Below are 56,529 nucleotides of genomic sequence, written 5' to 3'. Positions count from 1 at the left end.
CTTCAGAGTTACGGGAACGCTGACCGCCTTGACTGTCGCCTCAATGAGGCTGAGGGCATGGTCAGGATCGCGCATCAAGGCGGAGCCGGAGTAGCCACCAATCACCTTTTTGGCGGGGCATCCCATGTTGATATCGATGACGTCGGCGCCATGATCGGCAGCGATCTTCGCAGCCTCGGCCATCCAATGCGCTTCACGGCCAGCGAGCTGCACCATGTGGGGCTCAAAACCCGCGCTTTCGAGGCGCGCCCATGATTCGGCAGTGCTATTGACCAGTTCACGGCTCGCAACCATTTCCGTGACCACAAGCCCGGCGCCATAACGCCACGCCAGCTGCCGGAACGGCATGTCCGTCACGCCGGACATAGGGGCCAGAACAACACGGTTCCTGACTTCCACAGGTCCAATCCGCAAAGGTGAAGCGAGGTCAAAGTCCAGCAATTGATTATCTTTCAGGCACGCCGAATGCGTGCACTATTTTTAGACAGGTTTGAATGGCTTGCCAAGAGGGCAGTGCGCGAATTGATATTTTTCGGGCAAATGCTGGAATTCGGTGCGCCAAGCCGCTAAGCACCGACTGCAAAGTCGCGCTTTGAGGATTTATGCCGCAAATGCATCAAAAGCAACCAGCAATAGGTGTTGTCGTTGTCGCGGCCGGACGCGGCGAGCGCGCAGGCGCGTCGGCAGAGGGCCCGAAGCAGTATCGGGCGATTGGCGGTAAGCCTGTGATCACGCACACACTGGAAAAGTTCGCCAGCTGGGAGCTTACCCGCCACATCGTCGTGGTCATCCATCCCGACGACGAGGCCCTGTTTGCCAAGGCCGCCGCTCAACTCCAGTCCGGCACGCAGATCGAAGCTATTCACGGCGGCGCAACGCGACAGCAATCCGTTTTGGCGGGACTGCGCCATTTGCGCGGCAAGAACCTCTCGCATGTTCTGATCCACGACGCCGTGCGGCCTTTCTTCGATCATGCGCTTCTTGATCGCATCGCCGGCTTGCTCTCGGAGGGCGTGCCGGCAATTCTCCCCGCCATGCCCGTTTCCGACACGCTGAAGCGAGCTGATCTCGACGGAACGGTACTCGATACCGTTTCCCGCTCTCACCTCTACGCAGCGCAGACGCCGCAGTCCTTCGCCTTCGAGCCGATCCTCGCCGCCCACGAGAAGGCGGCTGCCGCAAACCTCACCGATTTTACCGACGACGCCGCCATTGCCGAATGGGCCAGCCTGCCGGTGCGCATTATCGAGGGACTGGCGGACAATGTAAAACTGACGGTCAAACGGGACATCGCCATGGCAGACAGCAAACTTTCAGGACAGGCACTTCCGGATGTGCGCACCGGCAACGGTTACGACGTCCACCAGCTCGAGGCCGGCGACGGCGTAACGCTCTGCGGCGTGTTCATTCCGCACGACCAAAAGCTCAAGGGCCACTCCGATGCGGACGTGGCTCTGCACGCCCTCACCGATGCATTGCTTGCCACTTGTGGCGCGGGCGATATCGGCGATCATTTCCCACCATCGGATCCGCAATGGAAGGGTGCACCGTCTCGCATCTTCATCGAGCACGCGGCCAAGATCGTGCGGGAACGCGGCGGCACAATCATGAACGCCGACGTGTCGCTGATCGCAGAGGCGCCGAAGGTCGGGCCGCATCGCGACGAGATGCGCGCCAAACTGTCCGAGTTTCTCGGCATCACCATCGACCGATGCTCGGTGAAGGCAACGACGAACGAGACGATCGGCTTTGTCGGTCGGCGCGAGGGTATCGCGGCGATCGCCACCGCAACGGTCGTCTATCGGAGCTCCTGAGATGAGTATCTTCCCTGACGATATCATCGTGCAGGCAGAGGCAATCATTCGCGACTTCGCAGCCTCGGGCCTGATGGTCTCGATGGCGGAATCCTGTACCGGCGGGCTGATTGCCGGCGCCTTGACTGAAATTTCAGGATCGTCTGCTGTCGTGGACAGAGGTTTCGTCACCTACACGAATACCGCCAAGATGGAGATGCTTGGCGTGCAGGCGGAAACGCTGATCCGGTTCGGCGCAGTCTCGGAAGAGACGGCGCGGCAGATGGTGCATGGGGCCCTCTTCCGCTCCCGCGCAGCCATTGCGGTCGCTGTCACCGGAATTGCCGGGCCCGGCGGTGGATCGGCTGAAAAGCCGGTAGGCCTTGTCCACCTAGCCGCGAAGTCGCGCGCGGGCGGCCTTATCCATCGGAAGATGCTCTATGGCGACATCGGTCGCGCTGAAGTACGGCTTGCGACGGTCAGAACCGCGCTCAGCATGATCCGGGAACTGGCTCAGCCGTAGATCTTCGTCGCCCGCGTTTCGAAGGCTTCCGAGAACATCCGGAAGGCGCGATCGAACATCGAGCCCATGACCGCGCCCAGGATGCGGCTCTTGAACTCGTAGTCGATGAAGAAGTGGACGTTGCTGCCCGTAGCCGTATCCTCGAAGCGCCAGCGATTGTCGAGATAACGGAATGGCCCGTCGATATATTTGACCTCGATGACGCGTTCGGCCCGGTTCAAAAGCACCTGCGTCGTGAAAGTCTCGCGAATCGCCTTGTAACCGACTGTCATATCGGCGATCAGCAGAACCTTGCCGTCACGCTCCTTGCGACTGCGAATGCTCAGCGCCTCGCAGAGCGGAAGGAATTGCGGATAGTGCTCGACGTCGGCGACGAGGTCGAACATCTGATCGGCAGAATGCGGGACGGGGCGATGCGTTTCGAACTGAGGCATGACCGGCAGTTAAGTGGGAGCGCCGAGAAGATCAAGAAGATGGTTCACCTCCCGCCGGCTTTTCAGCTGAAAAACCGGGACATCTCGCCCGTGCTTGTCTAATCCCGCGATCACAAGAGGCGCGAACTGCTTCTCGAAGGTCCAGATGTACGTCAGGAATTCCCGGTCCGGCAGGCGCTCCAGGCATCCGGGCGCCATGTCCGGCCGCGTTCTGCCGAAATGGAAGAATGCGCGCTTGCAGATACCCCAGAGGCAAAGCCAGCGCGGCATTCGCACCCAGACAACGAACTCTACGCGCGGGACGCGAAGATCGAAAGTCGATGGGCCGGTTCCGTCCATCAGCCACCGTTCGCCAGCGACAACCTCGGTGATCAGGCGGCGCTCTTCGTCCTTCGAGCGCTTGACCCATCCCGGCAGCCAGAAGAACTCCCTATCCATGGAGAAATAGGGAAGATCGAGCCTGCGGCTGATCTTCCGCGACAAGGTACTTTTGCCGCCCCCGGAGCAGCCGATGATCATGATGCGCGCGGACTGCCGGAGTACATTGGCGGCTTTCCGCGTATCGTAGATGTAAGCCGGCATTTCTCGTCGCCTCCGCAAACAAAAAGCCGCGGGGAAAATCGCCGCGGCTTTCGAAAAATGCAAGCGCTCGTTGATTATTCCGCTGCGATCAGCAGCTTTTTCTCGCGTGCGGCCTTCAGGCGCGCGAAATCATCGCCGGCATGATGCGACGAACGGGTCAGCGGGCTCGAAGCCACCATCAGGAAGCCCTTGGTGTAGGCAACCGTCTCGTAGGATTTGAACTCGTCGGGTGTGACAAAGCTCATGACCCTGTGATGCTTGCGGGACGGCTGCAGGTATTGGCCGATCGTCAGAAAGTCGACGTCGGCGGTCCGCAGGTCGTCCATCAGCTGCAACACTTCGTTTCGCTCTTCGCCGAGGCCGACCATGATGCCTGATTTGGTGAACATGGTAGGGTCCAGCTCCTTCACGCGCTGCAGCAGGCGGATGGAGTGGAAATAGCGGGCCCCGGGGCGGACCGTCAGGTAGTTGCCGGCGACCGTCTCCATGTTGTGATTGAACACGTCGGGCTTGGCGGCAACGACGCGCTCGAGGGCGCCGGGTTTCTTCAGGAAGTCAGGTGTCAGGATCTCGATGGTGGTCGTCGGCGACGCTGCACGGATCGCCCAGATCACCTTTTCGAAATGTTCGGCACCACCGTCCTCCAAGTCGTCGCGGTCAACCGACGTGATGACCACATGGCTGAGGCCCATCTGCTTGACGGCCTTTGCGACGTTCTCGGGCTCGGCCATATCGAGTGCATTCGGCTTGCCAGTCGAGACATTGCAGAAGGCACAGGCGCGCGTACAGATCTCGCCCATGATCATGAAAGTCGCGTGCTTCTTGTCCCAGCACTCGCCGATATTGGGGCAGCCGGCTTCCTCGCAGACGGTGACGAGCTTGTGCTCCTTCACGATCGAGCGCGTTTCCGCGTATCCCTTGGAGGTCGGTGCCTTGACGCGGATCCAATCCGGCTTGCGCATGACTTCCTGATCGGGCCGATGGGCCTTTTCCGGGTGCCGCACGCGCTTTTCAGCGTCTGGATTCATCCTGTCGAGAATAGTTACCATCAATAACCTGCCTTCAAACCGCCGGAAGCGGCCTCTTTCGTCAGCGTCTGACGAGTTTTGCCAGAAATAGCAAGATACAAGAGCCTATGAAACCCGTCACAAGGTAACCCAGCCAACCGCTGGCGACATAGATCCCGGCGCGGGTAAAGATCGCACTGGCGATGACCGCGCCCACTATGCCGATGATAATGTTCATCAGAACGCCGAAACGTATGCCCATCAGAATGCCCGCGAGCCACCCCGCCAAGCCCCCGATGATGACCGTGGCAATCCAACCTACGCCTTCCATCCTGCCCTCGCCCCTTTACGCTATCGCCCTTGCAATCAGAACCACGATGATGGCCCCGACCGTCGCGTGAATGATCTGCACCACCAACGCATTGTCGATACCGAGCGATATGCCGAGCGCGTTGAAGAGAAAGCCTCCGACGAACGCGCCGATAATGCCGCTCAGCAGGCACCGTATCAATCCGCCTCCTCCGACGACCAGACTGGCGAGGAACCCCGCCACCAGGCCGATCAGGAGAAAGATAAGCAGTGCCTGCGTACCCATAGACATGATGATTTCCTTTCGCTTTTTCCAGTCCGGGATCGGATGGGATCCAATCCGTCATAGAGAGCGGAAAAGGAAACTATCAAGCGTTCAGCACACGACCATAAGCGTCCAGAACCGCTTCCTTCATGGTTTCGGAAACCGTCGGATGCGGGAAGATGGTGTGCATCAATTCTTCTTCGGTCGTCTCCAGGTTCATGGCGACGACGAAGCCCTGGATGAGTTCGGTGACTTCGGCGCCGACCATGTGCGCACCGAGCAGTTCGCCGGTCTTCTTGTCGAAGATCACCTTGCAGAGACCCTGGTCCTCGCCAAGCGCGATCGCCTTGCCATTGGCGGCAAAGGAGAAGCGGCCGACGCGGATGTCACGGCCCAATTCCTTGGCCTTGGCTTCGGTCAGGCCGACGGAGGCTACCTGCGGGTGGCAATAGGTGCAGCCGGGGACCTTGCCCTTGTCCGTCGGGTGAACGTTCGGGAGGCCGGCGATCTTTTCGACGCAGACGACACCCTCATGCTCTGCCTTGTGGGCGAGCATCGGCGGGCCGGCGACGTCGCCGATGGCGTAGATGCCCGCGATATTGGTCTTGCCGTAGCCGTCGATGACGACGCAGCCGCGGTCGGTCTTGACGCCGACGGCCTCGAGACCGAGGTTTTCAATATTGCCCTGCACGCCGACGGCCGAGATCATACGGTCGGCGGTGATTTGCTGGACCTTGCCGTCAGCCGTCTCGACATGCGCCGTCAGGCTGTCGGCAGCCTTTTCGATCTTGGTGACCTTGGCGCTGGTCAGGATCTTCATGCCGCGCTTCTCGAGCTGCTTGCGGGCGATCGCCGTGACTTCGACGTCCTCGACCGGCATGATCGTCGGCATGACCTCGACAACGGTGACGTCGACGCCCATCGAGCGATAGAAGCTGGCGAACTCGATGCCGATGGCGCCAGAGCCCATGACGATCAGCGACTTCGGTAGGGCCGCCGGCTTCATCGCCTCGAAATAGGTCCAGATCAGCTTGCCATCGGGCTCGATGCCCGGCAGCGCGCGCGGGCGTGCGCCCGTGGCGATGATGATGTGCTTGGCGTTATAGGTGCCCTCACCCTTGATGTTCTTCGGAACCGGGTTCTGCGGCTCGACGACGGGTTTGGAGGACTTGCCGACGACGATTTCGCCGGGTTTGGTGATCTTGGCTTCGCCCCAGATCACGTCGACCTTGTTCTTCTTCATCAGGAAGCCGACGCCGCCGTTCAGCCGTGCCGACACGCCGCGCGAGCGGGCGACGACAGCCTTGACGTCGGCAGTCATCTTGCCTTCCAACACGAGGCCGTAATCCTTGGCGTGATTGGCATGGTCGAGAACCTCGGCCGAGCGCAGCAGCGCCTTGGTGGGGATACAGCCCCAGTTGAGGCAGATGCCGCCCAGATGCTCGCGTTCGACGATCGCGGTCTTGAGGCCAAGCTGGCTGGCGCGCACGGCGGCGACATAGCCGCCGGGGCCCGAACCGATGATGATGACGTCGTAATTCTCAGCCATGTTTTCCTGCCTTTGTTATCGGGCGTCGCGGGTGAGAAGCACCCACTCGTGTTTCCTGCCGTTTTCGAAGAAGGCCACGGCATTCGCTCGCGCCGCTTCCGAAAATCCATTCTTCTTGTAAAGCGACAGAGCCGCTTCGTTGTAACCTGCAGTAATCAGGCTGACCGGGGCGCTTCCCGCCCGCTCAATCTGATCACTAAGAAGCCGTCGACCGATCCCGATGCCTCGCAAATGGCTGTAGACACCCAGCGTTCCGATAAACCAGCTTCCCAACACCATTTTCTGCAGATCGATGACCGGCTTCAGCGCCGGGCGGTCCGCCTCAATATTCCGTATGCCTTCGTCGAGGCCGTAGCCGATCGCCGCTCCCGCGATCTCGCCATAGGCTTCGGCAATCACCGCGTCGCTCCAGTTGCCCTGCCCCTGGTCTCCGCTCAGCTTCTGCCGTCCTCGCTCCATCGGCGTATCGCAGCCGCCGTTTCCGAGCTCAGAGAGCCACAGCCAGGAAGCAAACCCATGCGATGCGATATCCGTGAGCATAGCCAGCTCCGTCGCATCTTCCCGCGTCGCAGGACGAAGCGAGACGAAGGATCCCATGCTCAAAGCCCCAGCATCATCCGCACAGTCGATTCCATGCCGCGCCCGAGAGCGCGGGTATTGTCCGCATCGAGGTGAATGCCATCGACCGGTGTCGTCTTCGCCACCGAATTGCCGTCAAAGAAGCCGCATCCGAGCTCGTCCGCGAGGTCGCGATAGAGGGTCGGCAGCATTGCCGATTCCTCGATGCCGCCGACGAACGACGCCGCAAAGGGCACATTCGCCGTGTCGCGGATCTTCGGCGGTGCCACGATCAGGATGTCCGGTCCATCGAATTCGAAGGGCCAAGCGTGGTTACGGATCAACCGCACCAGCCGGGCGATGCCCTGGCAGGCGGCAAAGGCCGACCCCGCCACGACGGGCTTCATGTCGTTGGTACCGAGCAGCAAAATGACGAGATCAAGCGGCGCATGGCTCTGCAGAATCGTTGGCAGAATGCGTGCGCCGTTCCGGTCGCAGTCGGCGAGATGGTCATCGAAGGCGGTGGTTCGCCCGTTCAATCCTTCGGCGATGATCCGCACTTCGTTGCCGAGTGCCGCCTGAAGCGCACTTGGCCAACGATCCTTGTAGGCATGACGTCCGATCGTATCGGCGTCATAGCCCCAGGTCAGCGAGTCACCATAGCAAAGAACGGTCTTCGTCATTTCCGCCTCCGCCGTTGTCTCAGACAAGCATGCCCATCGGGTTCTCGATGTAGCCCTTGAACGCCTGCAGCAGCTCCGCACCCAGCGCGCCATCGACGCAGCGATGGTCGGTCGACAGCGTGACGGTCATCACGGTTGCGACAGCCAGCTGACCGTTCTTGACCACCGGGCGCTGCTCGCCTGCGCCGACCGCGAGGATCGTTGCATGCGGCGGGTTGATGACGGCTGCGAACTGCTTCACGCCCATCATGCCCATGTTGGAGACCGACGAGGTGCCGCCCTGGAACTCTTCCGGCTTCAGCTTGCGGTCCTTGGCGCGCTTGCCGAGGTCGCGCATCTCGTTGGAGATCGCCGACAGGGTCTTCTCCTCGGCCTTGCGGATGATCGGGGTGATCAGGCCGCCAGGGATCGAGACAGCAACACCGACGTCGGCGTGCTTGTGCTTGACCATGTTGGTTTCAGTCCAGGAGACGTTTGCATCCGGAACATCGCGCAGAGCCAGCGCCATAGCCTTGATGACCATGTCGTTGACCGACAACTTGTAGGACGGCGCACCATCCTTGCGGGGTGCAGCGTCGTTGAGCTGGGCACGCAGAGACATCAGCGCGTCGAGCTCGCAATCCACCGTGACGTAGAAGTGCGGCACGGTCTGCTTGGACTCGACGAGACGCTTGGCGATGACCTTGCGCATGCCGTCATGCGGCACGAGTTCGTAGGAGCCCGGTTCGAAGAGCTTGAGCACGGTCTCGTCGGAAGCACCCTTCGGGGCAGCGGCCGGAGCCTGTGCAGCAGCCTGCGGCGCAGCGGCAGCCGGGGCCGCCTTGGCGCCACCACCTGCAACGGCGGCTTCAACGTCGCTCTTAACGACGCGGCCATGCGGGCCGGAGCCCGCAATTGCGGACAGGTCGATCCCCGCGTCCTTCGCCAGACGACGAGCGAGCGGCGAGGAGAATGTGCGATTGCCGCCAGCGGAAACGGTAGCAGGCGCCGCGGCCGGAGCCGGTGCGGCAGCAGCCGGAGCCGGGGCGGCCGGTGCTGCTTCCGCCTTCGGAGCTTCAGCAGCCTTCGGCGCCGGAGCAGCAGAGCCCGCACCGCTTGCGGCAGCGGATACGTCTTCACCATCGGCAGCAAGAACGGCGATCAAGGCATTGACCTTGACGCCTTCCGTGCCGGCAGGAACAACGATCTTGGCAACCGTGCCCTCATCGACGGCTTCGACTTCCATCGTCGCCTTGTCGGTTTCGATTTCCGCAATGATGTCGCCTGACTTTACCGTGTCGCCTTCCTTGACGAGCCACTTGGCCAGATTGCCTTCTTCCATCGTCGGAGAAAGGGCAGGCATCGTGATGTTGATAGGCATCGAAATACCCTCCCCTTGTTACTTGTAGCAGACGGCCTTCACGGCCTGCACGACTTCGTCGACGCTCGGCAAAGCGAGCTTTTCGAGGTTTGCGGCGTAAGGCATCGGAACGTCCTTGCCGGCGATCGTGAGAACCGGCGCATCGAGATAATCGAAGGCCTGCTGCATGACGCGGGTGGCGATTTCGGTACCGACTGAGTTCTGCGGATAGCCTTCCTCGACGGTGACGAGGCGGCCGGTCTTCCTGACCGATTCGATCACGGTCGGAAGGTCCATCGGGCGCAGCGTGCGCAGGTCGATCAGCTCGGCGTCGATGCCGATCTTCTCGAGTTCGGCGACCGCCTTGGTGGCATAGGTCATGCCGATGCCGAAGGAGACGATCGTGACGTCCTTGCCCGGACGATGAATGCGGGCCTTGCCGATCGGGAGAACGAAATTATCGAGCTTCGGCACGTCGAAGTGCTGACCGTAGAGGATTTCGTTTTCGAGGAAGACGACCGGGTTCGGATCGCGGATGGCGGCCTTGAGCAGGCCCTTTGCGTCGGATGCCGTATAGGGCATGACGACCTTGAGGCCCGGGATCTGGCTGTACCAGGCCGAGTAGTCCTGGCTGTGCTGGGCGCCGACGCGGGCAGCCGCACCATTCGGGCCACGAAACACGATCGGAGCACCCATCTGACCGCCGGACATGTAGAGCGTCTTGGCGGCAGAGTTGATGATCTGGTCGATCGCCTGCATGGCGAAGTTGAAGGTCATGAACTCGACGATCGGCTTCAGACCGGACATTGCGGCACCGACACCGACGCCGGCAAAGCCGTGCTCGGTGATCGGGGTGTCGATGACGCGGCGAGCGCCGAATTCCTGCAGAAGACCCTGGGTGACCTTGTAGGCGCCCTGATATTCGGCAACTTCCTCGCCCATGACGAAGACGCTGTCGTCAGCGCGCATTTCTTCGGCCATGGCATCGCGAAGCGCTTCGCGAACGGTCATGGAGACCATTTCGGTGCCGGCCGGAATTTCCGGATCGTTTGGCACAGCGGCCTTCGGCTCGGCCGGAACCGGAGCAGCGGCGGCAGGCTTTTCTTCCGCCTGCGGTGCGGCTGCGGCAGGTGCGGGCTGAGCAGCAGGTGCAGTCGAGATGTCGGATGCCGATTCACCGTCCTGAAGCAGGACTGCGATCTTGGCATTGACCTTCACGTTTTCGGTGCCGGCCGGAACCAGCAGCTTACCGATGACGCCTTCGTCAACGGCTTCAACTTCCATCGTCGCCTTGTCGGTTTCGATTTCGGCGATCACGTCACCAGACTTGACGGTGTCGCCTTCCTGCTTGAGCCACTTGGAAAGTGTGCCCTCTTCCATCGTCGGAGAGAGGGCGGGCATGAGAATATCGATTGGCATGGGTCGTCCCTCCCCGATTAGAGCAGAATGTCAGTGTAGAGCTCGGATGCATCCGGCTCGGGATCGGACTGGGCGAAGTCTGCGCTGTCGGCAACGATATCGCGGACGTCCTTGTCGATCGCCTTGAGATCGTCTTCCGAGGCCCAACCCTTCTCCAGCAGGCGCGCACGCACCTGCTCGATCGGATCCTGCTCCGAACGCATCTTCTGCACTTCTTCCTTGGTGCGGTACTTCGCCGGGTCGGACATGGAGTGACCACGATAACGATAGGTCAGCATTTCGAGGATGATCGGGCCCTTGCCGGAGCGGCAATGCTCGAGGGCTTCGTCGGCTGCAGCCTTGACCGCGCGGACATCCATGCCGTCGACCTGAATGCCGGGGATGCCGAAGCCGGAACCGCGGAGCGAGTAGTTCGACTGCGCGGTTGCGCGAGCGGTCGAGGTACCCATGGCGTAGCGGTTGTTTTCGACGATGTAGATAATCGGAAGTTTCCAGAGAGCAGCCATGTTGAAGCTCTCGTAGACCTGGCCCTGGTTCGCAGCGCCGTCACCGAAGTAAGCGACGGAAACGCTGTCGTTGCCGCGATACCGGTTTGCAAAGGCAAGACCTGTTCCGAGCGAGACCTGAGCGCCGACGATGCCGTGACCGCCGTAGAAATGCTTCTCTTTCGAGAACATGTGCATCGAGCCACCCTTGCCGTGCGAATAACCGCTGCGGCGGCCGGTCAGCTCGGCCATGACGCCACGCGCGCTCATGCCGGTTGCCAGCATGTGGCCGTGATCACGATAGGCCGTGATGACCTGATCGCCTTCCTTCTGCGCCATCTGCATGCCGACGACGACAGCTTCCTGGCCGATATAAAGGTGACAGAAACCGCCAATGAAGCCCATGCCGTAAAGCTGGCCGGCCTTCTCTTCGAAGCGGCGGATCAGCAGCATATCGCGATAAGCGCTGAGCTCTTCATCACGCGTGAAATCGGCAACAGGACCACCATTGGTGGCCTTGTTTGCCGGCTTTGCGCTCGTTTTACGGCTGGAAACGGTCGCGGTTTTTCGCGGCGCCATTCAACCCTCCCTATGGGTTTGTCGGTTCTTTGGTTGGGCGTACCATAGGGAAGAAATTTCGCCACAGCAATGCCATAAATGCATGGCTCGTATTCATCAGCAAGTCACTGATAAATAATGCTTTATTTGAATTAACTGAATTCCAGTTAATTGGAATAGTGATTGAATATGACGATCTCATCGGCACGAGAAACATTCAGCTGAAGACGCGCTTTCTCGTCCAGCATATCCTTGTCCATCGAACCGTCACTCAGCAGCGCGACCTGCTTTTCGAGATGCTCGCGCTTGCCTTTCAGAACCGCCAACTCCCTCTCACGCGCTATCCGCTGGCGCTCGAACCCTTCGGTTGCCCGCAGACCGTAATCACCATGGATGCAATGATAGCCGAAGTAGGAAAGAAACGCGACCGTCATGGCTGGAACCACGAAACGACCGATCTTTTTCTTCTTGTGATGCTTTGTCCACATAAACGCACGCTCGAACGCATTACCTCGATGCGCTCAAGACTACCGGGCAGAGATTAACTGTCCGTTGACTATGAAAAATCAGGCAAGAAAAAACCCGCGCCTTTCGAAGGCGCGGGTCGAAGTGGTTAAAATCAGGCGCAATTAACCGCGGATGATCGAGCGGCCGGCATAGCGGGCCTGCGGGCCAAGACCTTCTTCGATGCGGATCAGCTGGTTGTACTTTGCGAGGCGATCCGAGCGCGACAGCGAGCCGGTCTTGATCTGACCGCAGTTGGTGGCAACCGCGAGGTCAGCGATCGTCGAATCTTCGGTTTCGCCCGAACGGTGCGACATGACCGCGGTGTAGGCTGCCTTGTGCGCGGTGTTGACGGCATCGAGCGTTTCCGTCAGCGAGCCGATCTGGTTGACCTTGATGAGGATCGAGTTGGCGACGCCCATCTTGATACCGTCGCGCAGGCGAGCCGAGTTGGTGACGAAGAGATCGTCGCCGACCAGCTGGACCTTCTTGCCAGCGAGATCGGTCAGAGCCTTCCAGCCGTCCCAATCGTCTTCGGCCATGCCGTCTTCGATTGAGATGATCGGATACTGGGCAGCGAGCTGAGCGAGGTATTCGGCCATGGCCCCCGGCTCCAGCGTTCGGCCTTCGCCTTCGAGGACATACTTACCGTCCTTGAAGAATTCGGTCGAGGCGCAATCGAGGCCAAGGCAGATATCGTCACCCGGCTTGTAGCCGGCTTTCTCGATCGACTTCATGATGAAGTCGAGGGCTTCAGGGGCGCTCTTCAGGCCCGGCGCGAAACCGCCTTCGTCGCCAACATTGGTGTTGTGACCCTGAGCCGACAGTTCCTTCTTGAGGACGTGGAAAACTTCCGAGCCCATGCGAACGGCTTCGCGGATGGAATCAGCGCCAACCGGAAGGATCATGAACTCCTGGAAGTCGATCGGATTATCGGCATGCGCGCCGCCGTTGATGATGTTCATCATCGGAACCGGCAGGAGGTGGGCGCTAGCGCCACCGACGTAGCGGTAGAGCGGCAGTCCGGCAGCCTGGGCAGCGGCCTTGGCAACAGCGAGCGATACGCCGAGGATGGCGTTGGCGCCGAGGCGCGACTTGTTCGGCGTGCCGTCCAGCTCGATCATGATGTTGTCGATCTGGATCTGGTTTTCGGCATCGATGCCGCCGATGGCGTCGAAGATTTCCGTGTTGGCGGCTTCGACAGCCTTTTCGACACCCTTGCCGAGGTAGCGCTTGCCACCGTCGCGAACTTCGACGGCTTCATGCGCGCCGGTCGACGCGCCCGACGGAACCGCCGCGCGGCCCATGCTGCCATCTTCCAGATAGACATCGACTTCGACGGTGGGGTTGCCACGGCTGTCGAGAATCTCGCGGGCGATAATGTCGGTAATTGCGGTCATCGGCTTTTCCTGCTTGAGGGTGGATAAATCGTTTGAAATCCGTCTTAATCGAAGATGCGCAAATTACAATGGCGCTTTGCGCATGCTTCGCAGCGATATTCGTGCGTGGCCTATTACACGAACATGTCAGTCTTTTGAACGTCAGCTTTTCGCGATCGCGTCGAAGGCCAGGAGCTTTTCGAGAAGCCTCGGCATGTCCTTGAGATAGACCATGTTCGGACCGTCAGACGGCGCGTTGTCAGGATCTTCGTGCGTTTCGACGAACACACCTGCCACACCGACGGCAACGGCCGCGCGCGCCAGCGTCTCCACGAACTCGCGCTGACCGCCGCTGGAACCACCCTGCCCTCCGGGCTGCTGCACCGAATGGGTGGCGTCGAAAACAACAGGGGCGCCCATCGCCGCCATGATCGGCAGCGAGCGCATATCGGAGACCAGCGTGTTGTAGCCGAAGGAAGCGCCGCGCTCGCAAAGCAGGATATTCGGGTTGCCGCTGGAATTGAGCTTGTTCAAGACATTCTTCATATCCCAAGGGGCAAGGAACTGGCCCTTCTTGACGTTGATTGTGCGACCGGTTTTGGCGGCTGCGACCAGCAGGTCTGTCTGGCGACTGAGAAAGGCCGGGATCTGCAGGACGTCGACGACCGTCGCCACCTCGGTGCACTGCTCCTCGGTATGGATGTCGGTCAGGACAGGAAAACCGTATTCCTTCTTGAGGTCGGAAAAAACCTCCAGCGCCTTATCAAGGCCGATGCCGCGCTGAGCGGAGAGCGATGTCCGGTTCGCCTTGTCAAAGGAGGACTTGTAGACAAGGCCGATACCAAGCTTGTCGCAAAGCTCCTTCAATACACCGGCGACCATGAACGCATGCTCGCGGCTCTCCATCTGACACGGTCCGGCAATCAGCGACAGCTTGCCGGTATTCGAAAAGGTGACGCGGCCGGCGCCTTCGCCGACCGCGACTTCGGAATTTGTCTGGCTCATCGTTTCTCCTCGAAGGCGAAGAGCGCACCCTGCCCGGGCGCTGCCTTCACCAGAATTCGATTGTTCTTGCGCGTGTAGGTCATCCCGTTAGCAGCCAAATGCGCTTCTGTCACGGCGAGATCACCGACCTTGAAAACAACGGCAACGCCGCGCAGGCCGCGATCGTCTGAGGGTGCAGAAATATCGAAGTAGGCATCCAGTCCATCGGGGGACAGAACGATGATCCTGGCGTTGGGCGTTGCAACACTCACACCAAAGGCCTCGTTGATCACCGTCAGGCCGTGCGCCGCGGCGCGCACAAATGGCGCAAACGCCTTTGGGTCCGGCGCGCCAAGAACGATCTCCGCGATCCCGCCCACGCCATTTGGGTGCACTTGCAGCGCCCTTCGATCGGCAGGCAGCGGATTGACCCTCTGGCAGGTGAAAAAAAAGAAATCAGGTGCGCGCAGGTCAACTGCGAACGCGAGTTTGAATGCAGCAATGGCTTCCGAGCCGTCGGGCATCTTCATCGGCCGCTCGAACTGCAGCATCTCACCGCCGTTGATCTTCTCCGCAAGGAATCTAGCGTGGTCGCGGTCGGCGTCCCCCGTCGCGAAGACAACTGCGGACAGTCCATCCTCGCCGCATCGAAACCGAAAGGCACGGTCACGCGCGGTGAAGACGTTGCCCTTCCTCGCCGACGCCTCGTGCAGTTCGAGGCTGGCGACGCCCAGCGGCTCCAGATAAGTTTCGTCGGCGAAGAAGATACAGGCGTTCTCTGTTCCGAACGGGTGCCGCGCATCTGGCGCGACGGTGAATCCCAGCATTCCGAGGCGCTCGCGCGCAAGCCTGATGTTGGACACCGGCAGCACAATGTGGTCCAGCGGATGTGCTTCGCTCATGGCAAACTCCCCGGGGATTTGCGAAGATGTGCGCCGGGCAAGAGAACAATGCAACCCCCTTCTCCGCATTCACTCAAAAGCGACGCAAAAACTGAACAAGTTGCAGGCAAGTTTTACGAAAATTTAGGTACTTGCAGAACACATATGGAACATATAGTGTCTGTTCTGGCTTTGTTTCACAACTCTGGGGTTCAACTTCGATGCTGACGCGCAAGCAACAGGAGCTTCTTCTCTTCATTCACGAACGAATGAAGGAGTCCGGTGTCCCCCCATCTTTCGACGAAATGAAGGACGCTCTCGATCTCGCGTCGAAGTCGGGCATCCACCGCCTGATTACGGCGCTGGAAGAACGCGGCTTCATTCGCCGACTGCCGAATCGAGCCCGCGCTTTGGAGGTCATCAAGCTGCCAGAGGCATATAATCCCAGTCTCCAGCCGCGCCGCGGTTTCTCGCCGAGCGTGATCGAGGGCAGCCTTGGCAAACCTCAACCGGTGGCGCCGCCAAAGCCGGCCGCGCATGCGGACAATGGCAATTCGGCCTCTGTACCTGTTATGGGGCGGATCGCTGCAGGCGTGCCAATTTCTGCAATCCAGAACAATACGCACGACATCACGGTTCCGGCCGACATGCTTGGCCCAGGCGAGCATTATGCGCTCGAGGTGAAGGGAGACTCGATGATCGAGGCCGGCATCTTCGACGGCGATACGGTGATTATCCGCAACGGCAGCACCGCCAACGCCGGCGACATTGTTGTCGCACTTGTCGATGACGAGGAAGCAACCCTCAAGCGCTTCCGCCGCAAGGGCGCTTCGATCGCGCTTGAAGCTGCGAACCCGGCTTATGAAACGCGTATTTTCGGACCCGATCGCGTCAAGGTTCAGGGCAAGCTGGTCGGCCTCATTCGCCGCTATCACTAAAGACAGGCGGCTCTCCGTCGAAGGTGCCGCTTCGCCAATTGTATGCCCGATGCCGCATCCAGGGCCGGTCAAGTGTCGTATAGGCCGTCGTCACGACAGGCGTTCCCTGTTCGTCTATTCGTATCTCTGCCGCACCCGAGCGGCGCAAGGTTTCGCCCGTGAACAACAATGCACCTGACCGGCATTCGTTTGCGCGCAGACGAGCGGGCGTAACGACGATGTCGGCGGTGTCGCAGGCAGCGCCGACGTAGGCGGGATCTTCGATGATCGTCAGAACGTAGCCGCTGTCGTGCGCCGCTGTGCACCAAGCGCCTTTCAGGCAGACGAAACGGTTCTCAACGCCTCTCGCAACGACCTGCCGCAACGCGTTGCGAGCGTTATGCAATTCGTCGGCCGAGAGCCTCCGAGGCTTGCCGTCGCCGTCTCGCCGGCGGACTGGTTTGACACCCTCTATCAGGAGCGGCGGCCGGGCTTGCTCCGCAACCAGAGCCCTTCGCCATTGGTCGAAAATGAAGTCGGGTGGGCGCGTCCGGTTGGAAGCAATAACCTGATTGTCGACAATCGCGACGAGACCGCCATCCTCGGCAATGATGAAATCTGGCGCCGGTCTGGACGGCGCGAGCACAACGAGCAGAGTTGCCAACGCGATCGCAACAGCGCCGAGGTACCGCAGTCTGGTGCGCAGAAGCGCAAGCACGAGGAAGCCTGCGACGGCGACAGGAAAGTACCAAACCGGCAATCGGCCGATATCGACGTTGCCGCCCCATCCCGAGACCATCTTTGCAATGGCGATCACAATTTCGAGCCCGAAGCCGGCGATTTTCCAGGGAACGATATCGAGGCCAAACGGCGTCAGCAGCATCGCGAACATGCCCATAGGCATCACCACGAAGGAGATTACCGGCATGGCCATGAGATTTGCGGGCAATCCATAAGCGCTGAGCCGATGGAAATGTTCGACTGCAAAGAGCGCGGTCGAGAAGCCTCCGATCATTGAGGAAAGGAGGATGCCAGCAAAGAAGCGTGCGACAAAAACTACGGGCTTCACTGCCCTGACTTGCAGCAAGGGATGTTCGCGCGCGGCTCGCTTCGACCACATCGCATAACCGGCAACCAGCGCAAGAGTCGCCGCAAATGACATCTGGAAGCTCGCGCCTAGCGCCTCGGATGGAGACAAGAGCAGAATCACCCAAGCCGATAGGGCAATGTTGCGCAGACTGATTGACGGCCTGTCGAAGAATACAGCGGCCAGCATGATCGCCATCATGATGAAGGCTCGCTCTGCCGAGACCGCAAAGCCCGAGATCATGTAATAGGCTGTCAGGGCGACGAGCGCGCCAGCAGCTGCAATCTTCTTGGTCGGGTACGCCTGCGTAACGGATGGAAACAGGCTCAGCAGTTGGCGTAGGCCGACGAAGAAGATACCCGCGGAGAGCGCCATGTTGAGACCGGAGATTGCCACGATATGCGCCAGACCCGCCTGTCGCAGCGCGTCGGTGGTTTCCCGCGAGATCGCGCGCCGCTCGTCGGTGACAAGCGACGCCGCAAAGGCGCCGGTGTCGCCCGGCAGGATTCCACGGATGCGGTCTCCAATTCCGCTTCGAAGACCATCCAGCCAGTTGGCTCCGCGCTCCGAAATCGATGGTGTGCCGACCGCTGGCGGCATTGAAACGCTTGGCGAACCATAAAAGAAACCGTTCGCGCCAATCTCGTCGAAATAGGCGCTGAAGGCGAAGTCGTTGAGCCCAGGCAGCGCCGGTCCCGCAGGCGGGGTCAATCGTGCCCGTCCCGTCAACCACTCCCCGATTTCGAACGGTTCTTTCTGCCCACGCGCGACGACTGAAACCCGGTCTGGCGGCCGCCTAATCTGAGGCGACTGAGTGGCGGAAATGGAGAGGATATAGCGCCAACGACCCGCGCCATCCCCCTCCCGACGCTCGACCCGACCAGTGATCGTTGTGGTGACGGGCGTATCCAGTATGACGGTCGCCCTGCTCCGCGTTTCGTATTGGGCCGAAAGCATTCCCGCGACGCAAAGCAAGCCGGCCAGTGCTGAACTCCGGACAAACGGACGCCCTTGGCCCGCCGCCATTGCAACAGGTGCCAACACAACAACCCATGCCATCAAGCGCATCGTGGGAGGGTCACTTGCGAGTTCGAACCAGAGGACGGCGCCGGCTCCGAGGAAGACCGGCGAGAACAGAAACAACCGTCCATGTTCCATCTCCGCTGTCGCGGAACCTTGGAGCCATGAAGCCCAGTCCCGTGTCGCAGCTTTGATCCGTGTCGGCCACGCGATGGAGGACTGCGTGCGCATGGCCGGCAACAGCTTGGCGGCCGATCGATTCAACAGGAGAGACGGCTCCGCTGCACGCGCGGAAGCATCCGCGGCAGGCACGGCCTTCGTTACTTCAAATGGCTTCAACCCCGGCATGCATTTGCGCCAAAAAACAGCCGCCCTTGCAACCACAATGCAAGCTATCGAGGCGTCGGGCAATAATAATCGATTGAAATCTGAAGGAAAATCTGAACGCTGAAAAGCCAAGGATTATCATCGGCTTCTGCTATGCGCAGGGCTCATCGCAGCAGTGCCCAAAAGTTGATACTGCGATGCACAAAATGGCATCACGGTAACTTGGCATTAGGCGCGCGATCATATAGCAATCATCGACGACGCTTAACCCTATGGCGCTTTTATGGCGCCACCCGCCAGTTTGGAGGATCAGAATGACGGAACAAAGCGCAACACTGAAAATCGGTGACAAATCAGTCGATCTCGCCGTCAAGAGCGGCACGATCGGTCCTGATGTCATCGATATCGGCGCCCTCTACAAGAACACGGCTTCCTTCACTTACGATCCTGGTTTCACCTCGACCGCATCCTGTGAATCGAAAATCACCTACATCGACGGCGACGCCGGTGTGCTATTGCATCGCGGCTATCCGATCGAACAGCTTGCCGAGCACGGCGACTTCCTCGAAGTCTGCTATCTGCTTCTCTACGGCGAACTGCCGACCGCTGCCCAGAAGAAGGATTTCGACTATCGCGTCACGCATCACACGATGGTGCATGAACAGATGAGCCGGTTCTTTACGGGCTTCCGCCGCGATGCGCATCCGATGGCTGTCATGTGCGGCTGTGTCGGCGCGCTGTCCGCCTTCTACCATGACTCGACCGACATCACGGATCCGCATCAGCGCATGGTGGCAAGCCTGCGCATGATCGCCAAGATGCCGACACTCGCCGCCATGGCCTACAAGTATCACATCGGCCAGCCCTTCGTTTACCCGAAGAACGATCTCGACTACGCCTCGAACTTCCTGCGCATGTGCTTTGCAGTTCCCTGTGAGGAATATGTCGTTAATCCGGTGCTCTCGCGAGCAATGGACCGCATCTTCATCCTGCACGCCGACCACGAGCAGAACGCCTCGACCTCGACCGTCCGCCTTGCCGGCTCGTCGGGCGCGAACCCGTTTGCCTGCATCGCAGCCGGCATTGCATGCCTCTGGGGCCCGGCTCACGGCGGCGCCAACGAAGCAGCGCTGAACATGTTGACCGAAATCGGCACCGTTGACCGCATTCCGGAATACATCGCCCGCGCCAAGGATAAGAACGATCCGTTCCGCCTGATGGGCTTCGGTCACCGCGTTTACAAGAACTACGATCCGCGCGCCAAGATCATGCAGAAGACGACGCATGAAGTTCTCGGCGAGCTGGGCGTCAAGGACGATCCGCTGCTCGAAGTGGCGATGGAACTCGAGCGCATTGCACTGACTGACGAGTACTTCATCGAGAAGAAGCTCTATCCGAACATCGACTTCTACTCCGGCATCACGCTGAAGGCTCTGGGCTTTCCCACGACCATGTTCACCGTGCTGTTTGCTCTCGCCCGTACGGTCGGCTGGATTGCCCAGTGGAACGAAATGATCGAGGATCCGGAACAGCGCATCGGTCGCCCGCGTCAGCTCTATGTCGGTGAGCCGCAACGCGATTACGTGCCTGTTTCCAAGCGCTAATCAGCGATCACAGATAGCAAAGAAGCCCGGTCAGGAATGGCCGGGCTTTTTCTTTTGAAGGACATCGAGGACGATTTCGGCCGCATGTTCCCCCGGCGGCTTTTCGGTCTGCATTCTCTGCCAGAGAACGTCAAACCCTTCCATCATCGCCTGCCGTGGCAAGGTGTCCACCGACAGCTTCTCCATCCAGCGCGCAAAGCTGCCGCCTCGCACCACGTCGTTGATATACTCGGGCACAACGGCGTAGTCGGCGATCAGGTTCGGAAGGGCCGCGCTCCAGGTTTTGATCTGGCTGGTCATGAGCTTGATGATCCAGTCCGTCTTGTACGCCGAAACACACGGGACGCCGGTCAGCGCCAGCTCAAGCACGACGGTCCCAGATGCCGCCATGGCGGCATCCGCTTCGGTGAACGCCTGCCACTTCGCCTCGGCGCCGGCCACGATCTCCGGCTTGGTCGTCCACTCCTTGACGAACTCACGGATCATGGCCTCGCGGCGCGGCATCGTCGGCAAGACGAAACGCATCTCGCCGTTGCGCGCCACCAACTCGGTGACGGCGTCGCCAAAGTGGGGCAGCAGCTTGGTAATCTCGCTTGAGCGCGAGCCTGGCAGCAACATCACTGTCTTGCGGTCGGCCCGTGTCCGTGGCTTGGTCTGCGCACGCCGGCGTCGGGCGTCCAACAGGTTTGGGTCGGCCGTCAAACGGTGGCCAACATAGGTCGTCGGCGGCCCGCCCAGTTTGCGCATCACCTCAGGCTCGAACGGCAAGACAGCGAGCACATGATCGACATAGGCGAGCATGCGCTGTGCGCGATATTCCTTCCATGCCCAAACACTCGGGCAAACATAATTGACAACAGGCAAGCCGGGCAGCGCCCTGCGGACCCGCTTTGCAACCCTATGCGTGAAATCCGGACTGTCGACGATAACGAGCACGTCGGGTTTTGCCGCGATGATTGCCGACGCCGTCTCGCCAATACGCCGGACGAGCCTTGGCAACGTCGACAGTACTTGCGTGATGCCCATCACCTGCAGTTCAGAGAAATCGAAAAGCGAGCGCAGGCCCTGCGTCTCGAGCCCCTCGCCGCCAACGCCGACGAGATCTACACCGCCCGGAAACTGTCGTTTCAGGGCGGCGATCAGATCCGCCCCCAGAAGGTCACCCGAGACCTCTCCAACAACGATGGCAACTTTTAGCGACGCATCGCTCACGCTAGCCCCCAGGATGGCAAACCTCTATCCAGTCCGCACACGAAAATACCGGCCTCATCCGCAGCCTTGATGACAGCGTCACGCTCCAGGATGAGCGAGCGACCCGCCTCGACAGCAACGCCCGCCAGGCCCGCCCTTTTCAGGTTCTCGATCGTCGAAATGCCGATCGATGGCAGATCCGCGCGGATATCTTGCTGAGGTTTGCAGAGTTTGACCAGTACGCCGCGGCGACGCGCAGAAATGCGCCCGGCTGATCGCAGGTCAGCGACACGGTCCAGCATGCTGTCCGTGCCTTCGACGCCCTCGAGCGCAACAATGCGGCCGCCAACTGAAACCGCCCCTTGCCCGACATCCAGCCTGCCAAGCGCATCGGCCGCTTCCGCGGCGCGCGCGATATCTCTTCGATCATCAGGTCCCGGTCGCACTGCGCCCAACGGACCGACGGTCGCAAGGAGGTGTGGTGCGATCTCATGCGCGCCGACGACGCGGCGTCCGTTCCCCTCGATCAAGGTAATGACCATGCGCAATACGGCATCGTCGCCACCAGCGAGCAGCGTGCGGACCGTCGACGGCAATTTCACGATCGTTTTCAGCGTCGGGCGGACCTCACGCCACTCCGGACGCCGGCGCACGCCTCCCGACATGACGACTCGATCTACGCCGTTGCTCGCGAATATCCGACTGAGAGCAGCGAAGTCACCGACGCCGATCACCGCGTGATCAAAGCCATCCCAGGAGCGGTCCGCTTCATCTTTCAGCGCGATAATGAAGGGATCTTCACCTGCCTGGCGCGCGGCCGTAGCAACATAGGACGGCAGAAGACCGCTGCCTGCGATGATTGCCAAGCGGCCTTTTGCCATGTCACCCGCGAGAGCCAAGCATCACCCTTTCTGTCCCCTGGTCGGAGATGAAAGAGCGCGGTCGCTTTCGGCAGCGATGAAATCAAGAATTTGAATGACTTGCTCGCAACCAGCATACTCGTCGCGGAGTGCGGCGGCATTGTCTCGGATCGAATTATCGCCTTCGAAGATCGCCTTATAGGCCCGGCGCACTGTGTGAATCGTCGCGCGATCAATGCCGGCGCGGGTCATACCGACGACATTCAAGCCGCTCAAAAGGCCCGGATTGCCATTCAGCATCCCATAAGGGATGACGTCGTAGCTAACCGCGGACAGCCCACCTACAAATGCCTGTCGACCGACGCGCGTGAACTGATGCACGGCGCAGCCACCACCGAGAATGACGCGATCCTCGATCGTTACGTGGCCGGCAAGCATGACGTTGTTGGACATGATGACGTTGCTTCCAACCCGGCAATCATGGGCGATATGCGAATTCGCCAGGAACAGGTTGTTGTTGCCCACAATCGTCTGGCTACCGAAATCAGCGGTACCCGTGTTGACCGTGACACCTTCGCGGAAGGTGCAGTTGTCGCCGACCGTCAAGGTCGTCTCTTCGCCACCGTGATGAACGCTCTGAGGATCCCCGCCGATCACGGCCATTGGGAAAATGCGGCACCCGCTGCCGAGCGTCGTGCGGCCCGATACGACGGAATGCGCAAGCAACTCTACGCTATCACCCAGCGTGACATTCGGTCCAACGTAACAAAAGGGACCGATCTTGACGTTCTCGCCGATCACAGCGCCGTCTTCGACGACCGCCATGGCGTGAATCTTGGCGCTGGCTGCTATCCTGCTCATGCCTGATCCTTGCGAACGATCATCGCCCCGATGTCGGCTTCGGCGACGAGCGCGCCATCAACCTTCGCATCGCAGTGGAACTTCCAGATATTACCGCGCTGCTTCTGTTTCTTCACGTGATATTCGACGCGGTCGCCGGGAACGACCGGCTTGCGGAAGCGCGCGTTGTCAATCGTCATGAAGTAGACCAGGTTCCCGGTCTCCCCCTGCTTCTTGGCGCAGATCGCACCGGCTGTCTGTGCCATACCCTCGATGAGCAGGACACCCGGCATGATCGGAGACTCCGGAAAGTGACCGGTAAAATGCGGTTCGTTTGCGGTCACGTTCTTGATGCCGATCGCGGACTCGTCACCGTCGATATCGATGATCCTATCCACCAGCAGGAACGGATAACGATGCGGCAGCAGCTTCATGATCTCCATGATGTCTGCCGAAGAGAGCGAAGTCTTTGCTTCTTCAGTCATTCTTTTCTCCCGTTTTCTTGCTGCCGGTCGACCGGGCCAAAATCGCTGCGGTCTCTCGCAGAAAATCGTTGATGGGACGCGCCGGCACACCACCGTAACGTTCGCCGGCAGGTATGTCGCCGACCACACCGCTCTTCGCGGCGATCTGCACTCCGTCACCGATCTTGATATGCCCGTTCAGTCCGGCCTGCCCGCCGATCTGCACGCCATCACCGAGAACCGTGCTACCAGCGATGCCGACCTGCGAAACGATGGCGCAATGACGCCCAATTCGGCAGTTGTGACCAATCTGGACCTGATTATCGATCTTCGTGCCTTCGCCGATGACGGTATCATCCATGGCACCGCGATCAATCGTGGTATTGGCGCCGATCTCCACATGATCCTGAATGATGACGCGGCCGACCTGAACGATCTTGATCATCCCGCGTGGGCCCGGAGCATAGCCGAAGCCATCCTGGCCAATGCGCGCGCCATTGTGAATGATCACGCCGTTGCCCAAGAGCGCGCAAAGCACGCTTGCGCCGGCGGCGATCGTGCAATTGCGGCCGATCTTGACGTTTGGCCCGATGATCGCGCCGGCTCCGATGTGCGTGCCCTCTCCGATTTCGGCATGTGCGCCGATGACCGCGAAAGGCTCGACCGAGACCTCGCCTTCCAGACGCGCCGTCTTGTCGACAACTGCACGATCCGAGATGCCGGAGCCTTCGGACAACAGCGCCTCCGGCCGAAGTGCCTTCGGGTAGAGATAGCCACCCGCCATAGCAAAGGCAGCATGGGCATTCTTCGAAATCAGGACAGGCAGATGATCGGGTACCAACGATCGCAAGCCGGCGGTGCAAAGCACAGCGGATGCCGCGCACGTCGCGAGCTCGTCCTTGCTCCTCTTCGACATGATATAACAGATGTCACCCGCCTTCGCCCGGCTTACGGGCGAAACGGAGCGTATCACAACATCTGCGTCCTTGGGGTCAGCAAGCTCTGCCCCAAGATACTGCGCCAACTCCGAGAGTTTCACGCCATCATGGGGCAGAAAAAAGCCATTTTGCTCCATCGGCAAATCTCCAGAACGGAATTCGGTTTTACGGTTCCGGACTGCCGATATCAGAATTGGTTGTTTATGCCAAACTTGAAGTGCTGCGTCTTGTCGAAGTCTTCCTTGGCGACCGGAATAGCGTAGTCGACGCGCAGCGTACCAAATGGCGACGCCCACATGAGACCAACGCCAACGGACGCGCGCAGCGATGCATCTTCGCCGTTGACGGTATCACCAAGCGGGTCGACATCATTGCCGAACAGTGTACCGGCATCGGCAAACAAGGCGCCACGCAAGCCGAAGTCACGCGGGACCAACGGCAGCGGGAATGTCGCTTCAGCCGACACGGTAAAGTAGGTCGTGCCACCAAGCGGGTCGTCGTTGGAGCCGGCGATACGCGGGCCGATACCCTTGTTTTCAAAGCCTCTGATATCGCCGTTGGTCAGCGTGAACTGGTCAAAGACGTTCAGGTTCTTGTCAAAGCCGACAACATAGCCCGCCGAGCCGGTAAGCGACCCGATGATGTCGGCATCGTCAGCGAGCAGGTGGAAATAGCGTGCCTTACCGTAGAGTTTGTAGAACTGCGAGTCGCCGCCCAGGCCGGCAATTTCCTGCGTAACGCTTGCATAGATGCCTTCGCGAGGCAGCGTCATGTCGTCAAGAGTGTTGTAGGTCAGCGTCTGCGAAACAGACGACTTCACCCACGGGCTATTTTCAACGAGGTTCTGGTACGGCGCAGACAAGTTACTCAGCGAACCCGACGGGTCGTACTTCATCTGCTTGTAGTTGTAGCGGAACGTCGTCGCGAGGTCTTCCGTGATCGGAGCTGTCGCACGCAGAACACCGCTGTTTTCCTCGTAGTCGTAGTTATCGTTGCTCGACGTCTCGCTGTGGTTGAGGTCGAAACCAACCGCCAAACGATAGCCCAGGAAGTACGGCTCGGTGAAGTTCAGGCCGTAAGTCTGCGAACCTTCCTGACCGCCACCGGCACTAACCTTGATGTACTGACCACGACCGAGGAAGTTCTTTTCCTCAACTGAGGCTTCGAGAAGAAGGCCATCACCGCCGGCAGCGTAACCTGCGCCGATGCCGAACGAGCCGGTCGCCTGGTCCTGGACGTCAACGACGACGACAACGCGATCCGGCGAGCTGCCCGGCTGCGTCGAGATGTTAACCGACGAGAAATAGCCGAGAGCTTCGAGACGGCGCTTGGCCCTGGTGATCATCTGCTGATTGAAGGCGTCGCCTTCGCTCATGTCGAACTCACGACGGATGACGAAGTCACGCGTACGGCTGTTACCGCGAATTTCGATGCGCTCGACGTATGCGCGCTCACCCTGGTCAACCAGGTATTCGACACCGATCGTGTTGTTGCCCAGATCACGGTTACCGCGCGGCGTAACGCGGGCAAACGGATAGCCGGCGGAAGCGACCTGATCGGAGATCGCCTCCATGGACTTCTGCACTTCCTTGGCGCTGTAGACCTGACCTTCGTGTGTCCGGACGAGCCCCTGAAGCTGATTGGAATCGATACCCGGGACCGTCGACTGCACGGATACAGCACCGAAATCATACCGAGGGCCTTCTTCAATATTGAAGGTCAGCGTGTACTTGTTCGTTGCCTCGTCGAAAGCCGCGTCGGAAGATATGATACGGAAGTCTGCGTAGCCGCGGTTGTAGTAGAACTGGCGCAGCGCCTCTTCGTCCGCATGAAGCTTGTCTTCGCTGTAAACGTCCTTGCGGGTCAGGAAAGACAGAAAGTTCGAGCGCTTGGTCGCGATGACCGAGGAGAGACGGCCGGAGCTGTAGGCGTTGTTGCCTACGAAATTGATGGCAGCAATCTTGGTGCGGTCACCTTCGTCGACGACGAAAGCCAAGTTCACGCGTCCTTCGCCGAGGGGAACGACCTGCGTGGTTACCTGAACTTCACTTCGACCCGTCGCGGCATACGCGTCCTTGATCGCCTGAATATCCGACTGAATCTGCGCCTCATTGTAAGGGCCAGCGGCATGCGTCTTTACGACAGCCGCAAGCTTGTCGTCCTTGATCTTGCGGTTGCCGTTGAAGACGACCTGATTGACGAGCTGAGCTTCCTCGACGGTAACGACGAGCGTGCTACCCGAGACCGAAATCTTGACGTCGGAGAAATAGCCGGTGTCGTAGAGTTGCTTCACCGAGTCATCGATATCGGTATTAGAGAAGCTCTTGCCGGGCTGGATGGTGAGGTTTGAGCGAACGGCCTCAGCACCAACACGGCTGGCGCCACGCACATCCACACGCTGAATAACTGCAGCTTCTGCCGTCGTTGCCGAGACGAAAACCGTTGCACCTGCCCCCGAAGCAACAATACCTGCAGACAGCGCAACCGCCGATACTGCGTTCAAAAATCTTGAACCAGCCTTCATTTCACCCATTACCTTTTTTCTCGTCCCCGGCGTCAGGCGTCCCCCGATTCCGGCCACGTGTGTCGTTTTACCCGCTTTTGTCATACAAGCAAGGGAGCAAGTTAATTTCTGTTTACTTCATTTCAAAGCGTGACGCATTCGCCACTACACCTTTGAAACATCGTAAATAAACGGTAATTTTCCCTCGTCCGGCAATCAACCAATCAAAGCGCTTATATCGTTCCAGGTGGCAAAAACCATCAAGCTCAAAACCATCGCCAAGCCAATGCGGAACGCAATGTCCTGGGCAGACGAACCCAACGGTTTTCCCCTCACCGCTTCAATCGCATAGAACATCAAATGACCACCATCAAGTACCGGAACCGGCATCAAGTTCAGTAATCCGATGGAAACCGACAAGACAGCGGCGAGCTGCAGCAAAGCTGCAACGCCCAAGGTCGCCATCTGGCCGGAAGCCTGGGCGACGCGGATGGGTCCGCCGAGTTGGTCAGGCTTCATGTAACCCGAAATGAGATTGCCGATATACTTGAAGGTGCCGGTTACGATGTGCCAGGTCTGGATCGTGCCCTCCTTGACGGCCTCCAGCGGCGAGTAGGTCTGCACCCGGAAGTGGCCGACCTCCTGGTTGGTGACGATACCGATCAGGCCGATCTCGATCTTATTGCCGAATTGATCGGTCATGTCGGTCCGGGCCGGCACCATCGGCACATCCAGCTTCTCGCCGTTGCGCTCGATCGTCACGACAATCCGCTGCTCGGGCCGAATGCTGACGTAGCGCCGAACATCATCGAAGGTTTCGACCTTCGTGCCATCGATTGCGATCAAGAGGTCACCTGGCACCACACCAGCTTCGGCAGCGGCACTGCCGGCCTTAACCTCTGCAACGACGGGATCGGCAACCGACCGGCCGTAGATCGAAAAAAGAACCGCGAAAATCGCAATCGCCAGGATGAAGTTCGCAATCGGGCCGGCGGCAACCGTCGCTGCCCGCTTCCACAACTTGGCGCCGGCGAAAGACCGTGCTCTGTCTTCTTCCGACATTCCCGCCAGCTTGTCGTCATCGGGCTTGCTCGACACGTCCTCATCGCCGAAGAACCGCACGTAGCCGCCGAGCGGTATCAGGGAGAGCTTCCAGCGCGTTCCATGCCTGTCGGTGAAGCCGATCAATTCCGGGCCGAAGCCAATCGAGAACGCCAATATCCGGATGCCGCTCCAGCGCCCGACAAGATAGTGTCCCATCTCGTGCACGAAGACGAGCAACGACAATACGAGGACGAAGGGCACGATGTAGCCCGTCAGGAACGCGAGTATACCGGTCAAGCCAAGCATCTGATTTTTCCGCCAGCCTTTGCAGACATTATACGCCGAACAGGGCTGCACCGAGCGACGTTATTTCGCCGCCCTTTATCAGCGAAAAAAGCCCAGCTAGCAAGAACGCCGCAAAGCAGGCGAAAATGAGCCCATCGACGCGATCCATGACGCCGCCGTGCCCAGGGATCAGATGGCTCGAATCCTTGACGCCGAAGCGGCGCTTGATGAAGGATTCGAAAAGATCGCCACTCTGGCTGCAGACCGACAGAATGAAGGCGACCGACGCTGCGAGGACGACGCTTTGCGGAAAGGCAAAATAGGCAACCAGGCTGCCGGCGATCACAGCGGAGACGGCGCCGCCGATGGCGCCGGACCATGTCTTTCCGGGGGATATCTTCGGCGCCAGCTTCGGACCACCGATGGCGCGCCCGACGAAATAGGCAAGAATGTCGGTCGACCACACCACTGCGAATACGAAGAGCATCGCGAAAAGCCCGACGCTATCGGCACCGCGGATGCTCGAGAGGGCAATTCCCGTAAGGCCGGCATACACGATGCCTGTAGGAAACCAGCGCGATACGCCGGACACAAACACGAAGCCGACAGCAATCAGAAAGAACAACGCAAGGAGAATCAGTGAATATCCGAGCGTACCCGCGACGACGGCCACCGCGATCGCCGCCTGCCCTAACCAACCGATGGCGTTGGCAACTGGCTGCTCCGTCGCGAGCCTCGTGATCGTCGACCATTCATAATAGATAAGCAGTCCGATCAATGCGGACAGCAAGCTAAAGGCGACGCCACCATACCAGGTGGCCAGCAGCACGAGAACGGCAAGTATCACGCCGGAGACGATGCGTAGCTTCAGCTCCTGCTGCATCAGGTGCCCACTGCCGCAGCAGTCTGCGCCACCAGTCCGCCGAAGCGACGGTCGCGTGACGCGAAGGTCTCCAGTGCTGAATAGAAGATATCCCGGCTGAAGTCCGGCCAATATTCCGGAACGAAAATGAACTCCGAATAAGCGGCCTGCCAAAGGAGGAAGTTGGAAAGGCGCTCTTCGCCGCTCGTGCGAATGATCAGATCGGGATCCGGGATACCAGCCGTGTCGAGCCGCGCGTTGATCAACGCGGGAGAAATGTCCTGGGCCCTCAATCGCCCCGCCTCAACGTCATGCGCAAGACTTGCCATTGCGCGAGCAATCTCGTCGCGCGACCCATAATTGAAAGCGATAATGAGTGTGAGCGCGGTGTTCGACTTCGTCGTCTCTTCGGCGTCCACGAGAAGATTGAGGATATCGCTCTTCAGGCTGTATCGGTCGCCGATCACCTTTACGCGCACGTTTTGGCGATGAAGCTCAGCTAGGTCGCGGCGAATGAAGGCCTTCAGCAGGCCGAGCAGATCGGACACTTCCGTTTCCGGGCGGCGCCAGTTTTCCGAGGAAAAGGCGAAGAGAGTAAGGTATTTGATCCCCACGTCGCCGGCGGCACGAACCGTCTCGCGCACGGCGTCCACGCCCTTTCGATGTCCCATCGTTCGCGGAAGTCCGCGCTGCTTTGCCCATCGGCCGTTGCCATCCATGATGATGGCAACGTGTTCTGGCACAGTCAAAAATGTTCGTTCCGACATTTCCCGTCCGGTTCTTGCAGCCAAGGCGCAGCCGCAGCGCGCCTAAACCTGCATGATTTCCTTTTCCTTGTCGCCAAGCAAGCGGTCGACCTCAGAAATCGTCTCGTCGGTCATCTTCTGCACACGATCTGACTGCGCCCGGCTTTCATCCTGGCCAATCACACCGTCCTTTTCGGCTTTCTTAAGGCCGTCCATGCCATCGCGCCGCACGTGGCGAATCGCAACCTTGCTCTTCTCGGCATAGTCGTGGGCGACCTTCACCAGCGACTTGCGGCGCTCTTCGTTCAGTTCCGGCAGCGGGATGCGCAGGTTCTGGCCATCGATGATCGGATTGAGTCCGAGGTTGGCCTCGCGGATCGCGCGATCCACGGCGTTGACCATCGACTTGTCCCAGACGGAGATGCCAAGCATACGCGGCTCTGGGACGGTCACGTTTGCCACCTGATTCAGCGGCACGCGCGAACCATAGGCCTCGACCATGACGGGGTCGAGAATGTTGGCCGAGGCGCGGCCGGTGCGCAGCGATGCGATATCGTGCTTGAACGCGGAAATCGCACCATCCATGCGGCGCTTGAGTTCCTTGATGTCGATGCCTTCACTCATTTCATTGCTCCCGTCTTGGTAGAAGCTGCGGCAAACGAGCCGCCCACTCAATCAGTTATCAGAGACGACGGTCTTGAGGCCACCGCCCTTGAGGATTTCAGCAAAACCACCCTTCTCGTGGATCGAGAAAACGATGATTGGAATTGAATTCTCGCGCGCCAGAGCGACGGCTGCAACGTCCATGACGGCAAGTCCCTTGTCGAGGACTTCCTTGTGCGTCAGATGGTTGAAACGTGTCGCCTCAGGATCCTTTTTCGGGTCAGCCGAATAGATACCATCGACCTGTGTTCCCTTGAAGATCGCTTCCGCGCCCATTTCGGCGGCGCGCAGTGCTGCTGCCGAGTCCGTCGTGAAGAACGGGTTGCCTGTGCCGCCAGCGAAGATCACGACGCGACCGAGCGACAAATGATAAAGGGTTGCACGCTGCGAGAAGCTCTCGCAGATTTCGGGCATGGCAATGGCTGAGAGCACCACGGTATCGATGTTCAGCTTGCGCAGCGACGTTGCCAACGCCAGCGCGTTGATCACGGTAGCGAGCATCCCCATGTGGTCGCCTGTAACGCGATCGCCTCCCTTAGAGGCAACTGCGACACCGCGGAAGATGTTGCCGCCGCCGACGACGACGCCGACTTCCACACCCATCTGCCGCGCTTCGGCTATGTCAGCCGCGATGCGGTCTGCGACCGCTACATCAATTCCAAATCCCTGGCTGCCCATGAGGGCTTCGCCGGAAGCCTTGAGTAGAACGCGTTTGTAGACAGGCTCTGACGACATCGTGGCTCCTCGTATTTTACCGCTGTGTGCCGGATACACGAAGGGCACCGCGTTGTCACGCGATGCCCTTCGGTTTTCACATGTATAGGTCGATCAGCCCTTGGCGACCGCGGCAACTTCAGCAGCGAAGTCGCTCTCTTCCTTCTCGACGCCTTCGCCGAGGAGAAGACGCGCCATGCCGACGACTTCGATCTTGGCGCCGGCTTCCTTTTCAGCTTCCTTGACAGCAGCGCCGACCGTCAGGTCGGGGTTGATGACGAAAGCCTGCGAGAGCAGAGCGACTTCTTCGAAGAACTTGCGCATGCGGCCTTCGACCATCTTTTCGATGATGGCTTCCGGCTTGCCGGATTCGCGGGCCTGCTCGATGAAGACGTTGCGTTCGCGCTCGGCAACGGCAGCGTCGACTTCTTCGGCGCGGATTGCGAGCGGGTTGGTCGCAGCGATGTGCATGGCAACCTGGCGGCCGATCGAGGTCAGGACAGCCTTGTCGCCTTCCGACTTCAGCGCGACGAGAACGCCGAGCTTGCCGATGCCGTCGCCAGCAGCGTTGTGGATGTAGGTCGCAACAACGCCGTGCTCGACTTCGAGCTTGGCAGCGCGACGGAGCGTCATGTTTTCGCCGATGGTCGCGATCGCGTCCTTGATGGTGTCGGCGACCGGCTTGCCGGATGCCGGGTAGGTCGCAGCGGCAATGGCTTCAACCGTGCCGTCGGTGGACAGAGCAACGTTGGCGATGCCACGAACGAGGTCCTGGAACGCGTCGTTACGGGCAACGAAGTCGGTTTCCGAGTTCAGCTCGACGACAACAGCCTTGTGGCCGGCGCCAGCGATGGCAACCAGGCCTTCAGCAGCAGCGCGACCAGCCTTCTTGTCGGCCTTCGAGATGCCCTTTGCGCGGAGCCAGTCGATCGACGCTTCGATGTCGCCGTTGTTTTCCAGCAGCGCCTTCTTGCAGTCCATCATGCCTGCGCCGGACTTCTCGCGCAGTTCCTTCACCAGTGCAGCCGTAATCTCGGTCATAAGCTTCCTCTTGTCGGTTCAAACGGTGGCCCGCGAAAGGCGGTGCGGCACCGGATTGAGGCACGAAATGTACCTGTATGTATGACAGCGTGATGAATGACGCGTCATAACGAAACTTGTATGGCGAAGGACTGATTTCCCTCGCCTGAAACGGTCAAGGCCGCCGAACTTCTGAGAGTCGCGAGCGGCCTTTCCCAATCTCTGGAAAGCATGGCGGACCATTCGACCCGCCTGCTTCTTTTATCAGGCTTCGGCTTCGCCTTCGAGCGCCGGCTCAACCGGAGCTTCGATCGATGCGCCGAGGTCGCGGCCCGACGAGCTCTGCTGGCGAGCGATACCGTCGATAGCTGCACGAGCGATCAGGTCGCAGTAGAGAGCGATGGCGCGCGAAGCGTCGTCGTTGCCCGGGATCGGATAGTCGATCAGGTCCGGATCGCAGTTCGAGTCGATGATTGCGACAACCGGGATGCCGAGGCGCTTGGCTTCGTCGATCGCGATCTTTTCCTTGTTGGTGTCGATGATGAACATCAGGTCAGGCGTGCCGCCCATGTCCTTGATACCACCGAGAGCCTTGTCGAGCTTTTCGCGCTCGCGCTCGAGGTTCAGGCGCTCTTTCTTGTTGTAGCCAGACTGTTCCGAAGACAGGATTTCGTCGAGCTTGCGCAGACGCTGGATCGAGTTGGAGATCGTCTTCCAGTTGGTCATCATGCCGCCGAGCCAACGCGAGTTGACATAGTACTGAGCGGAACGCTTGGCCGAGTCAGCGATGAGCTCAGAAGCCTGGCGCTTGGTGCCAACGAAGAGAACGCGGCCGCCACGAGCAACGGTGTCGGAGACAACCTGCAGGGCGCGCGACAGCATCGGAACGGTCTGAGCCAGATCGATGATGTGGATGTTGTTACGATCGCCGAAAATGTACGGCTTCATCTTCGGGTTCCAGCGGTGCGTCTGGTGGCCGAAGTGGACGCCTGCTTCGAGGAGCTGGCGCATAGAAAAATCGGGCAATGCCATGCCTTGTTATCCTTTTCCGGTTGAACCTCCGCAAGGCTAACAGCACCCCCTCTTCGAGGATGCCACCGGGCGGAACCATCCGGATTTCTCCCGGACAATCCCATGCCTTACGTGTGGAATGCGGGTGCCCATACCCCCCCTTCCGCGGAAAATCAAGGCTCTCGGCAAAAAAAGCGACAAGGGAAGCCAGGGATGTGACGCACAACTAGCTGCGCTACACCTGCACAATCAATCGGATTCGCAGGGCCAACTCGCCGGAGCGGAAAGTCCGGCAGGCAACTTCGTCTTCGCATCGCCGCAAGCAAGATCGATTTGAGCCTGCTCGAGACCGGTCGCGGCAGACAAATCAAGTCCTTCGATTCGCGTCAGAAACATAAAGGCGCGATCGAACGCTGCCGGTCCTTCAAGAGTTGCCCGACTCAGATCGGCGCGCGACAGGTTCGCGAGAGAAAACTTGGTACCGGTGAGAACGGCCCTGGCGAAGCTGGCGCGGCTAAGTTCGGCTTTCTCGAAATTTGCGCCGCTGAGCTTGGCACCACTGAAATTCGAGCGTTGCAGTTCTGCCCCCGCGAACGACGCGCCTTCTGCAGAGACATTCTCGAAGCCAGAGCGATAGGCCTCGATCTTCGAGAAGTTCGCCTTGCCAGCTTGTGCCCCTGTGAACCAAGCCCGCACCAGCGTTGCTTTCTCGAAATTCGCGGAGGACAAATTGGTACCGCTGAGATTGGTCAGGCTGAGATCTGCGTCAGCCAGGTTGGCGCCCTGAAAGTCGCTCCCCTGCAACATGAGATTTTTCTTGGTGCACTCCCTCCAGTCGATTCCAGCCACCGGCATGCTGCTGCAATCCGACGCCAGTGGTGGGGCGCCGGTGAGCCACATTAGCGCGACCGCAGTCGAGATACCGAAGAGCCCACCACCCAAAACACCATGCCGTATCGCCAAGATTCTCACTCCAAATCCGACCCTTGCGCTGAAATCAGCGCGCCATTTGAATTAGTAGCATAGAGAGGGTTTACTTAGACATAGCGACAATCGCGATCGCGGCCAGCCGCGACGATTATTTGCAGGCAGCCGACTTGCTGTCGAGCAGCTCGAGCTTGGCAAGCCTGCCGGTCAAAACAAAGTCGCCGTAGTCCATGGTCAGATCGCGGGTGATGCCGTTTTCGTAGAGCTTGAACGACATGCGATACACGGGCAACGTATCCGTTTTGGTATTCTCATTGAAATACGAGATCGTGACGGGCCAGAAGGCGGCCTTCGAGAAGGCGCCGGCATTGCCCGCATCGGCCTCATCGGTCGCCGGCGCCACCTGCTTGCCGACGACAGTCGTCGTCACCAGCGCCTTGTCACCGTCATCCGAGCCGTCAAAGACGCGTGCCTCGAACAGGCGCTTGCCTGCCTTGGCATTCTCGATCACATCAAGCATGTGCTCCGTCGGGAAACGGCTTGCGCCAAGCTGCAGTTCCTTGCTGGCCGGTTGCGTCAGGGCAACCTTCACACCTTCGGCCAGGTCCTGGGCGGCGCCGTTGACTTCTTTATCAAGCTGGTCGTCGGTGAAGGATTTCGTGTCGAAGGTGAACCTGCGATCCTTGAGATTCTCGAAGGTCTTCGTCTGCTGGTCGCTGACGCGGACAGTATCGCCGGTGTCGATCTGCGTCACAAAGCGGAAGTTGGTGGTAAAGCCGGTGCAATAGTTGCCGTCGAACTCATACACCATACGGCCGGACATGCCCGAAATACCAGAGCGCTCGGAGGCATCCTTCAATTCCAGATCGTAGACCGCCCTGTGGGCAACGAGACCGGTCGCAATTGCGGCACTCGTTACTGGCGCCGCCGCATAGGCGGTCGTCGAAACGCTCGCCAAAAGAACTGCGGCAAGACTCGATCGGAACATTGACAATCTCCTGTTGGACTCGCCTGCAATGTTATAAGAACGCTTTCGGCCAAATCGAGGCTCGAAAATGTCACAATCTTGATTCCAAGCCTTGATGCATAATTTTAGAACTATTGACAATAAAAGCGGAGAGGAAAATGTCCGATCAAATCGTTGCGCGCCTGAAAGAAATGGGGATATCCCTGCCTGAAGCTGCCGCACCGGCCGCAAATTACGTTCCTTACGTCATCAGCGGGAACCTCCTCTACATCTCCGGGCAGTTGCCGCTCGAAAACGGCAAGATCATCACCGGTCATCTGGGCAAGACCGTCGACGTCGCAGCTGGCCAGCGCGCGGCGGAGCTCTGTGCGATCAATATCCTTGCTCAGGCACGAGCTGCTCTCGACGGCGATCTTGGTCGCATCAAACGTGTTATCAAGCTCAATGGCTTCGTGGCTTCGACCCCCGACTTCGTCGAACAGCACCTCGTGATCAATGGCGCCTCCAACCTGATCGGAGCCGTACTCGGTGAGGCCGGAAAGCACGCGCGCGCCGCCGTCGGCATGGCCGCGCTGCCCCTGAATGCTGCTGTTGAAATCGACGCGATTGTGGAAATTGCCTGATGACCTCCGCTGCATGGCTCAAGGAACAGCCGGTCGCTCATCGCGGCTACCATGATCTCAACAAGGCGGTGTGGGAAAACACGCTTTCCGCGTTTTCGCGCGCAGTCGAAGCGGGCTTCGCCATCGAATGCGACCTGCACTACGCTTCTGACGGCGTGCCTGTTGTCTTCCACGACGAGGACCTGGAGCGCCTGTGCAATCTCAAGGGAGACGTGCGCGAGCGTACGTCACGAGAGCTCGGCCTCATCTCCGTCGGCGGGACAGCCGACAAGATTCCAACGCTGCGTCAGCTGCTCGATCTCGTAAAGGGTCAAGTGCCTTTGGTCATCGAACTGAAGGGCCGTGAGGCCGACGACGAGGGCTTTGCGGAAGCCGTTCTCGAAGTGCTCGAAGGGTATGAAGGCAAGGTCGCCCTGATGAGCTTCGACCACTGGCTGCTTCGCGACCTGAAGGGGCTGAATGCCCCCTATCCGCTCGGGCTGACGGCCGGCGGCAACAAACCGGAAGAGTTCGAAGTCCACGAAAAGGCCATGGAACTCGGCCTTGACTTCATTTCTTACTTCTTCGCGGATCTGCCAAACCCATTCATCACGGCGCAGCGCGAAAAGGGTGTCATGGTCATCACTTGGACCGTCCGTGACGAAAAGGCACGAAAGCACACCTTTGAGAATGCCGACCAGATGACATTCGAGGGATTCGATCCGCGCCTTTCGGTTTGATGCTCGCTTTTTGGACAAGATCATGCGCAGACTGCTGGTGAGCCCCATTCTCCTCCCAAACGGTCTCGCATTCGCTCCATGACAGACGAACTTTCAATCCGCATCGAGCGGTCTTTCACCGCGATTTCCCCGGAGAGCTGGTCGCGGCTTTCCGGGACCTCCCCAAAGAGCACCGCGCTCACCTACAATCCTTTCGTGTCGCATGCCTTTCTTTCTTCATTGGAAGAATCCGGATCGGCGACTGCGCAATCCGGCTGGATGGGCCACCATCTTCTCCTGGAAACGGACAAAGGCGAGCTTATCGGTGCCCTGCCCGGCTATCTCAAGAACCATAGCCAGGGCGAATATGTTTTCGACCACGGCTGGGCAGATGCCTTCGAGCGAGCGGGCGGACGGTACTATCCGAAGCTCCAATGCTCCATTCCCTTTACACCGGCGACCGGCCCGAGGCTGCTTGTGACCGAGGGGCTACAGCGCTTGCCGATCCAGCACGCCATAGCCGAGAGCCTCAAGGAGGTCGTACGCCAGCTTGGCGTCTCTTCCGCACACATCACCTTCGTACCCGAGGACGAGATTGGGATCTTTGAGGGCGAGGATTACCTGCACAGGACGGACCAGCAGTTCCACTTCATCAATGAGGGCTATGCCAATCACGAGGAGTTTCTGGAAACGCTCGCGTCACGCAAGCGCAAGGCGCTTCGAAAGGAGCGCCGCACCGCGCTTGACCACGGCATCAGCATCGATTGGCTGACCGGTGGTGACCTGACCGAGCGGATCTGGGACCAGTTCTTCGAATTCTACATGGATACAGGCGGCAGAAAATGGGGCCGACCGTATCTCACCCGCAAGTTCTACTCGCTGATTGGCGAGCGCATGCCCGACGACATCCTGCTCGTGATGGCAAAGCGTGACGGTCGCTATATTGCCGGTGCGATCAACTTCATCGGCGGCGATACGCTTTATGGTCGTCATTGGGGCTGCGTCGAGGATCACCCATTCCTGCACTTCGAAGTCTGCTACCACCAGGCGATCGACTTTGCCCTGGCAAAGGGTCTCAAGCGCGTCGAAGCTGGCGCCCAGGGCGAGCATAAGCTCGCACGCGGCTACCTGCCGGTGACAACCCATTCCGCGCATTACGTTGCCCATTCCGGACTGCGCCGGGCAATCTCCGACTATCTCGAACGCGAGCGCGACGACATCGAACACATGAACGAGATCCTGACCGAGCACAGCCCGTTTCGAAAGGGCGAACGCCAGCAGGAGGATTGACGCTTTCGCCCCTGTCGCGCTACGCGATCACAGCAGTAATGAGGAGAGTTCGTATGACCAGCGCCGCCTACGACAGCAACAATATTTTCGCCAAGATCCTGCGCGGCGAAATTCCCTCGCACCGCATTTACGAGGACAGCGACACGGTTGCCTTCATGGACGTGATGCCGCAGGCGCCTGGCCATGTACTCGTCCTTCCGAAGGCGCCGTCACGCAACCTGCTCGACGCTGACCCTGTCGTTCTCGCCAAGACGATCCCCGTTGTCCAGAAGATTGCCAACGCAGTCAAGGAAGCCTTCGACGCCGATGGCGTCTTGGTCTGCCAGTTCAACGAACCCGCCGCCGGCCAGACCGTTTTCCACCTGCACTTCCACGTGATCCCACGTCACGAGGGAATGGCGCTGCGTCCTCATTCTGGCCAGATGGAGGACAATGCGGTGCTCGCCGCGAATGCCGAAAAGATCAAGGCTGAACTCTAATCAACGCCGAGTACCGACCTAGCGTTGGCGAAGATAGCAGCAAAGAAAAAGGCGGCCACTCGAGCCGCCTTTTGTTCATTTACTTCTTTGGAACCCGTGGAACCGCACTACCCTTCTTGGGCAAGCTCTTGACCTCGGGATCGGCGGCGGCCTTAGCCTTCTTGGCCGTCGTCTTCTTCGGGCGGGCCTTCGTCTTCAGTTCGCCGTCATCCACATCGTCAGCCTCGGGATGGGCAACTTCGGCTTCTGGCTTCGGCTTGATCGGCGCGTTGTCCGATACGGCTTCGAGGACAATACCGGGCTTGCCATCTTCTTTCGGACCGACCGTAACGTTGACGACGCCGCCCTTCCGCAACTTGCCGAAGAGGATTTCGTTCGCCAGCGGCTTCTTAATGACGTCCTGAATTACGCGAGCGAGCGGGCGGGCGCCCATCTTGTCGTCGTAACCCTTTTCAGCCAGCCAGGAGATTGCGTCCTCTTGCAGGTTGAAGGTGACGTTCCGTTCGGAAAGCTGCGCCTCCAGCTGCATGATGAACTTCTGCACCACCTTGTGGATGACCTCAGTCGGCAACGCCGCAAACGGAATGATCGCGTCGAGACGGTTGCGGAATTCCGGCGTGAACAGGCGGGTCAATGCCTCCTCATCTTCGCCCGTCCGCTTCGACGAGCCGAAACCGATCGCAGCCTTGGCCATCTCCGATGCGCCCGCGTTTGTCGTCATGATCAGGATGACATTGCGGAAGTCGATCTTCTTGCCGTTGTGGTCGGTCAGCGCGCCGTGATCCATCACCTGCAACAGGATGTTGTAGATGTCGGGATGCGCCTTCTCGATCTCGTCAAGCAGCACGACGCAGTGCGGATGCTGGTCGACGCCATCGGTCAGGAGACCGCCTTGGTCGAAGCCGACATAGCCAGGAGGTGCGCCGAGCAGACGCGATACGGTGTGCCGCTCCATGTATTCGGACATGTCGAAGCGCAGCAGTTCGACGCCGAGCGACGACGCCAGCTGCTTGGCAACCTCCGTCTTGCCGACGCCGGTCGGGCCGGAGAAGACATAGGAGCCGATCGGCTTGTTCGGTTCGCGAAGGCCGGCGCGCGCCAGCTTGATCGAGGTCGATAGCGCTTCGATCGCGTTGTCCTGGCCGTAAACGACCGAGCGCAACTCCTGCTCGAGATTGGCAAGGACAGCTTCATCGTCCTTCGACACCGTCTTCGGCGGGATGCGTGCCATCGTTGCGACCGTTGCCTCGATCTCCTTTTCGGTGATCAGCTTGCGGCGCTTGGACGGTGGCAGCAACATCTGTGCGGCCCCGGTCTCATCGATGACGTCGATCGCCTTGTCGGGCAGCTTGCGGTCCGAGATGTAGCGGGCCGACAACTCGACAGCCGTCTTGATCGCCTCATTCGAGTAACGCAGGTGATGATACTCTTCGAAGTACGGCTTCAGGCCCTTCATGATCTCGATCGCATCATCGATCGAGGGTTCATTGACATCGATCTTCTGGAAACGACGAACCAGAGCGCGATCCTTCTCGAAGAACTGGCGATACTCCTTGTACGTCGTCGAACCGATGCAACGGATCGCGCCCGAGGACAAAGCCGGCTTCAAAAGGTTCGAGGCATCCATCGCGCCGCCTGACGTCGCACCCGCACCGATGACGGTATGGATTTCGTCGATGAAGAGCACGGCGCCCGGATATTCTTCGAGCTCCTTGACGACCTGCTTCAGGCGTTCTTCGAAATCGCCGCGATAGCGCGTACCGGCGAGCAGCGTGCCCATATCGAGCGAGAAGATCGTGGCATCGGCCAGGGCTTCCGGCACCTTGCCTTCAACGATGCGCTTGGCCAGGCCCTCAGCAATCGCCGTCTTGCCGACACCGGGATCACCAACATAGAGCGGGTTGTTCTTCGATCGGCGGCACAGAACCTGAATCGTGCGGTTGACCTCGGACTGCCGGCCGATCAGCGGATCGATCTTGCCGCTCTTGGCCTTCTCGTTGAGGTTTACGCAGTAGGCCTTCAGGGCGTCCTGCTGCTTCTTGGAGCCGCCTTCCTCCTGGTCACCGCTACTGCGCGAAGCTGGCTTGCTCTCGGATTCGCCGTCATCGGCGCCACGCGGCGGACGAGCCTCGGATGCGCCGGGGCGCTTGCCGATCCCGTGAGAGATATAGTTGACGGCATCGTATCGGGTCATCTCCTGCTCTTGCAGGAAGTATGCGGCGTGGCTCTCGCGCTCGGCGAAGATCGCGACGAGGACGTTGGCCCCTGTCACTTCCTCACGCCCGGACGACTGCACATGAATCACCGCTCGCTGAATGACGCGCTGAAAGCCGGAAGTGGGCTTGGAGTCCTCGTCATAGCCAGTGACCAAATTGGAGAGTTCGTTATCGACATATTCAACAAGCGTTTTGCGCAGCGCGTCGAGGTCGACATTGCAGGCTCCCATAACCGCGGCCGCATCGGCATCGTCGATCAGGGCGAGCAGCAGATGCTCGAGCGTGGCATATTCATGATGCCGCTCGTTGGCAAAGGTCAGTGCCTGATGGAGCGCCTTCTCAAGACTAGGCGAAAATGTTGGCACGTTCAGATCCTCACTTCTTTTCCATGACGCATTGCAGCGGATGCTGGTGCTGTCGGGCGAAGTCCATCACCTGGCTCACCTTCGTTTCCGCTACCTCGTATGTAAATATTCCGCACTCACCGACGCCGTGGTTGTGGACGTGGAGCATGATGCGGGTGGCACTTTCACGATCCTTCTGAAAAAAACGCTCGAGGATATGAATGACAAATTCCATGGGAGTGTAGTCGTCATTCAGGAGTAGCACACGGTAGAGATTAGGCTTCTTGGTCTTCGGCTTTGTACGTGTAATGACCGAGGTTCCGCGATTTCCGTTGTCCCCGTTCCTTTCGCTGTCGTTTTGCATCCGGATCGGCTCTGCGACCATTTTCTTTCATTCCTCGATCAGTCCGGCAAGAAGCTGGGAGGAGTGGTTTCCCGCCGAATATTCGAAATACTAACTTAGTCCATCCTGGAGCGATTTTAAGCCCCTCGTTTCACACTGCAATCACAATTCGGCCAGTCTTGATGCAAAGACACAGAAACCGGGTGGTGGGCATGCGACGGGCATTGTGAAAAAAGAAAAGACCGGCCGCAGATGCGTAGCCGGTCTTCGATTTTCAAGAGCTGTACGGCAATTGCCGGTTATGGTTACGCCGCAGCGGGCGCAACAACTGGAGCCGTCTTCATCGCCTTGGCGGCCGCTGCCGCAACAGGCGCCTCGTATGGTTTGTAAGCGCTTTTGGCGAGATCGGAATACATTTCGCCGAGCTTGGTGGCTTCGCTCACGAAGTTCTCGTATGCGGTTTTCACATAGGTGGTCTGCAGCTCGAAGGCAGCTTCAAAGCTACGCGCTCCCGACAGGCTTTCAAAATGCGTGACCGTGTCCTGGAACGACTTCTTGGAATACTCCACGGCTTCGGCGGCAATGGCCTGGAAACCCTTGGCAGTCTCCGAATAGCTCTTCAGGACCGTGTCCATGGCTTCCTTGTTCTTCCGATTGACGTCGTCGAAGTTCAACATGACCATCATCCTCCTTGGCATGTGTGGCTTGATGGAGCCTAGCTGCAACGCACAAATAGTCAAGTATTGTTGTGCATCGCACAACATCCTATGCGAGTGTCGAGCCCGGCTCTCGCTCTTAGTCAACGCGCTGCATTTGATTTCCCTAAAATATATCAGGACACCGCAACCAGAGATTTCATCAAAAATATCGTCGCGATGCCAATGGAACCGTCGGGTCAGTCGAGAAGGTCAGCCGGAACTTTTCCGCCATTCTCAGCAAGGCGTTTCATCAATGCCTTATGCAGGAACATGTTCATGGTGGCGGTGTCATGCGGATCGCCCGTAAAGCCCAGTTCGGCGGCAAGTTCCTTGCGCTCCGCAAGGCTCGCGTCCATGCCGACCGCCTTCATCAGATCGACGATAGAACGGCGCCAATCCAGCTTCTGTCCGCTCTTCTTCACTGCCGCATCCAGCAGTGGCACGATGTCAATGGTCGCAGCGGCGGGTGACGCGGCCGTCGGTGCCGGCTGGGGTGTGGCCGTGGGCGCGGCGCTCGGCGCAGCCGCAGGTGTGGCAGACGGAGTAACTGGAGCAGCCACAGCTTTCCCAAAAATCGCGTTCTTGATCTTGTCGAAAATACCCATTCTCAACATCCCTTCCTAGCCTAGAGCACATGCTCAGCGGAGGAGATGGAGCGTTCGACGGATGGGTCCAGAGAAGGTTGCCCAATTTTCCGCTAGAGATTGCTCTGCGGTAGGAAACAATCGGAGGTTAGCGATCGCGGCTTGGGCGGCGTGGGGCGGGACACCGCTGGATTGACGGGCGGCCAACAGACCGCCCATCGATCCGATTTCAGAGATCGACGTCGAGGATCGCCATCGAGAAATTGTAGGAGCGGTCGCCGTCCTCGTCATCGATATAGACGACACCCAGAAATTCTTCGCCGAGATACACTTCAGCGGAATCGTTCTTTCGCGGGCGTGCCTTGACGATGACCTCGGGGTTGAACGTGCGCTTGAAATAGGCGTCGAGTTTCTTGATTTCTTCGGGCTTCACACTGCATCTCCTGAGCGGTCTCGGTTGGCCGCTTCTTGCATGGGAAAGACGGCGCTGTAAAGGCACGGGGACCCACGCACAACGCTATCCCCGCCGATATGCCAACTGTTAGGTGACGCGCGGCTCAGATATCCGCGCCGATCACCTGATCCATTATTCGCGACGGTTCCGAACACCCTGCTTCTCCGACCACCTTGGCCGGAACGCCTGCCACGGTGGTCTTGGGCGGCACCGCCTTCAGCACGACTGAGCCAGCGGCAATGCGCGAGCAATAGCCGATCTCGATGTTACCGAGGATCTTGGCGCCGGCGCCGATCAGCACACCGCTGCCGATCTTCGGATGGCGGTCCGAGCCTTCTTTGCCGGTGCCGCCAAGGGTGACGCCATGCAGGATCGATACATTGTCGCCTATCACGGCGGTCTCACCAACGACCAGCCCGGTGGCGTGATCGAGGAAGATGCCTCTGCCGATGCGCGCGGCCGGATTGATATCGGTCTGGAACACGCTTGATGATCTGCTCTGCAGATACAGCGCCAGATCGCGCCGGCCGCGGTTCAGCAGCCAATGCGCGAGGCGGTGCGTCTGCAGCGCATGGAATCCCTTGAAGTAGAGCACCGCTTCCATGAAACGCAGGCATGCGGGATCACGATCATAAATCGCTTGGATGTCGACACGCAGGATCGCGCTCCACTCCGGCCAATCCTCCAACATCTGATCGAAGGTCTGGCGCAGCAAAATCGCCTGCATGTCGGGATGGTCGAGACGTTCGCAGATACGATAGATCACGCACTCTTCCAGCGACCGGTAATTGAGTACCGTCGAGTAGAGAAACGCGGCCAGCACCGGATCACTTTCCGCGGCGGCGCGCGCTTCCTCGCGCAGGCTGTCCCAGATCGGATCTATCACCTTGAGGGGGTTGCCCGTCTCAAGAGAGCGAATGTCTGTCTTTGCGACCATGAAAGGTCTCCTCGTATGCGTAGATCGGCTCTATATAGGGCAAAAACCTGTTAACATAAATGGGTGCTTCGGCAATCTTGCATCGTTCCCACCTGCCACAACAGAAGCCAAGTCGCTATCCGGCGACTTCGGCGTAAAACTCCAGCACCGCCTTCTTGAAGACCCGATCGCCGACGGCCAGCATGTGATCGCGGCCGGGGATATCAAGCGCCGTCGCGCGAGGCATCAGTGCGGCGAGTTCCTCGGCTGAACCCGCGATGTCGTCCTTGGTTCCGACGCCGATCAAGGTCGGAGCTTCGATCTTCGCCATGTCGGACCGCGCAACGAGATCGCGCGACCCCTTGATACAGGCGGCGAGCGCATCACGGTCGCTTTTTGTTTGGTCGGCAAAAGCCCGGAACATTCGCCCGCGGTCATGGGTGACATCATCGAGGGAAGCCGCCAACAAGGCATCCGCAATCGGATCCCAGTCGCCGACTCCGTCCGTCATCCCGATCCCGAGGCCGCCGAGGACCAGCGAACGCACGCGGTCGGGATGGGCGAGCGCCGCGAACACAGAAATGCGGGCTCCCATCGAGTAGCCCATCAGGTTGGCTTCGGGAATCCCGAGGTGATCGAGCAGCGCGATGGCGTCGCTCGCCATATGCCAGGGGCGGTAGGCCTCGGCATCGCGTGGCTTGTCGCTTGCGCCATGTCCCCGGTTGTCGATGGCAATGACCCGGTAGCCCGCATCGCCCAATGTCTTCAGCCAGCCCGGATAAACCCAGTTCACGTTGGCGCTTGACGCAAATCCGTGGATCAGCAGCACCGGCACGCCCGACGGATCACCTTCGTCGAAGAAGGCAAGCTTCAGACCGTTATGCGTGAAGCTGGAAAAGACGGGCGTATTCAAGTTCATCAGACTGTCCTTTTTTGCCGGACCATATTTTATAGGCCGCCGAACTGAAACCCTCGCAGTTGCAAAAACTGTGCGTCCTGCCTCTCTTTGGCTCTACACATTTGCGATGAACGACTATAAGGTCCGCGCACATTTACGAAGCATTCGGAGACGAGCATGGCCGGCCACAACATTCCCCACTTCCAGAACGACGGCGGACACCGCGTTATCGAAGTCGGCGTGAAGGAGTTCATGTGCACCGGCGCCTCCGTTCCGTTCGATCATCCGCACATCTTCATCGACATGGGCGACGAGAACGAGAAGGTCTGCTCGTACTGCTCGACCCTTTACCGCTTGAATGGCGCGCTGAAGGCAAACCAGACCAATCCGGCCGGCTGCGTCTTCCACGTCAAGGCTGCCTAAGAGCGCCAACTCGGGATCGGACAGCCCATGCCGGCTGAACATGCCGCCATCGTCGGCGCGGGTGTCGCTGGCCTTACCGTTGCGCTTGCACTGGCACGGCGCGGCATCCATTCCGAGATTTTCGAGCAAGCCCCTGAACTGACAGAGGTCGGCGCTGGTCTGCAGATTTCGCCGAATGCCGCTCACATTCTGGCGGAGCTCGGCATCCTCGAGCGCCTCACCGACATCTGGCTGGAGCCAGACTCCATTCGACTCGTATCCGGAACCACCTTGCGTCAACTGGCAGCCGTTCCGGCCGGCGGATTTGCGCGCGCCCGATGGGGAGCCCCTTATGGCGTCCTGCATCGCGCCTCGCTGCAGCGGGCACTGCTTGATGCAGTCGCCAAGGAGCCACTCTGCAAACTGCATCTCGGAGCGCAGATCGGGCGCGGGACACTCTCGGACGTTTCCGGCGGTCCTGGGGATCTTCTGATTGGCGCCGACGGCGTCTGGTCGCAGGTAAGAGAGAGCATCGATGGCGCGCCCTCGCCTCGCTTCTCGGGGAACATTGCCTACCGTTTCACGATCGATGCGGCGAACGCACCCGCGTTTCTTGAACCGACAAGCGTCTCTGCTTTCCTTGGTCCATCAGCACATCTCGTCTGCTATCCGCTGAGCGAAACCAACGGTTTCAATATGGTGGCGATCACGACAGGCAATGCCGTGTCGCACGACTGGACGACGCGACCAACGGAATCGCAACGCCAACAGTTGCTTTCACGGTTTTCCCGATGGCACCCTGCCATGACGCGGATTTTTGCCGACGCACGCGGCATGACCTTCTGGCCCCTCTACGAAACAACGGACGGACGCTGGCAGAATGGCCGTGACAGTGTTCTTATCGGCGACGCCGCTCACGCCATGATGCCGTTTGCGGCTCAGGGTGCTGCAATGGCGATCGAGGATGCATACGAGCTAGCTATGTTCGTAGCCGCACGGCCCGTCGCTGAGGCCTTGCAGTTGTTCGAGACGCATCGCGCTCCGCGGATCGCGCGACTGCGCAAGCGTGGTGCATTCAACCAGTTTGCCTATCACGCGCGCGGGCCAATCCGCGTCGGCCGTGACATCGTCCTGGGGTTGCGACCGCCGCAAAGCCTTGCGGCGGATCTCGACTGGATTTACGGCTACCGAGCCGGCACCTGATCAGACGGCTTTTGCCGCGGCAAAACCGCGCTCGATATCGGCCTTGATATCGACGACATCCTCGAGCCCGATCTGCAGGCGGATGACCGGTCCTTCAGTCGGCGCCTTTCGAATGCGGCGATCGTTCAAGTTGACATGGACTGCAAGGCTTTCGAAGCCCCCCCACGACCAACCGAGGCCGAAGATCTGCAGTGCGTCAAGGAAGGCATGCGCCTTGGCCTTGAACTTCTCCGGAGCGTCAACCGCAAGAACGAAGGAGAAGATGCCGCTCGCGCCCTTGAAGTCGCGCTTCCACAGTTCGTGCCCAGGGAAGCTCGGAAGCGCCGGATGGAGCACCGTGGCGACGTCCTCCCTGCCCTCGAGCCACCTGGCGATGGTCAGCGCGCTTTCATAGTGGCGCTCCAGGCGAACACCCATGGTGCGCAGCCCACGCAGGATCTGATAGGCGTCGTCGGGGGCGCCGCAAATGCCAAGAGTAATGTTGGCTTCGTGCAACTGCGGCCAGTATTTGGCGTTCGCCGAAACCGTTCCCATCAGGATATCCGAGTGGCCGGACGGGTACTTGGTGGCTGCGTGAATGGAGATGTCGGCGCCGAAATCGAGCGGCTTGAAATAGACCGGCGTCGCCCAGGTGTTGTCCATCGTTACAATTGCGCCGTGCTTGTGCGCAATCGCGGAAATTGTCGGAATATCTTGCATTTCGAAGGTATTCGACCCCGGAGCTTCTGTGTGGACGAGCTTCGTGTTCGGTTTGATCAACGCCTCGATGCCCGCCCCGACCATCGGGTCGTAATAGTCGACCTCAACGCCCAGGCGCTTCAGCATGGTGTCACAGAAATGCCGAGTCGGCCCATAGACGGAATCGACGATCAGCGCATGATCACCGGCAGACAGGAAAGCCAGGAACGGGACGGTAACCGCCGCCAGGCCCGACGGGACGAGGATTGTCCCAGCAGAGCCTTCGAGGGCATCGATCGCCTCGCAAAGGGCGTCCGTTGTCGGGGTACCGCGTGTTCCGTAAGTATACTTCTGCGCGCGGGTTTCCATCGCCCTTGCATTGGGAAAGAGCACCGTCGAGGCATGAACAACCGGCGGATTGACGAAACCGTGGTATTCGGCCGGATCGTTGCCGAGGTGGGAAAGGCGCGTGTTGATGCCTGCGTTTTGAAGCAGGCCGTCTTTATCTGTCATGTCGGAAATGCCTTTGGCGGTGGGATGCAGTCGGCAAACTTTTTGAACCGGTCAAAACGATCGGTCAACCCCGAAGGAAAATTGGGTAAAATGTCCGCCTATCTGAGGATTCTGCAGATATATCAGTGATTTTGCGCGATTTTTTTCGGCAAAACGCCGCCATTTCGTTAGCCATCTGCTTATTTTGCGCGCCTCAATTAGGGAATTGCCGAAATATCACGCAATCTTTCACTGCGACACTTGACCGTGGTGACATTTGCGACTGAGATAGCACTGCTCGCGCCGGGAGGGTGTCGAGCCATATGGGAGGTTTTGCTTGCTTCAGCGACGCTCCCACAAAAAGATAAGACAAAGGAAAAGGTTGGGAAAAATGAAGATTAAGCTTCTGTCGGCCGCCATCGGCGCAGCAGTCTTCGGACTTGGCGCTTCGGCAGCTTCTGCCACCACGCTCGAAGACGTCAAGGCAAAGGGTTTTATTCAGTGCGGCGTCAACACCGGCCTTCTCGGTTTCGCGCAGCCTGACGCTTCCGGCAATTGGGCTGGCTTCGACGTCGACTTCTGCAAGGCAATCGCTTCGGCCGTTTTCGGCGACCCGACCAAGGTAAAATATACGCCACTGTCGGCCAAGGACCGCTTCCCGGCTCTGAAGTCGGGCGAAATCGACGTCCTGTCGCGTAACACGACATGGTCGATCAACCGCGATACGGCACAGGGCTTCAACTTCCGCCCGGTTACCTATTATGACGGCCAGGGCTTCATGGTTCGCAAGAGCCTCAACGTGAAGTCGGCGCTCGAACTTTCCGGCGCGGCTGTCTGCGTGCAGTCCGGCACAACCACCGAACTGAACCTCGCAGACTATTTCAAGTCGAACAACCTCCAGTACAATCCGGTCGTTTTCGAAAAGCTTGAGGAAGTCAACGCCGCCTACGACGCCGGCCGTTGCGACGTCTACACGACCGACCAGTCTGGCCTCTACTCATTGCGTCTGACGCTGAAGAACCCCGACGAGCACATGGTCCTTCCGGAAATCATTTCCAAGGAACCGCTCGGCCCGGCCGTTCGCCAGGGTGACGACCAATGGTTCGACATCGTTTCGTGGACGGCTTATGCGCTCGTCACCGCAGAAGAGTTCGGCATCACCCAGGCCAACGTCGATGAGATGAAGAACTCCGCGAATCCTGACATCAAGCGCTTCCTCGGCACGGAAACCGATACGAAAATCGGCACCGACATGGGGCTCACCAACGAATGGGCCTACAACATCATCAAGGGCGTCGGCAACTATGGCGAAGTCTTCGAACGCAACGTCGGTCAGGGCAGCCCGCTCAAGATCGAGCGTGGTCTGAACGCGCTGTGGAACAAGGGCGGCCTCCAATACGCACCGCCGGTACGTTGATCGACTGACGAAACTGTGGGGAGGCGGTTTTCCGCCTTCCCACCACAAAGAGAAAAGCCCGAAAACGGGCTCATAGGGGATTAGGCTCGGCATGACGCAAGAGGCTGTGCACACGTCGCATGTGCAAAGCACTGGCTGGAGCTTCCAGTCAGCGCTCTACGACCCGAGGTATCGGGGTATTTTCTTCCAAGTTCTCACCATCGTCGTCATTGTTGGCTTCGTATGGTGGATCGCCCACAACACGGCCCAGAATTTGGCACGCTCCGGCACCGCTTCCGGCTTCGGCTTTCTGAACGGGCGCGCTGGCTTCGACATCGGCCAGTCGCTGATCGGCTATTCCAGCGACGCCACCTATCGCCGCGCGCTGGTGGTCGGCCTCCTCAACACCGTTCTGGTAGCGGTTACCGGCATTATCACGGCAACGATCATCGGCTTTGTCGTCGGCATCGGCCGCCTGTCGCATAACTGGCTGATCGCCAAGCTTTGCACGGTGTATGTCGAGGTCTTCCGCAACATCCCGCCCCTGCTCGTCATCTTCTTTTGGTATCAGGGCGTTCTTGCCGTCCTGCCAGGGGCTCGCGAGTCGTTGCATCTGCCGCTGAACGTATTCCTCAACAATCGCGGGCTCGCGTTTCCCAAACCGATCTTCGGCGAAGGCATGTGGGCGGTCGGCCTGGCCTTCCTCGTTGGGATCGTGGCATCCGCATTCGTCGCGCGTTGGGCGCACAAGCGCCAAGCCGCAACTGGAAAGCAATTCCATACAATCTGGGTATCGACTGCACTCGTCGTCGGCCTGCCGCTTCTGGCGTTCCTGCTGTCCGGCATGCCGCTGTCGTTTGACGTACCCGTGGCCGGAAAATTCAATCTCACCGGTGGCGCGGTCGTCGGGCCGGAATTCATGTCGCTGTTCTTGGCGTTGTCCTTCTATACGGCGGCCTTCATTGCCGAAATCGTCCGCGCGGGTATTCGCGGTGTACCGAAGGGTCAATCCGAGGCAGCCGGTGCGCTTGGTCTGCATCCTGCAAGTGTTACGCGCCTCGTCGTAGTCCCGCAGGCTTTGCGCATCATCATTCCACCACTTACCAGCCAATACCTCAACTTGACGAAGAACTCGTCGCTGGCCATTGCCATCGGCTTCGCGGATCTCGTTGCGGTCGGCGGCACGATCCTTAACCAGACGGGCCAGGCGATCGAAATCGTCTTTATCTGGGCGGTCGTCTATCTCACCCTCAGCATCCTCACCTCGCTGTTGATGAACTGGTTCAATGCCAAGATGGCTCTGGTGGAGAGATAAGATGCCGACATCCAACCAACCCTTCGTCAGAACCAACTTCCTCGATGCCGAGCCGGCGCCGCGCAGCGAAAGCGGCCCGCTGGCCTGGGTTCGCAAGAACCTGATGGCGACACCCAAGGATATCGTGCTGACGGTCTTGGCCATTGCCTTCCTTGGCTGGGCGTTGCCGCACGTGATCAACTGGCTGTTCATCCAGGCCGTCTGGACCGGAACGGATCGCACCTTCTGTGCAACAGCGGTTCAGGGCGGCATTCAGCCCGACGGCTGGAGCGGTGCTTGCTGGGCATTCGTGAATGCGAAGGTCGACCAGTTCGTGTACGGTCGATACCCGCTCGACGAACGCTGGCGCCCGACCATCGTCGGGATTTTGTTCGTGCTGCTCTTGGTACCGATGCTGATACCAAAAGCACCGTTCAAGGGCACCAACGCAGTCCTGCTCTTCATCGCCCTGCCGCTCCTTGCCTTCTGGCTGCTCTACGGCGGCTTCGGCCTGGAGATCGTCGACACACCGCTCTGGGGCGGGCTGATGGTGACGCTGGTGCTTTCATTCGTGGGCATCGCCGTGTCTCTGCCGTTCGGCATTATCCTGGCGCTCGGTCGCCGCTCGAAGATGCCTGTCATCAAGATGGTCTGCGTCGGCTTCATCGAGATAATCCGCGGCATCCCGCTGATCACGGTGCTGTTCATGGCGAGCGTGATGCTGCCGCTGTTCCTGCCAGCAGGCTACACGATCGACAAGTTGTTGCGCGCGTTGATCGGTGTGGCGATCTTTGCCTCAGCCTACATGGCCGAAGTCATTCGCGGTGGCTTGCAGGCGATCCCGAAAGGCCAGTCCGAGGGCGCCGATTCACTCGGCCTCGGCTACTGGCAGAAGATGCGGCTGATCATCCTGCCGCAGGCGATCAAGCTGGTCATCCCGGGTATCGTCAACACCTTCATCGGCATGTTCAAGGATACGTCGCTCGTATCGATCATCGGTATGTTCGATCTGCTCGGCATCGTCCGGTTCAACTTTACCGACGCCAACTGGGCAAGCGCTGTGACGCCATTGACGGGCCTGATTTTCGCAGGCTTCGTTTTTTGGCTGTTCTGCTTCGGCATGTCGCGCTATTCAAACTTCATGGAACGCTATCTCGATACCGGCCACAAACGATAAAAGATCAAGGGAACGAACACATGGCTGAAGCTCAGCAAAAAAAGATGACCGTTTCGGCAACCGATGTTGCCGTCGACATCATTGGGATGAACAAGTGGTACGGCGATTTTCACGTGCTGCGTGACATCAATCTGAAAGTAATGCGCGGCGAGCGCATCGTCATTGCCGGCCCGTCGGGATCCGGCAAGTCGACCATGATCCGCTGCATCAACCGCCTGGAAGAACACCAGAAAGGGCAGATCGTCGTCGATGGCGTCGAACTCACCAACGACCTCAAGAAGATCGATGAAGTCCGCCGCGAAGTCGGCATGGTCTTCCAGCACTTCAACCTGTTCCCGCATCTGACCATCCTGGAAAACTGCACGCTGGCCCCAATCTGGGTGCGCAAGATGCCGAAGAAGCAGGCGGAAGAAGTCGCCATGCACTTCCTGAAGCGCGTGAAGATCCCGGAGCAGGCCAACAAGTACCCAGGCCAGCTCTCCGGCGGTCAGCAGCAACGCGTGGCGATCGCCCGTTCGCTCTGCATGAATCCGAAGATCATGCTGTTCGACGAGCCGACATCGGCGCTCGACCCTGAGATGATCAAGGAAGTGCTGGAGACGATGGTCGGGCTCGCCGAAGAAGGCATGACCATGCTCTGCGTGACACACGAAATGGGGTTTGCGCGTCAGGTCGCCAACCGTGTCATCTTCATGGACCAAGGCCAGATCGTCGAACAGAACTCGCCGGCCGAGTTCTTCGACAATCCGCAACACGAACGCACCAAGCTGTTCCTCAGCCAGATCCTGCACTAGGCAGACGCCTCCGATCAATTCAAAGGCCGCCGGATTTTGTCCGGCGGCCTTTTCATTTCGGAACCTATCGCAATGGTCTCCTTCGATCACCAAACGCGACGAAGATGTCAGCTCTTTAGCTTGGCGTTGCAAAGGCTGTAGAAGCCGCCGCCCTTCTGGATCCACTTCAGGCCATTGAGCGTATTGGCGTCCTTGTTCTGGTGGTAGGCGTCGACGCAGGTGTGCATCCTGCCCTTGCCGGGCGTTTCCTTCGCATATTTTGGTGCAACGGCTGTCGGGAACGAAACGCCCTTGGGCGCCGTCATCGTCGGCTTTTCCGGTTCCTCGCCACTATTCAGCGTGACATCCGGCTCTGCCGTCGCGTCTGGACCGCACTGCGCCTTGCGGAAGTCATTCCACTTCATGTCCTTTGCCGAGCCGTCCGCCTGGGCCGACTTATACTTCGCGCTGCACTCTTTCATGGTCAGCGCCGAGGATGGCGTTGCAAATGCCAGCGCCCCGAGCAGGGAAACGGATGCAAGAATAGTCAACTGCTTGATCATGATCTTTCCTCCAAGCCTCTAGGGGCAATCGAACTATCGATCTGGCCAATTTTCTTGTCAACGCGACAATTGGCGCAACCAGTACGTTTAGTTTCGTTTGCAGATCGCCTTCTCATTCTGAAAATGAAACTCGCGCCCATGATGCCTCAGTGTTGTTTTAGCGGCGAACGACGACGGTGCTATAGTGCCGGGTGGGCTGGCTTTTCCTGCGTTTTCCTAGGGAGGAAGACATGCGCGAACCCGACATGCAGAAAGTAGACGCACTCGTCGGCCGGTTGATCGGCGACGTGGGCGCGGCCGTATCCGGAGCGCTGGTGGTACTGGGCGATGACCTCGGCTTGTTCAAGGCGATGGCCGACGGCAAACCACGCAACTCAGCTGAGATAGCGAAGGAAACCGGCATAAAGGAGCGCTATCTCAGAGAGTGGCTGTCTGCCTTGGCGGCAGCCGATTACCTCAGCTACGACGAGAAGACCGATCGCTTTCACCTTACGCCTGAGCAGGCAATGGTCTTTGCCGAGGAAGACAGCCCTGCCTTCTTCGCCGGGGCCTTTCAGGTCGTGCAGTCCATGTGGATGGACGAACCCAAGGTGGCCGACGCCTTCCGCGCCGGCACGGGTGTGGGGTGGCATGAGCACAGCGCCTGCCTGTTCCGCGGAACCGAGCGATTCTTTAGGACCGGCTATAACAATAATCTGGTCGCAGACTGGATACCGGCTTTGCAGGGCGTCGAAGCTCGCCTGAAAGCGGGCGCGAAGGTCGCGGATGTCGGCTGCGGTCATGGCGCCTCAACGATCCTGATGGCTCAAGCTTACCCCGCGTCGACATTCTACGGCTTCGACTATCACGCTCCGTCGATTGAGCGGGCGAAGGCCGCGGCAAAGGAGGCTGGTGTTTCCGAGCGCGTCACCTTCCAACAGTCTCCGGCGGCCGGATTCCCTGAAGGGAGTTACGATCTCATCGCCATGTTCGACTGCCTGCACGATATGGGAGATCCGGTCGGCGCCGGCAAACATGTCAAGAAATCGCTCTCTGCTGATGGCACCTGGCTGATCGTCGAGCCCTTCGCTCATGACTGCCTGAAGGACAATCTCAACCCGGTCGGCCGCGTCTACTACGGCGCATCGACAATGATCTGCACACCGGCATCGCTCTCTCAAGAGGTCGGGCTCGCCCTCGGCGCGCAGGCCGGCGAGACCAAGCTCAGGAAAGTCGCGCTCGACGCCGGCTTCAAGCATTTCCGCCGCGCCACCGAAACACCGTTCAACATGGTTTTCGAGGTGCGCGCCTGAGAAAACTGCTCATTGGCGATGCTGCCGGCTACGATCGGCTGCATCGCCAAACCTTTCCACATCTTCGCAGGCGGCCCGCGAATTGATAATACGGAACAATATCAAAACGATAAGTGGGACTGAGTGGGAGCGTGATGCTGGAAGCAGGGAAAAAATCGCGCCATTGTGATTTTTTCTTGTTTTGCCGCTTGCGGGATTCAAAGTGCCTGACTATAAGGGCGCCACCACGAAGGAAGCGCCCTTCGTCTATCGGTTAGGACACCAGATTTTCATTCTGGGAAGAGGGGTTCGACTCCCCTAGGGCGTGCCACTTCAACTCCTTGATTTCATTTACAACATAGCCAGTTTGCGGATAGTTCCGAAGAATAATTTGTTTTCGGGGGCAAGCCGGGGAAAATGAAAATCTACCCTGTGATTGGCGCCTCGTAGCCCAAGATGGCTTCGCTCCAATGTGCCAGCGAAGCATTCAGATTTTGAGTCGTTGCAGCCAAGTCCGAAAGAATCGGGTTCATCAGGTCCGTGTACCACTCAGGCCGTCCAGTCGTGTGGGATAGCGCAGCGATGAGGGTTTTGTCTTGAAGAGCAAGACGTAAACCTGCTGTGGGTAAAGCTGTCCGCCACATGCCGGTACCCGACGATGCACATTCCTAGCGCAAAGTTCGCCTTCCTATCCCATACCGGTTATCCAAATTCTCCTTCGCAGAGGCTGACGAACTCAAACGCCTTGTTGCTGCAGTTCCGCAATGCCTTAGGCAAAACTCCCATCAATCGCAGAATGGCAAGGTGGCTAGGCAGCGTCGCGATGTTCACCTGTTGCTGATGGTGAGCGATTTGGAGGCGATCGGTCGCTTGCATCTGCCGAATCGTCAGCCAGGCGGCGCCAACCGCCATCGTGCCAGTTATCGGCGTCTGATACTCATACACGAATCTCCAGACCGCCCCTTTCCCCTCCGAACATTGCTGGGGGAAAGAGCGCCGTAACCGCCCCGACTGATGAGCTAGGTATTCATCGACTGTTCCGGTTGTCGCAGTGTTTGCGAGCGCTGCATCCGCATCTCCGTTCGGTGAGCGGCCCTTACTGCTGACCGGGCAATGACTGAGCTTCCATGCTTAAGCGATCAATTCGGCGCCCGGTCGACGCGTTTCCTTCACACGCTCCCTTCCCAAAGTCCCCGTCACATTCTTGTCCGTTTTTCCTATCGCATGACCCGGTTCAACAGCCAGGATCAGAGCCGTGGCAGTCGTCAGCAATAGATTGGCAGCCAGAAACAAACGGCACGCCCTTTGGATAGATAATTTGTCTCTCATCAAATACACCCCAAAGGACGACCTGAATATGAAACGTCTTCTCACGAATACCGTAAAAACTGTTGCTTCCGCTTTAGCGGTTTGCGTGGTGCTTTCCTCGGCTTCTTACGCAGGGCAGACAAGACACCACCATCTTTACACTACAAACGCGCCGAAGAAGCATTGCCGACAACTCTTTCTTTTCTGGAGAAGCTGCACCTACAGCTATGTTGGCGCCAATCAGGTCTCTAAAACCCGCGCGAAACTTCCAAATTCGGAAATTGCGGTGGGCTTCTATACGGGTAGCATTTTCGCCGATAGCACCGGACGACCCGCCCGCAAAAGCTCCTCTGCTCTCTGGGGTAGCACCTCCACCAACGTCGGGTTCTCTGGCGGTAGCACCTTCGGATCCACGCATGGCAGCGCAAGCGATGGTACGACAAGAGGCTCTCTCGCAGGGAACAGTGAGCAGCAGGGTGGAGGTGCCAGCAATCAGCCTTCTCGTGGGCAGGAGACAGCATCGTCGCCCCCTTCCTCACCATCGGGTGGTGGCGGCAGCACTGGCGGCTCGACGGGTGGCACCACTGACGGCAGCGGCCCCAGCGACAATACCGCGACTGGCCCCACTGGACCTGCGGATACTGGCCCAACCGGTGGCGGCCTAGGCCCAAGCACGCCAAGCGAAACAGATCCGAATGATGGCTCGGGCGAACCCACCAAGGGCCAGACGCCATCGACGCCAACCGACAGCGGTGACACCAAGCCAGGTCATGGCTATGGCGACGACAATCATGAGCACTCCGGCCCTCCGGGACAGGACAAGGATAAGAATGACAAGCCTGGGAAGAACAAGTGATGGAAAACAAATCACCGTTCGATCGCTGACGGCTTCAGATCATGCTCGACGCCAGCGCGCTGCAGCCGCCCAAGCAGCGCGCCATCAAGGAGTTGGTCGACAACGTCAGCAGCGGTGGCGTGATGATGTACGACGTCGAGCGCATCCGCCATTGGCTGTCGCATGGCGTGACCATCAGCAAGGTGATCGCGGAGCTGGAAGCCAGTGTCGACATCCTCAAGAAGCACGTTCCGAAGGTAAGCGCGAATTTCTGCGCACCTTCTGAAGCGAAGTGCTCTCAGGCATGAAGTGTCCACCAAAATAGGTGGACACCAAATCATGGAAGAAGATG

At 59.2% G+C, this 56,529-nt stretch carries 58 protein-coding genes and 1 tRNA gene (1 of these 59 only partly in view); 18 read left to right on the top strand and 41 right to left on the bottom strand.

The window, feature by feature from the left end; genetic code table 11:
• Window positions 1-441: the beginning of a tRNA dihydrouridine synthase DusB gene (dusB, locus tag FHT76_RS34330; RefSeq protein ID WP_405049297.1), read on the bottom strand. Its footprint begins 561 nt before the window's first position; 441 of the gene's 1,002 nt are visible here — the first part of the coding sequence; its start codon is at window positions 439-441; the stop codon falls past the left edge of the window.
• A gap of 161 nt (window positions 442-602) precedes the next feature.
• On the opposite strand from dusB, the gene FHT76_RS34325 reads away from it, so the two are divergent.
• Entirely contained in the window at window positions 603-1,814 is a 1,212-nt protein-coding gene (locus FHT76_RS34325; protein WP_183864194.1) for a bifunctional 2-C-methyl-D-erythritol 4-phosphate cytidylyltransferase/2-C-methyl-D-erythritol 2,4-cyclodiphosphate synthase, read from the top strand.
• Window position 1,815: 1 nt separating this feature from the next.
• Entirely contained in the window at window positions 1,816-2,316 is a 501-nt protein-coding gene (locus FHT76_RS34320) for a CinA family protein (RefSeq protein WP_183864193.1), read from the top strand.
• On the opposite strand, the gene FHT76_RS34315 is transcribed toward FHT76_RS34320, so the two are convergent.
• From FHT76_RS34315 to FHT76_RS34245, 15 genes are all read right to left on the bottom strand, one after another.
• Window positions 2,307-2,750, bottom strand: a complete 444-nt coding sequence (locus tag FHT76_RS34315) for a type II toxin-antitoxin system RatA family toxin (RefSeq protein ID WP_113363054.1) — start codon at window positions 2,748-2,750, stop codon at window positions 2,307-2,309. The genes FHT76_RS34320 and FHT76_RS34315 overlap by 10 nt on opposite strands.
• A 9-nt stretch (window positions 2,751-2,759) precedes the next feature.
• Window positions 2,760-3,332: an AAA family ATPase gene (locus FHT76_RS34310; RefSeq protein ID WP_183864192.1), complete on the bottom strand. Its 573-nt coding sequence runs from the start codon at window positions 3,330-3,332 to the stop codon at window positions 2,760-2,762.
• A 74-nt stretch (window positions 3,333-3,406) separates the two neighbouring features.
• Window positions 3,407-4,381, bottom strand: coding sequence for a lipoyl synthase (gene lipA, locus FHT76_RS34305; RefSeq protein ID WP_183864191.1), 975 nt, complete (start codon window positions 4,379-4,381; stop codon window positions 3,407-3,409).
• Between the two features lie 40 nt (window positions 4,382-4,421).
• Window positions 4,422-4,670: a GlsB/YeaQ/YmgE family stress response membrane protein gene (locus FHT76_RS34300; RefSeq protein ID WP_183756923.1), complete on the bottom strand. Its 249-nt coding sequence runs from the start codon at window positions 4,668-4,670 to the stop codon at window positions 4,422-4,424.
• Window positions 4,671-4,685: 15 nt separating this feature from the next.
• Complete coding sequence (locus tag FHT76_RS34295) at window positions 4,686-4,940, bottom strand: GlsB/YeaQ/YmgE family stress response membrane protein (protein ID WP_007790427.1); 255 nt, start codon at window positions 4,938-4,940, stop codon at window positions 4,686-4,688.
• Between the two features lie 76 nt (window positions 4,941-5,016).
• Complete coding sequence (gene lpdA / locus FHT76_RS34290) at window positions 5,017-6,462, bottom strand: dihydrolipoyl dehydrogenase (protein WP_183864190.1); 1,446 nt, start codon at window positions 6,460-6,462, stop codon at window positions 5,017-5,019.
• A 15-nt stretch (window positions 6,463-6,477) separates the two neighbouring features.
• Entirely contained in the window at window positions 6,478-7,059 is a 582-nt protein-coding gene (locus FHT76_RS34285; RefSeq protein WP_259186318.1) for a GNAT family N-acetyltransferase, read from the bottom strand.
• Between the two features lie 2 nt (window positions 7,060-7,061).
• Window positions 7,062-7,703 (bottom strand): SGNH/GDSL hydrolase family protein, encoded by a 642-nt coding sequence (locus FHT76_RS34280; protein WP_183756927.1) that lies wholly within the window; start codon window positions 7,701-7,703, stop codon window positions 7,062-7,064.
• 19 nt (window positions 7,704-7,722) lie between these two features.
• Window positions 7,723-9,063, bottom strand: coding sequence for a pyruvate dehydrogenase complex dihydrolipoamide acetyltransferase (locus tag FHT76_RS34275; protein ID WP_259129719.1), 1,341 nt, complete (start codon window positions 9,061-9,063; stop codon window positions 7,723-7,725).
• An 18-nt stretch (window positions 9,064-9,081) separates the two neighbouring features.
• Window positions 9,082-10,461: a pyruvate dehydrogenase complex E1 component subunit beta gene (locus FHT76_RS34270; RefSeq protein WP_259129716.1), complete on the bottom strand. Its 1,380-nt coding sequence runs from the start codon at window positions 10,459-10,461 to the stop codon at window positions 9,082-9,084.
• A 17-nt stretch (window positions 10,462-10,478) separates the two neighbouring features.
• Window positions 10,479-11,525 (bottom strand): pyruvate dehydrogenase (acetyl-transferring) E1 component subunit alpha, encoded by a 1,047-nt coding sequence (pdhA, locus tag FHT76_RS34265; protein WP_016553840.1) that lies wholly within the window; start codon window positions 11,523-11,525, stop codon window positions 10,479-10,481.
• A 146-nt stretch (window positions 11,526-11,671) separates the two neighbouring features.
• On the bottom strand, window positions 11,672-11,992 hold the full coding sequence (locus FHT76_RS34260) for a septum formation initiator family protein (RefSeq protein WP_007532419.1): 321 nt from the start codon (window positions 11,990-11,992) through the stop codon (window positions 11,672-11,674).
• Between the two features lie 141 nt (window positions 11,993-12,133).
• A complete protein-coding gene (eno, locus tag FHT76_RS34255) occupies window positions 12,134-13,408 on the bottom strand; it encodes a phosphopyruvate hydratase (RefSeq protein ID WP_037127725.1) in 1,275 nt (424 codons plus the stop codon).
• Between the two features lie 141 nt (window positions 13,409-13,549).
• Window positions 13,550-14,392, bottom strand: coding sequence for a 3-deoxy-8-phosphooctulonate synthase (gene kdsA / locus FHT76_RS34250; RefSeq protein WP_183864186.1), 843 nt, complete (start codon window positions 14,390-14,392; stop codon window positions 13,550-13,552).
• Window positions 14,389-15,273 carry a VOC family protein gene (locus FHT76_RS34245; RefSeq protein WP_259129710.1) on the bottom strand — a complete coding sequence of 295 codons (885 nt, stop codon included), beginning with the start codon at window positions 15,271-15,273 and terminating at the stop codon, window positions 14,389-14,391. Before FHT76_RS34245 ends, kdsA begins: the two co-directional genes overlap by 4 nt.
• A gap of 200 nt (window positions 15,274-15,473) precedes the next feature.
• Between FHT76_RS34245 and lexA the strand changes: the two genes are divergently transcribed.
• Window positions 15,474-16,190 carry a transcriptional repressor LexA gene (lexA, locus tag FHT76_RS34240; protein WP_016553836.1) on the top strand — a complete coding sequence of 239 codons (717 nt, stop codon included), beginning with the start codon at window positions 15,474-15,476 and terminating at the stop codon, window positions 16,188-16,190.
• On the opposite strand, the gene FHT76_RS34235 is transcribed toward lexA, so the two are convergent.
• Window positions 16,171-18,624 (bottom strand): ComEC/Rec2 family competence protein, encoded by a 2,454-nt coding sequence (locus tag FHT76_RS34235; protein ID WP_405049525.1) that lies wholly within the window; start codon window positions 18,622-18,624, stop codon window positions 16,171-16,173. The genes lexA and FHT76_RS34235 overlap by 20 nt on opposite strands.
• A 293-nt stretch (window positions 18,625-18,917) precedes the next feature.
• Between FHT76_RS34235 and gltA the strand changes: the two genes are divergently transcribed.
• Window positions 18,918-20,207 carry a citrate synthase gene (gene gltA / locus FHT76_RS34230; RefSeq protein ID WP_016553835.1) on the top strand — a complete coding sequence of 430 codons (1,290 nt, stop codon included), beginning with the start codon at window positions 18,918-18,920 and terminating at the stop codon, window positions 20,205-20,207.
• A 30-nt stretch (window positions 20,208-20,237) separates the two neighbouring features.
• On the opposite strand, the gene lpxB is transcribed toward gltA, so the two are convergent.
• The 15 genes from lpxB to FHT76_RS34155 all read right to left on the bottom strand — a co-directional run bounded on the left by lpxB (window position 20,238) and on the right by FHT76_RS34155 (window position 35,263).
• The gene (gene lpxB, locus FHT76_RS34225) at window positions 20,238-21,419 is read right to left on the bottom strand and encodes a lipid-A-disaccharide synthase (protein WP_183864183.1); all 1,182 of its coding nucleotides are present in this window, start codon (window positions 21,417-21,419) and stop codon (window positions 20,238-20,240) included.
• Window positions 21,416-22,297 (bottom strand): LpxI family protein, encoded by an 882-nt coding sequence (locus FHT76_RS34220; protein WP_183864182.1) that lies wholly within the window; start codon window positions 22,295-22,297, stop codon window positions 21,416-21,418. Before FHT76_RS34220 ends, lpxB begins: the two co-directional genes overlap by 4 nt.
• A 3-nt stretch (window positions 22,298-22,300) precedes the next feature.
• Complete coding sequence (lpxA, locus tag FHT76_RS34215) at window positions 22,301-23,119, bottom strand: acyl-ACP--UDP-N-acetylglucosamine O-acyltransferase (protein ID WP_183864181.1); 819 nt, start codon at window positions 23,117-23,119, stop codon at window positions 22,301-22,303.
• Window positions 23,116-23,583: a 3-hydroxyacyl-ACP dehydratase FabZ gene (gene fabZ / locus FHT76_RS34210; protein ID WP_183756936.1), complete on the bottom strand. Its 468-nt coding sequence runs from the start codon at window positions 23,581-23,583 to the stop codon at window positions 23,116-23,118. The genes lpxA and fabZ overlap by 4 nt, the downstream gene beginning before the upstream one ends.
• Window positions 23,576-24,637, bottom strand: coding sequence for a UDP-3-O-(3-hydroxymyristoyl)glucosamine N-acyltransferase (gene lpxD, locus FHT76_RS34205; protein ID WP_183864180.1), 1,062 nt, complete (start codon window positions 24,635-24,637; stop codon window positions 23,576-23,578). The genes fabZ and lpxD overlap by 8 nt, the downstream gene beginning before the upstream one ends.
• Window positions 24,638-24,687: 50 nt before the next feature.
• Complete coding sequence (bamA, locus tag FHT76_RS34200) at window positions 24,688-27,024, bottom strand: outer membrane protein assembly factor BamA (protein WP_183864225.1); 2,337 nt, start codon at window positions 27,022-27,024, stop codon at window positions 24,688-24,690.
• Between the two features lie 195 nt (window positions 27,025-27,219).
• The gene (gene rseP, locus FHT76_RS34195) at window positions 27,220-28,353 is read right to left on the bottom strand and encodes an RIP metalloprotease RseP (protein ID WP_183864179.1); all 1,134 of its coding nucleotides are present in this window, start codon (window positions 28,351-28,353) and stop codon (window positions 27,220-27,222) included.
• A 28-nt stretch (window positions 28,354-28,381) separates the two neighbouring features.
• Window positions 28,382-29,215 (bottom strand): phosphatidate cytidylyltransferase, encoded by an 834-nt coding sequence (locus tag FHT76_RS34190; protein WP_183864178.1) that lies wholly within the window; start codon window positions 29,213-29,215, stop codon window positions 28,382-28,384.
• Complete coding sequence (locus tag FHT76_RS34185) at window positions 29,215-29,961, bottom strand: isoprenyl transferase (protein ID WP_183864177.1); 747 nt, start codon at window positions 29,959-29,961, stop codon at window positions 29,215-29,217. Before FHT76_RS34185 ends, FHT76_RS34190 begins: the two co-directional genes overlap by 1 nt.
• A 42-nt stretch (window positions 29,962-30,003) precedes the next feature.
• A complete protein-coding gene (frr, locus tag FHT76_RS34180; protein ID WP_016553825.1) occupies window positions 30,004-30,564 on the bottom strand; it encodes a ribosome recycling factor in 561 nt (186 codons plus the stop codon).
• Between the two features lie 51 nt (window positions 30,565-30,615).
• On the bottom strand, window positions 30,616-31,338 hold the full coding sequence (gene pyrH / locus FHT76_RS34175; RefSeq protein ID WP_016553824.1) for a UMP kinase: 723 nt from the start codon (window positions 31,336-31,338) through the stop codon (window positions 30,616-30,618).
• Between the two features lie 93 nt (window positions 31,339-31,431).
• Window positions 31,432-32,358, bottom strand: a complete 927-nt coding sequence (tsf, locus tag FHT76_RS34170; RefSeq protein WP_037127686.1) for a translation elongation factor Ts — start codon at window positions 32,356-32,358, stop codon at window positions 31,432-31,434.
• A gap of 243 nt (window positions 32,359-32,601) precedes the next feature.
• Entirely contained in the window at window positions 32,602-33,369 is a 768-nt protein-coding gene (gene rpsB, locus FHT76_RS34165) for a 30S ribosomal protein S2 (protein WP_016553822.1), read from the bottom strand.
• Window positions 33,370-33,597: 228 nt separating this feature from the next.
• Entirely contained in the window at window positions 33,598-34,311 is a 714-nt protein-coding gene (locus tag FHT76_RS34160; protein ID WP_405049296.1) for a pentapeptide repeat-containing protein, read from the bottom strand.
• A 115-nt stretch (window positions 34,312-34,426) separates the two neighbouring features.
• Window positions 34,427-35,263 (bottom strand): cell envelope integrity EipB family protein, encoded by an 837-nt coding sequence (locus tag FHT76_RS34155; RefSeq protein WP_183864176.1) that lies wholly within the window; start codon window positions 35,261-35,263, stop codon window positions 34,427-34,429.
• Window positions 35,264-35,400: 137 nt separating this feature from the next.
• Between FHT76_RS34155 and FHT76_RS34150 the strand changes: the two genes are divergently transcribed.
• The 4 genes from FHT76_RS34150 (at window position 35,401) to FHT76_RS34135 (ending at window position 38,332) form a co-directional block, all read left to right on the top strand.
• A complete protein-coding gene (locus FHT76_RS34150) occupies window positions 35,401-35,865 on the top strand; it encodes a RidA family protein (protein WP_183864175.1) in 465 nt (154 codons plus the stop codon).
• Window positions 35,865-36,584, top strand: a complete 720-nt coding sequence (locus FHT76_RS34145) for a glycerophosphodiester phosphodiesterase (protein ID WP_183864174.1) — start codon at window positions 35,865-35,867, stop codon at window positions 36,582-36,584. The genes FHT76_RS34150 and FHT76_RS34145 overlap by 1 nt, the downstream gene beginning before the upstream one ends.
• A gap of 78 nt (window positions 36,585-36,662) precedes the next feature.
• A complete protein-coding gene (locus tag FHT76_RS34140; RefSeq protein WP_183756944.1) occupies window positions 36,663-37,853 on the top strand; it encodes a GNAT family N-acetyltransferase in 1,191 nt (396 codons plus the stop codon).
• Between the two features lie 53 nt (window positions 37,854-37,906).
• Window positions 37,907-38,332, top strand: coding sequence for an HIT family protein (locus FHT76_RS34135; protein ID WP_183864173.1), 426 nt, complete (start codon window positions 37,907-37,909; stop codon window positions 38,330-38,332).
• 79 nt (window positions 38,333-38,411) lie between these two features.
• Here FHT76_RS34135 and clpA read toward each other — a convergent pair whose 3' ends face one another.
• The 7 genes from clpA to FHT76_RS34100 all read right to left on the bottom strand — a co-directional run bounded on the left by clpA (window position 38,412) and on the right by FHT76_RS34100 (window position 44,806).
• The gene (gene clpA, locus FHT76_RS34130) at window positions 38,412-40,913 is read right to left on the bottom strand and encodes an ATP-dependent Clp protease ATP-binding subunit ClpA (protein WP_259129691.1); all 2,502 of its coding nucleotides are present in this window, start codon (window positions 40,911-40,913) and stop codon (window positions 38,412-38,414) included.
• A gap of 10 nt (window positions 40,914-40,923) precedes the next feature.
• Complete coding sequence (gene clpS / locus FHT76_RS34125) at window positions 40,924-41,277, bottom strand: ATP-dependent Clp protease adapter ClpS (RefSeq protein WP_183864171.1); 354 nt, start codon at window positions 41,275-41,277, stop codon at window positions 40,924-40,926.
• Between the two features lie 263 nt (window positions 41,278-41,540).
• Window positions 41,541-41,912: a phasin family protein gene (locus tag FHT76_RS34120; RefSeq protein WP_183756947.1), complete on the bottom strand. Its 372-nt coding sequence runs from the start codon at window positions 41,910-41,912 to the stop codon at window positions 41,541-41,543.
• A gap of 218 nt (window positions 41,913-42,130) precedes the next feature.
• On the bottom strand, window positions 42,131-42,538 hold the full coding sequence (locus tag FHT76_RS34115) for a DUF3597 domain-containing protein (protein ID WP_259129689.1): 408 nt from the start codon (window positions 42,536-42,538) through the stop codon (window positions 42,131-42,133).
• 208 nt (window positions 42,539-42,746) lie between these two features.
• Complete coding sequence (locus FHT76_RS34110) at window positions 42,747-42,950, bottom strand: DUF3126 family protein (protein WP_016553811.1); 204 nt, start codon at window positions 42,948-42,950, stop codon at window positions 42,747-42,749.
• Window positions 42,951-43,074: 124 nt separating this feature from the next.
• Complete coding sequence (gene cysE / locus FHT76_RS34105; protein ID WP_183756949.1) at window positions 43,075-43,908, bottom strand: serine O-acetyltransferase; 834 nt, start codon at window positions 43,906-43,908, stop codon at window positions 43,075-43,077.
• 115 nt (window positions 43,909-44,023) lie between these two features.
• Window positions 44,024-44,806 (bottom strand): alpha/beta fold hydrolase, encoded by a 783-nt coding sequence (locus FHT76_RS34100; RefSeq protein WP_183864169.1) that lies wholly within the window; start codon window positions 44,804-44,806, stop codon window positions 44,024-44,026.
• 156 nt (window positions 44,807-44,962) lie between these two features.
• On the opposite strand from FHT76_RS34100, the gene FHT76_RS34095 reads away from it, so the two are divergent.
• The gene (locus FHT76_RS34095; RefSeq protein ID WP_016553808.1) at window positions 44,963-45,208 is read left to right on the top strand and encodes a zinc-finger domain-containing protein; all 246 of its coding nucleotides are present in this window, start codon (window positions 44,963-44,965) and stop codon (window positions 45,206-45,208) included.
• 27 nt (window positions 45,209-45,235) lie between these two features.
• Window positions 45,236-46,390 (top strand): FAD-dependent monooxygenase, encoded by a 1,155-nt coding sequence (locus tag FHT76_RS34090; RefSeq protein ID WP_183864168.1) that lies wholly within the window; start codon window positions 45,236-45,238, stop codon window positions 46,388-46,390.
• Here FHT76_RS34090 and FHT76_RS34085 read toward each other — a convergent pair whose 3' ends face one another.
• Window positions 46,391-47,581: a cystathionine beta-lyase gene (locus FHT76_RS34085; protein ID WP_183756952.1), complete on the bottom strand. Its 1,191-nt coding sequence runs from the start codon at window positions 47,579-47,581 to the stop codon at window positions 46,391-46,393.
• A 370-nt stretch (window positions 47,582-47,951) separates the two neighbouring features.
• Here FHT76_RS34085 and FHT76_RS34080 point away from each other — a divergent pair, with 370 nt between their 5' ends.
• The 4 genes from FHT76_RS34080 (at window position 47,952) to FHT76_RS34065 (ending at window position 52,221) form a co-directional block, all read left to right on the top strand.
• Entirely contained in the window at window positions 47,952-48,977 is a 1,026-nt protein-coding gene (locus tag FHT76_RS34080; RefSeq protein WP_016553805.1) for an amino acid ABC transporter substrate-binding protein, read from the top strand.
• A gap of 91 nt (window positions 48,978-49,068) precedes the next feature.
• Window positions 49,069-50,271, top strand: a complete 1,203-nt coding sequence (locus tag FHT76_RS34075) for an amino acid ABC transporter permease (RefSeq protein WP_183756954.1) — start codon at window positions 49,069-49,071, stop codon at window positions 50,269-50,271.
• 1 nt (window position 50,272) lies between these two features.
• On the top strand, window positions 50,273-51,427 hold the full coding sequence (locus FHT76_RS34070; RefSeq protein ID WP_114712612.1) for an amino acid ABC transporter permease: 1,155 nt from the start codon (window positions 50,273-50,275) through the stop codon (window positions 51,425-51,427).
• Between the two features lie 20 nt (window positions 51,428-51,447).
• A complete protein-coding gene (locus FHT76_RS34065; RefSeq protein WP_016553802.1) occupies window positions 51,448-52,221 on the top strand; it encodes an amino acid ABC transporter ATP-binding protein in 774 nt (257 codons plus the stop codon).
• Between the two features lie 107 nt (window positions 52,222-52,328).
• On the opposite strand, the gene FHT76_RS34060 is transcribed toward FHT76_RS34065, so the two are convergent.
• On the bottom strand, window positions 52,329-52,763 hold the full coding sequence (locus tag FHT76_RS34060; protein WP_016553801.1) for a hypothetical protein: 435 nt from the start codon (window positions 52,761-52,763) through the stop codon (window positions 52,329-52,331).
• A gap of 230 nt (window positions 52,764-52,993) precedes the next feature.
• Here FHT76_RS34060 and FHT76_RS34055 point away from each other — a divergent pair, with 230 nt between their 5' ends.
• From FHT76_RS34055 to FHT76_RS34040, 4 genes are all read left to right on the top strand, one after another.
• Entirely contained in the window at window positions 52,994-54,055 is a 1,062-nt protein-coding gene (locus FHT76_RS34055) for a class I SAM-dependent methyltransferase (protein WP_183864167.1), read from the top strand.
• A gap of 235 nt (window positions 54,056-54,290) precedes the next feature.
• Window positions 54,291-54,365, top strand: a tRNA-Glu gene (locus FHT76_RS34050).
• 1,263 nt (window positions 54,366-55,628) lie between these two features.
• On the top strand, window positions 55,629-56,198 hold the full coding sequence (locus FHT76_RS34045) for a hypothetical protein (RefSeq protein ID WP_183864166.1): 570 nt from the start codon (window positions 55,629-55,631) through the stop codon (window positions 56,196-56,198).
• Between the two features lie 41 nt (window positions 56,199-56,239).
• Window positions 56,240-56,485 carry a hypothetical protein gene (locus FHT76_RS34040; RefSeq protein WP_259186314.1) on the top strand — a complete coding sequence of 82 codons (246 nt, stop codon included), beginning with the start codon at window positions 56,240-56,242 and terminating at the stop codon, window positions 56,483-56,485.
• The last annotated feature ends 44 nt before the right edge of the window (window positions 56,486-56,529 follow it).

It is taken from the genome of Rhizobium sp. BK176, from assembly GCF_024808055.1.
Note: the sequence above shows the minus strand (reverse complement) of the source record. Positions and strands in the feature narration are given on the sequence as shown.

Coding starts and splice junctions, on each gene's coding strand:
- FHT76_RS34325 (WP_183864194.1), top strand. CDS start 603: ATGCCGCAAATGCATCAAAAGCAACCAGCAATAGGTGTTGTCGTTGTC.
- FHT76_RS34320 (WP_183864193.1), top strand. CDS start 1,816: ATGAGTATCTTCCCTGACGATATCATCGTGCAGGCAGAGGCAATCATT.
- FHT76_RS34315 (WP_113363054.1), bottom strand. CDS start 2,750: ATGCCTCAGTTCGAAACGCATCGCCCCGTCCCGCATTCTGCCGATCAG.
- FHT76_RS34310 (WP_183864192.1), bottom strand. CDS start 3,332: ATGCCGGCTTACATCTACGATACGCGGAAAGCCGCCAATGTACTCCGG.
- lipA (WP_183864191.1), bottom strand. CDS start 4,381: ATGGTAACTATTCTCGACAGGATGAATCCAGACGCTGAAAAGCGCGTG.
- FHT76_RS34300 (WP_183756923.1), bottom strand. CDS start 4,670: ATGGAAGGCGTAGGTTGGATTGCCACGGTCATCATCGGGGGCTTGGCG.
- FHT76_RS34295 (WP_007790427.1), bottom strand. CDS start 4,940: ATGTCTATGGGTACGCAGGCACTGCTTATCTTTCTCCTGATCGGCCTG.
- lpdA (WP_183864190.1), bottom strand. CDS start 6,462: ATGGCTGAGAATTACGACGTCATCATCATCGGTTCGGGCCCCGGCGGC.
- FHT76_RS34285 (WP_259186318.1), bottom strand. CDS start 7,059: ATGGGATCCTTCGTCTCGCTTCGTCCTGCGACGCGGGAAGATGCGACG.
- FHT76_RS34280 (WP_183756927.1), bottom strand. CDS start 7,703: ATGACGAAGACCGTTCTTTGCTATGGTGACTCGCTGACCTGGGGCTAT.
- FHT76_RS34275 (WP_259129719.1), bottom strand. CDS start 9,063: ATGCCTATCAACATCACGATGCCTGCCCTTTCTCCGACGATGGAAGAA.
- FHT76_RS34270 (WP_259129716.1), bottom strand. CDS start 10,461: ATGCCAATCGATATTCTCATGCCCGCCCTCTCTCCGACGATGGAAGAG.
- pdhA (WP_016553840.1), bottom strand. CDS start 11,525: ATGGCGCCGCGAAAAACCGCGACCGTTTCCAGCCGTAAAACGAGCGCA.
- FHT76_RS34260 (WP_007532419.1), bottom strand. CDS start 11,992: ATGTGGACAAAGCATCACAAGAAGAAAAAGATCGGTCGTTTCGTGGTT.
- eno (WP_037127725.1), bottom strand. CDS start 13,408: ATGACCGCAATTACCGACATTATCGCCCGCGAGATTCTCGACAGCCGT.
- kdsA (WP_183864186.1), bottom strand. CDS start 14,392: ATGAGCCAGACAAATTCCGAAGTCGCGGTCGGCGAAGGCGCCGGCCGC.
- FHT76_RS34245 (WP_259129710.1), bottom strand. CDS start 15,273: ATGAGCGAAGCACATCCGCTGGACCACATTGTGCTGCCGGTGTCCAAC.
- lexA (WP_016553836.1), top strand. CDS start 15,474: ATGCTGACGCGCAAGCAACAGGAGCTTCTTCTCTTCATTCACGAACGA.
- FHT76_RS34235 (WP_405049525.1), bottom strand. CDS start 18,624: ATGCCGGGGTTGAAGCCATTTGAAGTAACGAAGGCCGTGCCTGCCGCG.
- gltA (WP_016553835.1), top strand. CDS start 18,918: ATGACGGAACAAAGCGCAACACTGAAAATCGGTGACAAATCAGTCGAT.
- lpxA (WP_183864181.1), bottom strand. CDS start 23,119: ATGAGCAGGATAGCAGCCAGCGCCAAGATTCACGCCATGGCGGTCGTC.
- fabZ (WP_183756936.1), bottom strand. CDS start 23,583: ATGACTGAAGAAGCAAAGACTTCGCTCTCTTCGGCAGACATCATGGAG.
- lpxD (WP_183864180.1), bottom strand. CDS start 24,637: ATGGAGCAAAATGGCTTTTTTCTGCCCCATGATGGCGTGAAACTCTCG.
- bamA (WP_183864225.1), bottom strand. CDS start 27,024: ATGAAGGCTGGTTCAAGATTTTTGAACGCAGTATCGGCGGTTGCGCTG.
- rseP (WP_183864179.1), bottom strand. CDS start 28,353: ATGCTTGGCTTGACCGGTATACTCGCGTTCCTGACGGGCTACATCGTG.
- FHT76_RS34190 (WP_183864178.1), bottom strand. CDS start 29,215: ATGCAGCAGGAGCTGAAGCTACGCATCGTCTCCGGCGTGATACTTGCC.
- FHT76_RS34185 (WP_183864177.1), bottom strand. CDS start 29,961: ATGTCGGAACGAACATTTTTGACTGTGCCAGAACACGTTGCCATCATC.
- frr (WP_016553825.1), bottom strand. CDS start 30,564: ATGAGTGAAGGCATCGACATCAAGGAACTCAAGCGCCGCATGGATGGT.
- pyrH (WP_016553824.1), bottom strand. CDS start 31,338: ATGTCGTCAGAGCCTGTCTACAAACGCGTTCTACTCAAGGCTTCCGGC.
- tsf (WP_037127686.1), bottom strand. CDS start 32,358: ATGACCGAGATTACGGCTGCACTGGTGAAGGAACTGCGCGAGAAGTCC.
- rpsB (WP_016553822.1), bottom strand. CDS start 33,369: ATGGCATTGCCCGATTTTTCTATGCGCCAGCTCCTCGAAGCAGGCGTC.
- FHT76_RS34155 (WP_183864176.1), bottom strand. CDS start 35,263: ATGTTCCGATCGAGTCTTGCCGCAGTTCTTTTGGCGAGCGTTTCGACG.
- FHT76_RS34150 (WP_183864175.1), top strand. CDS start 35,401: ATGTCCGATCAAATCGTTGCGCGCCTGAAAGAAATGGGGATATCCCTG.
- FHT76_RS34145 (WP_183864174.1), top strand. CDS start 35,865: ATGACCTCCGCTGCATGGCTCAAGGAACAGCCGGTCGCTCATCGCGGC.
- FHT76_RS34140 (WP_183756944.1), top strand. CDS start 36,663: ATGACAGACGAACTTTCAATCCGCATCGAGCGGTCTTTCACCGCGATT.
- FHT76_RS34135 (WP_183864173.1), top strand. CDS start 37,907: ATGACCAGCGCCGCCTACGACAGCAACAATATTTTCGCCAAGATCCTG.
- clpS (WP_183864171.1), bottom strand. CDS start 41,277: ATGGTCGCAGAGCCGATCCGGATGCAAAACGACAGCGAAAGGAACGGG.
- FHT76_RS34120 (WP_183756947.1), bottom strand. CDS start 41,912: ATGTTGAACTTCGACGACGTCAATCGGAAGAACAAGGAAGCCATGGAC.
- FHT76_RS34115 (WP_259129689.1), bottom strand. CDS start 42,538: ATGGGTATTTTCGACAAGATCAAGAACGCGATTTTTGGGAAAGCTGTG.
- cysE (WP_183756949.1), bottom strand. CDS start 43,908: ATGGTCGCAAAGACAGACATTCGCTCTCTTGAGACGGGCAACCCCCTC.
- FHT76_RS34100 (WP_183864169.1), bottom strand. CDS start 44,806: ATGAACTTGAATACGCCCGTCTTTTCCAGCTTCACGCATAACGGTCTG.
- FHT76_RS34095 (WP_016553808.1), top strand. CDS start 44,963: ATGGCCGGCCACAACATTCCCCACTTCCAGAACGACGGCGGACACCGC.
- FHT76_RS34090 (WP_183864168.1), top strand. CDS start 45,236: ATGCCGGCTGAACATGCCGCCATCGTCGGCGCGGGTGTCGCTGGCCTT.
- FHT76_RS34085 (WP_183756952.1), bottom strand. CDS start 47,581: ATGACAGATAAAGACGGCCTGCTTCAAAACGCAGGCATCAACACGCGC.
- FHT76_RS34080 (WP_016553805.1), top strand. CDS start 47,952: ATGAAGATTAAGCTTCTGTCGGCCGCCATCGGCGCAGCAGTCTTCGGA.
- FHT76_RS34075 (WP_183756954.1), top strand. CDS start 49,069: ATGACGCAAGAGGCTGTGCACACGTCGCATGTGCAAAGCACTGGCTGG.
- FHT76_RS34070 (WP_114712612.1), top strand. CDS start 50,273: ATGCCGACATCCAACCAACCCTTCGTCAGAACCAACTTCCTCGATGCC.
- FHT76_RS34065 (WP_016553802.1), top strand. CDS start 51,448: ATGGCTGAAGCTCAGCAAAAAAAGATGACCGTTTCGGCAACCGATGTT.
- FHT76_RS34060 (WP_016553801.1), bottom strand. CDS start 52,763: ATGATCAAGCAGTTGACTATTCTTGCATCCGTTTCCCTGCTCGGGGCG.
- FHT76_RS34055 (WP_183864167.1), top strand. CDS start 52,994: ATGCGCGAACCCGACATGCAGAAAGTAGACGCACTCGTCGGCCGGTTG.
- FHT76_RS34040 (WP_259186314.1), top strand. CDS start 56,240: ATGCTCGACGCCAGCGCGCTGCAGCCGCCCAAGCAGCGCGCCATCAAG.